The 55228-nt window shown below is 64.0% G+C and carries 55 protein-coding genes and 1 pseudogene (2 of these 56 cut by a window edge); 27 read left to right on the top strand and 29 right to left on the bottom strand.

Going from position 1 to position 55228, the window contains the following annotated elements:
* Positions 1–740, top strand: the final stretch of a protein-coding gene (locus ACFQL3_RS13375; protein ID WP_377055097.1) for an MATE family efflux transporter. It extends 754 nt beyond the left edge of the window; the window shows 740 of its 1494 coding nt (coding positions 755–1494); its start codon lies off the left edge, out of view; the stop codon is at positions 738–740.
* A gap of 238 nt (positions 741–978) precedes the next feature.
* Here ACFQL3_RS13375 and ACFQL3_RS13370 read toward each other — a convergent pair whose 3' ends face one another.
* Positions 979–1407: a dCTP deaminase gene (locus ACFQL3_RS13370; RefSeq protein WP_377055095.1), complete on the bottom strand. Its 429-nt coding sequence runs from the start codon at positions 1405–1407 to the stop codon at positions 979–981.
* 93 nt (positions 1408–1500) lie between these two features.
* Here ACFQL3_RS13370 and ACFQL3_RS13365 point away from each other — a divergent pair, with 93 nt between their 5' ends.
* Positions 1501–2538, top strand: a complete 1038-nt coding sequence (locus tag ACFQL3_RS13365; RefSeq protein ID WP_377055093.1) for an AI-2E family transporter — start codon at positions 1501–1503, stop codon at positions 2536–2538.
* 4 nt (positions 2539–2542) lie between these two features.
* Here the strand turns inward: ACFQL3_RS13365 and ACFQL3_RS13360 are convergent, their stop codons facing one another.
* From ACFQL3_RS13360 to ACFQL3_RS13350, 3 genes are all read right to left on the bottom strand, one after another.
* Positions 2543–3343 carry an alpha/beta fold hydrolase gene (locus ACFQL3_RS13360; RefSeq protein ID WP_377055091.1) on the bottom strand — a complete coding sequence of 267 codons (801 nt, stop codon included), beginning with the start codon at positions 3341–3343 and terminating at the stop codon, positions 2543–2545.
* A 246-nt stretch (positions 3344–3589) separates the two neighbouring features.
* Positions 3590–4933: an initiation factor 2B gene (locus ACFQL3_RS13355; RefSeq protein ID WP_377055089.1), complete on the bottom strand. Its 1344-nt coding sequence runs from the start codon at positions 4931–4933 to the stop codon at positions 3590–3592.
* A gap of 55 nt (positions 4934–4988) precedes the next feature.
* Complete coding sequence (locus ACFQL3_RS13350) at positions 4989–5435, bottom strand: DUF2391 domain-containing protein (RefSeq protein WP_377055087.1); 447 nt, start codon at positions 5433–5435, stop codon at positions 4989–4991.
* A gap of 152 nt (positions 5436–5587) precedes the next feature.
* Between ACFQL3_RS13350 and ACFQL3_RS13345 the strand changes: the two genes are divergently transcribed.
* Together ACFQL3_RS13345 and ACFQL3_RS13340 are read left to right on the top strand one after the other, a co-directional pair.
* Entirely contained in the window at positions 5588–6346 is a 759-nt protein-coding gene (locus ACFQL3_RS13345) for a coenzyme F420-0:L-glutamate ligase (protein ID WP_377055085.1), read from the top strand.
* Between the two features lie 19 nt (positions 6347–6365).
* Positions 6366–7349, top strand: coding sequence for a 5,10-methylenetetrahydromethanopterin reductase (locus ACFQL3_RS13340; protein ID WP_377055083.1), 984 nt, complete (start codon positions 6366–6368; stop codon positions 7347–7349).
* On the opposite strand, the gene ACFQL3_RS13335 is transcribed toward ACFQL3_RS13340, so the two are convergent.
* Complete coding sequence (locus ACFQL3_RS13335; protein ID WP_377055081.1) at positions 7306–7539, bottom strand: hypothetical protein; 234 nt, start codon at positions 7537–7539, stop codon at positions 7306–7308. The two genes, ACFQL3_RS13340 and ACFQL3_RS13335, sit on opposite strands and share 44 nt — an antisense overlap.
* Before the next feature lie 150 nt (positions 7540–7689).
* Here ACFQL3_RS13335 and infB point away from each other — a divergent pair, with 150 nt between their 5' ends.
* Complete coding sequence (gene infB, locus ACFQL3_RS13330; protein WP_377055079.1) at positions 7690–9489, top strand: translation initiation factor IF-2; 1800 nt, start codon at positions 7690–7692, stop codon at positions 9487–9489.
* A 381-nt stretch (positions 9490–9870) separates the two neighbouring features.
* On the opposite strand, the gene ACFQL3_RS13325 is transcribed toward infB, so the two are convergent.
* Both ACFQL3_RS13325 and ACFQL3_RS13320 read right to left on the bottom strand, forming a co-directional pair.
* A complete protein-coding gene (locus ACFQL3_RS13325) occupies positions 9871–10071 on the bottom strand; it encodes a hypothetical protein (RefSeq protein WP_377055077.1) in 201 nt (66 codons plus the stop codon).
* Between the two features lie 44 nt (positions 10072–10115).
* Positions 10116–10511, bottom strand: a complete 396-nt coding sequence (locus ACFQL3_RS13320; RefSeq protein WP_377055075.1) for a DUF5811 family protein — start codon at positions 10509–10511, stop codon at positions 10116–10118.
* 233 nt (positions 10512–10744) lie between these two features.
* Between ACFQL3_RS13320 and ACFQL3_RS13315 the strand changes: the two genes are divergently transcribed.
* The gene (locus ACFQL3_RS13315) at positions 10745–12967 is read left to right on the top strand and encodes a CDC48 family AAA ATPase (protein ID WP_377055073.1); all 2223 of its coding nucleotides are present in this window, start codon (positions 10745–10747) and stop codon (positions 12965–12967) included.
* A gap of 21 nt (positions 12968–12988) precedes the next feature.
* Here ACFQL3_RS13315 and ACFQL3_RS13310 read toward each other — a convergent pair whose 3' ends face one another.
* A complete protein-coding gene (locus ACFQL3_RS13310; RefSeq protein ID WP_377055071.1) occupies positions 12989–13645 on the bottom strand; it encodes an HAD family hydrolase in 657 nt (218 codons plus the stop codon).
* A gap of 32 nt (positions 13646–13677) precedes the next feature.
* Complete coding sequence (locus ACFQL3_RS13305; protein ID WP_377055069.1) at positions 13678–14547, bottom strand: COX15/CtaA family protein; 870 nt, start codon at positions 14545–14547, stop codon at positions 13678–13680.
* A gap of 102 nt (positions 14548–14649) precedes the next feature.
* Here ACFQL3_RS13305 and ACFQL3_RS13300 point away from each other — a divergent pair.
* Together ACFQL3_RS13300 and ACFQL3_RS13295 are read left to right on the top strand one after the other, a co-directional pair.
* A pseudogene (locus ACFQL3_RS13300) lies at positions 14650–15737 on the top strand (M24 family metallopeptidase).
* A 106-nt stretch (positions 15738–15843) separates the two neighbouring features.
* Positions 15844–18099 (top strand): NADP-dependent malic enzyme, encoded by a 2256-nt coding sequence (locus tag ACFQL3_RS13295; RefSeq protein WP_377055067.1) that lies wholly within the window; start codon positions 15844–15846, stop codon positions 18097–18099.
* Positions 18100–18226: 127 nt separating this feature from the next.
* On the opposite strand, the gene ACFQL3_RS13290 is transcribed toward ACFQL3_RS13295, so the two are convergent.
* The 3 genes from ACFQL3_RS13290 to ACFQL3_RS13280 all read right to left on the bottom strand — a co-directional run bounded on the left by ACFQL3_RS13290 (position 18227) and on the right by ACFQL3_RS13280 (position 21017).
* Positions 18227–18850 (bottom strand): ribonuclease H, encoded by a 624-nt coding sequence (locus tag ACFQL3_RS13290; protein ID WP_377055065.1) that lies wholly within the window; start codon positions 18848–18850, stop codon positions 18227–18229.
* A 94-nt stretch (positions 18851–18944) separates the two neighbouring features.
* A complete protein-coding gene (locus tag ACFQL3_RS13285) occupies positions 18945–19202 on the bottom strand; it encodes a hypothetical protein (RefSeq protein ID WP_377055063.1) in 258 nt (85 codons plus the stop codon).
* Positions 19203–19433: 231 nt separating this feature from the next.
* A complete protein-coding gene (locus ACFQL3_RS13280) occupies positions 19434–21017 on the bottom strand; it encodes a hypothetical protein (protein WP_377055061.1) in 1584 nt (527 codons plus the stop codon).
* A gap of 321 nt (positions 21018–21338) precedes the next feature.
* Here ACFQL3_RS13280 and bioB point away from each other — a divergent pair, with 321 nt between their 5' ends.
* Together bioB and ACFQL3_RS13270 are read left to right on the top strand one after the other, a co-directional pair.
* Positions 21339–22442, top strand: coding sequence for a biotin synthase BioB (gene bioB, locus ACFQL3_RS13275; protein ID WP_377055059.1), 1104 nt, complete (start codon positions 21339–21341; stop codon positions 22440–22442).
* A 253-nt stretch (positions 22443–22695) separates the two neighbouring features.
* A complete protein-coding gene (locus tag ACFQL3_RS13270) occupies positions 22696–23955 on the top strand; it encodes an aminotransferase class I/II-fold pyridoxal phosphate-dependent enzyme (RefSeq protein WP_377055057.1) in 1260 nt (419 codons plus the stop codon).
* A gap of 29 nt (positions 23956–23984) precedes the next feature.
* On the opposite strand, the gene ACFQL3_RS13265 is transcribed toward ACFQL3_RS13270, so the two are convergent.
* The 4 genes from ACFQL3_RS13265 to ACFQL3_RS13250 all read right to left on the bottom strand — a co-directional run bounded on the left by ACFQL3_RS13265 (position 23985) and on the right by ACFQL3_RS13250 (position 27359).
* Positions 23985–25424, bottom strand: a complete 1440-nt coding sequence (locus ACFQL3_RS13265) for a replication factor C large subunit (protein WP_377055055.1) — start codon at positions 25422–25424, stop codon at positions 23985–23987.
* 42 nt (positions 25425–25466) lie between these two features.
* Positions 25467–25907 (bottom strand): universal stress protein, encoded by a 441-nt coding sequence (locus tag ACFQL3_RS13260; protein WP_377055053.1) that lies wholly within the window; start codon positions 25905–25907, stop codon positions 25467–25469.
* Positions 25908–25952: 45 nt separating this feature from the next.
* Entirely contained in the window at positions 25953–27131 is a 1179-nt protein-coding gene (locus tag ACFQL3_RS13255) for a metal-dependent hydrolase family protein (RefSeq protein ID WP_377055051.1), read from the bottom strand.
* A 102-nt stretch (positions 27132–27233) separates the two neighbouring features.
* Positions 27234–27359 carry a phosphohydrolase gene (locus ACFQL3_RS13250; RefSeq protein ID WP_377055049.1) on the bottom strand — a complete coding sequence of 42 codons (126 nt, stop codon included), beginning with the start codon at positions 27357–27359 and terminating at the stop codon, positions 27234–27236.
* A gap of 114 nt (positions 27360–27473) precedes the next feature.
* Between ACFQL3_RS13250 and ACFQL3_RS13245 the strand changes: the two genes are divergently transcribed.
* The gene (locus ACFQL3_RS13245) at positions 27474–27635 is read left to right on the top strand and encodes a hypothetical protein (RefSeq protein ID WP_377055047.1); all 162 of its coding nucleotides are present in this window, start codon (positions 27474–27476) and stop codon (positions 27633–27635) included.
* 3 nt (positions 27636–27638) lie between these two features.
* Here the strand turns inward: ACFQL3_RS13245 and ACFQL3_RS13240 are convergent, their stop codons facing one another.
* A complete protein-coding gene (locus ACFQL3_RS13240; protein ID WP_377055045.1) occupies positions 27639–28514 on the bottom strand; it encodes a hypothetical protein in 876 nt (291 codons plus the stop codon).
* 113 nt (positions 28515–28627) lie between these two features.
* On the bottom strand, positions 28628–28861 hold the full coding sequence (locus ACFQL3_RS13235) for a hypothetical protein (protein ID WP_377055043.1): 234 nt from the start codon (positions 28859–28861) through the stop codon (positions 28628–28630).
* A 299-nt stretch (positions 28862–29160) separates the two neighbouring features.
* Between ACFQL3_RS13235 and ACFQL3_RS13230 the strand changes: the two genes are divergently transcribed.
* From ACFQL3_RS13230 to ACFQL3_RS13205, 6 genes are all read left to right on the top strand, one after another.
* Positions 29161–30354, top strand: coding sequence for a redox-regulated ATPase YchF (locus tag ACFQL3_RS13230; RefSeq protein WP_377055041.1), 1194 nt, complete (start codon positions 29161–29163; stop codon positions 30352–30354).
* 88 nt (positions 30355–30442) lie between these two features.
* A complete protein-coding gene (locus ACFQL3_RS13225; RefSeq protein ID WP_377055040.1) occupies positions 30443–30913 on the top strand; it encodes an NUDIX domain-containing protein in 471 nt (156 codons plus the stop codon).
* Positions 30914–30956: 43 nt separating this feature from the next.
* Positions 30957–31442 carry a DUF2062 domain-containing protein gene (locus ACFQL3_RS13220; protein WP_377055038.1) on the top strand — a complete coding sequence of 162 codons (486 nt, stop codon included), beginning with the start codon at positions 30957–30959 and terminating at the stop codon, positions 31440–31442.
* Between the two features lie 41 nt (positions 31443–31483).
* Positions 31484–32206: a hypothetical protein gene (locus ACFQL3_RS13215; RefSeq protein WP_377055036.1), complete on the top strand. Its 723-nt coding sequence runs from the start codon at positions 31484–31486 to the stop codon at positions 32204–32206.
* A gap of 71 nt (positions 32207–32277) precedes the next feature.
* Complete coding sequence (locus ACFQL3_RS13210) at positions 32278–32589, top strand: ASCH domain-containing protein (protein ID WP_377055034.1); 312 nt, start codon at positions 32278–32280, stop codon at positions 32587–32589.
* 76 nt (positions 32590–32665) lie between these two features.
* Complete coding sequence (locus tag ACFQL3_RS13205) at positions 32666–33097, top strand: universal stress protein (RefSeq protein WP_377055032.1); 432 nt, start codon at positions 32666–32668, stop codon at positions 33095–33097.
* Between the two features lie 31 nt (positions 33098–33128).
* On the opposite strand, the gene hpt is transcribed toward ACFQL3_RS13205, so the two are convergent.
* Positions 33129–33674: a hypoxanthine/guanine phosphoribosyltransferase gene (hpt, locus tag ACFQL3_RS13200; RefSeq protein ID WP_377055030.1), complete on the bottom strand. Its 546-nt coding sequence runs from the start codon at positions 33672–33674 to the stop codon at positions 33129–33131.
* Positions 33675–33743: 69 nt separating this feature from the next.
* Positions 33744–34727 (bottom strand): DMT family transporter, encoded by a 984-nt coding sequence (locus ACFQL3_RS13195; protein ID WP_377055028.1) that lies wholly within the window; start codon positions 34725–34727, stop codon positions 33744–33746.
* A gap of 210 nt (positions 34728–34937) precedes the next feature.
* On the opposite strand from ACFQL3_RS13195, the gene ACFQL3_RS13190 reads away from it, so the two are divergent.
* On the top strand, positions 34938–35732 hold the full coding sequence (locus ACFQL3_RS13190) for a helix-turn-helix transcriptional regulator (RefSeq protein ID WP_377055026.1): 795 nt from the start codon (positions 34938–34940) through the stop codon (positions 35730–35732).
* Positions 35733–35789: 57 nt separating this feature from the next.
* Here ACFQL3_RS13190 and ACFQL3_RS13185 read toward each other — a convergent pair whose 3' ends face one another.
* Positions 35790–37679 carry a class I SAM-dependent DNA methyltransferase gene (locus tag ACFQL3_RS13185; protein ID WP_377055024.1) on the bottom strand — a complete coding sequence of 630 codons (1890 nt, stop codon included), beginning with the start codon at positions 37677–37679 and terminating at the stop codon, positions 35790–35792.
* 109 nt (positions 37680–37788) lie between these two features.
* On the opposite strand from ACFQL3_RS13185, the gene ACFQL3_RS13180 reads away from it, so the two are divergent.
* Positions 37789–38487 carry a DUF429 domain-containing protein gene (locus ACFQL3_RS13180; RefSeq protein WP_377055022.1) on the top strand — a complete coding sequence of 233 codons (699 nt, stop codon included), beginning with the start codon at positions 37789–37791 and terminating at the stop codon, positions 38485–38487.
* An 11-nt stretch (positions 38488–38498) separates the two neighbouring features.
* On the opposite strand, the gene ACFQL3_RS13175 is transcribed toward ACFQL3_RS13180, so the two are convergent.
* Positions 38499–40319, bottom strand: coding sequence for an L-aspartate oxidase (locus tag ACFQL3_RS13175; protein ID WP_377055020.1), 1821 nt, complete (start codon positions 40317–40319; stop codon positions 38499–38501).
* Positions 40320–40426: 107 nt separating this feature from the next.
* Between ACFQL3_RS13175 and ACFQL3_RS13170 the strand changes: the two genes are divergently transcribed.
* Positions 40427–40657: a hypothetical protein gene (locus ACFQL3_RS13170; RefSeq protein ID WP_377055018.1), complete on the top strand. Its 231-nt coding sequence runs from the start codon at positions 40427–40429 to the stop codon at positions 40655–40657.
* A 64-nt stretch (positions 40658–40721) separates the two neighbouring features.
* A complete protein-coding gene (locus ACFQL3_RS13165) occupies positions 40722–41186 on the top strand; it encodes a hypothetical protein (RefSeq protein WP_377055017.1) in 465 nt (154 codons plus the stop codon).
* Positions 41187–41246: 60 nt separating this feature from the next.
* Here the strand turns inward: ACFQL3_RS13165 and ACFQL3_RS13160 are convergent, their stop codons facing one another.
* Entirely contained in the window at positions 41247–42674 is a 1428-nt protein-coding gene (locus ACFQL3_RS13160) for an FAD-dependent oxidoreductase (protein WP_377055015.1), read from the bottom strand.
* 129 nt (positions 42675–42803) lie between these two features.
* On the bottom strand, positions 42804–43904 hold the full coding sequence (locus tag ACFQL3_RS13155; RefSeq protein WP_377055013.1) for a CapA family protein: 1101 nt from the start codon (positions 43902–43904) through the stop codon (positions 42804–42806).
* A gap of 112 nt (positions 43905–44016) precedes the next feature.
* Here ACFQL3_RS13155 and ACFQL3_RS13150 point away from each other — a divergent pair, with 112 nt between their 5' ends.
* On the top strand, positions 44017–44676 hold the full coding sequence (locus ACFQL3_RS13150; protein ID WP_377055011.1) for an HVO_2922 family protein: 660 nt from the start codon (positions 44017–44019) through the stop codon (positions 44674–44676).
* Positions 44677–44868: 192 nt separating this feature from the next.
* A complete protein-coding gene (locus ACFQL3_RS13145; RefSeq protein ID WP_377055009.1) occupies positions 44869–47424 on the top strand; it encodes a PAS domain-containing protein in 2556 nt (851 codons plus the stop codon).
* Between the two features lie 75 nt (positions 47425–47499).
* On the opposite strand, the gene ACFQL3_RS13140 is transcribed toward ACFQL3_RS13145, so the two are convergent.
* From ACFQL3_RS13140 to ACFQL3_RS13125, 4 genes are all read right to left on the bottom strand, one after another.
* Positions 47500–47850, bottom strand: coding sequence for a VOC family protein (locus tag ACFQL3_RS13140; RefSeq protein WP_377055007.1), 351 nt, complete (start codon positions 47848–47850; stop codon positions 47500–47502).
* Between the two features lie 74 nt (positions 47851–47924).
* Positions 47925–48359, bottom strand: coding sequence for an NINE protein (locus tag ACFQL3_RS13135; RefSeq protein WP_377055005.1), 435 nt, complete (start codon positions 48357–48359; stop codon positions 47925–47927).
* Between the two features lie 38 nt (positions 48360–48397).
* Positions 48398–48847, bottom strand: a complete 450-nt coding sequence (locus ACFQL3_RS13130) for a DUF2085 domain-containing protein (protein WP_377055003.1) — start codon at positions 48845–48847, stop codon at positions 48398–48400.
* Between the two features lie 284 nt (positions 48848–49131).
* Entirely contained in the window at positions 49132–50793 is a 1662-nt protein-coding gene (locus ACFQL3_RS13125; protein ID WP_377057104.1) for a PAS domain S-box protein, read from the bottom strand.
* A 70-nt stretch (positions 50794–50863) separates the two neighbouring features.
* Here ACFQL3_RS13125 and ACFQL3_RS13120 point away from each other — a divergent pair, with 70 nt between their 5' ends.
* The 4 genes from ACFQL3_RS13120 to ACFQL3_RS13105 are packed head-to-tail and all read left to right on the top strand — an operon-like array spanning position 50864 to position 54894.
* Positions 50864–51592, top strand: coding sequence for a hypothetical protein (locus ACFQL3_RS13120; RefSeq protein WP_377055001.1), 729 nt, complete (start codon positions 50864–50866; stop codon positions 51590–51592).
* Between the two features lie 55 nt (positions 51593–51647).
* Positions 51648–52742 carry a GNAT family N-acetyltransferase gene (locus ACFQL3_RS13115; RefSeq protein ID WP_377054999.1) on the top strand — a complete coding sequence of 365 codons (1095 nt, stop codon included), beginning with the start codon at positions 51648–51650 and terminating at the stop codon, positions 52740–52742.
* Positions 52743–52795: 53 nt separating this feature from the next.
* Positions 52796–54172, top strand: coding sequence for an APC family permease (locus tag ACFQL3_RS13110; RefSeq protein ID WP_377054997.1), 1377 nt, complete (start codon positions 52796–52798; stop codon positions 54170–54172).
* Entirely contained in the window at positions 54169–54894 is a 726-nt protein-coding gene (locus ACFQL3_RS13105) for a universal stress protein (protein ID WP_377054995.1), read from the top strand. Before ACFQL3_RS13110 ends, ACFQL3_RS13105 begins: the two co-directional genes overlap by 4 nt.
* Before the next feature lie 126 nt (positions 54895–55020).
* Here ACFQL3_RS13105 and ACFQL3_RS13100 read toward each other — a convergent pair whose 3' ends face one another.
* Positions 55021–55228: the final stretch of a formate--tetrahydrofolate ligase gene (locus ACFQL3_RS13100; RefSeq protein WP_377054993.1), read on the bottom strand. The gene runs 1529 nt beyond the window's last position; the window shows 208 of its 1737 coding nt (coding positions 1530–1737); the start codon falls outside the window, past its right edge; the stop codon is at positions 55021–55023.

The raw sequence follows: 55228 nt of genomic DNA, 5'->3' as shown, positions 1-55228 counted from the left end.
GTGGCCGTACCGGCCTCAAACCGTCGCTGTCTGACCTCCGCCCGAAGCGGACAACCGTCCGCAAGATCGTCGATCTCGGCCTGCCGACTGCGGGCGAGCAGGGCTTTCGCTCCTTCGGGATCACGGCGCTGACGGCGATTGTCGCCATCGCTGGCACCGACGCCGTCGCCGCGTACGGTATCGTCCAGCGACTCGCTTCGCTCGTTTTCCTTCCCGCGATGGGCCTGGCACGAGGAACGGAGACGGCGGTCGGACAGAACCTCGGGGCCAACCAGATCAAGCGGGCAAAACAGGCGGTCGGCATGAGCAGTGCAATTATCGTCGGCGTGTTCTCCCTCGTCGGCGTCGTGGCGTACACCTACGCCGAACCGATTACCGGCGTGTTCATTACAGGTGAGGGTGCCGCGGGCGTGATCGAGGTCAGTTCGGCGTATCTCGTCATCGCCGCACCGACCTTCGCCTTTCTCGGCATCTTCCAGGTCGTCCTCGGGGCGTTCCGTGGGAGCGGGTCGACGCGAACGGCCATGTTTCTGTCAATCCAGGAGCTCTGGATCTACCGGATTCCTGTCGCGTACTTCCTGGTGGTCTACACGGATCTCGGCGTAATCGGTGTCTGGTACGCCATGGCGTTCTCCTACGTCGCCAGCGCTGTCACGACTGGCCTCTGGTTCCTCAGGGGGACCTGGACGGACAACGAAGTGGATGTGGACGAACCGACTGCCACACCGGGCAGTGACTGAGCGAACGAACGTGCGAGGCGGGGGAGCGGCCATCGGAGGCCAGTCGGAGCTGTCGGAAGCCAGCCGTCCCCCCGCTGTCGCCCGGTGAAGTGGAACACCGGAAGACGAATGTGCGTGCCATCCAGCACGCACGCGGAAGTAGACCACAGGGGCAGAAAACAGCTTCCCCTATATTGAATATATGTCTTGTTTTGCCATTAAATATTGGACAGATGTACTTCCTATCTCCGGATCGACCTCATCCGTCTGCCAGCAATGTTGACACTCTCGCGTTCTCTTTCAGTCGGAGACCGCCCCCGCCGACCGATAACGGAACCAGTGAGAGTTCGTCGACGTGCAGGGTCGGGTGCGCGGCCCCGCGAGCACGGAGTTCATCGCGCACCTGTAGAACTACGCGTTCGTCCACCGACAGTCGCTCGTTGTACTCGATCAGGTACTGCCCGGCGTCGAGATGCCACCACTGGTACTCGTCGTCCCCCTGTCGCCACGTCCGGTCGTGCGGAGCGAGTTCGGCCTCGGCAAGTTCGCCGCCCCCGAAGTCGACTCGACCAGGGGTATCGACCTCGTACACCTCGGCGACGGTGAGATCGATCCCGTGGTCGCGTCGCTGGGTCTCCTCGTAGACGATTCCGTCGAGCGCATCGGTGAGTTCGGCGAGCGAGGGCATCGACTGTGATGTCCACGCGCCGGCGCAAAAAGTCTCGGCTACAGCACCTACCAATATCTCAACGTTTACATAGCTCTGTTATGAGTTCGGAATATGGACGTTCGAACCGCGTTCTTTGCCCTCCTGGTCGCCGTGCTCGGGGTGATCGGCTTCCTGCTCGTGGATCCGTTCCTCCAGTACGTACTCGCCGCCGGACTGATCGCATTCGTGCTCTTTCCCCTCCACGAGCGGCTAGCCGACCGGATCGGTCAGCGACTGTCCGCCGGCTTCCTCACTGCTGTCACGTTCGTGGTGGCAATCGTGCCCCTTCTGATACTGTCACTGATCATCATCGATACGACAATCTCGTTTCTCACCGAACTACAGGGGAGCCAACTGTCCGCGTTCATTGATTCGATCAGGCGCTTCCTCCTCGAGGATCTGGGTGCCCAACCCGAACAGGTCGCAGAGTTCGAGTCGGCGGTCCTGGCGGAGTTCGAGGGCCTGCTCGACGCGTCGACGGATATTCTCCTCACGCAGACGCTCGGACTGCTCGATACGACGGTCGAAGTCGGGACCGGCGTGTTGATACTCGCCTTCCTGCTGTACTACTTTCTGGTCGACGGCACCGAACTACTCGACTGGACCCGTCAGGTAACCCCCCTTTCCGGGGACGTTCAGGACGAACTGTACGAGGAGATGTCGCGCGTAATCTGGGCCGTCGTCGGGAGCCATCTGCTGGTCGCAATCGCGGAGGGGATCCTCGGCGGGCTTGGCCTGTGGGTGCTCGGCATCTCCAACGCCGCGTTCTGGGCAGTGGTTATGGTGATCCTCTCGGTTTTGCCGTTGATCGGTATCTGGCTCGTCTGGGGGCCGATGGTCGGCTACCTCATCGTCGTCGGGGATCCGGTCGGAGCGGTGATCCTGCTGGTCTACGGGCTGTCGGTCCTCGCGGTCGTCGACGAGTATCTCCGGGCGATCCTCGTCGATGTGGGGTCGGGGATCCACCCGGCAATCGTGCTGATCGGCGTCCTGGGCGGTATCTACCTGCTAGGGGTCATGGGGCTGTTCCTCGGCCCGGTCCTGCTCGCCCTGTTCAAGGCGGCTGTGACCGTGTTCGACCGCACGCACGGGATACCGAGCGCGGGGTAAGGACCTACCCGTCGAGGCCGTGCTCGTGGAGGAACGTGCGAGTGCGCTCGTACACGCGGTCGTAGGTCGCCCCGTGGAACGGCAGACCGTGATCGGTCGGCAGTTCGTCGAACTCGACATCGGTTACGGGCGCGAGTGCGTCGGCGAACTGTTCGGACTGCGCCGCCGGTAGTACGTCGTCGTCGGCCCCGTGGAGCAACAGCGTCGGCGGCGTCGAGTCGTCGATCCGCGCGGCGGGCGAGGCGCGCTCGTACGTCTCCGGGACCTCTTTGATGGTTCCGCCGAGATACTGCGCGTGGATGTCGGGTTCGTCGGGGTCGAACTCGGCGGTGTCGAACGCCCGGAAGTCGTAGATACCCGAATAGCCGACGACTGCGGCGAGTGGCGACGCGTCCGCCTCTTCAGCGCCGTTGGCGGTTGCCGCCGCGAGCGCGACCAGATTCGCCCCCGCGGAGTGGCCGACCCCGGCGAGACGGTCCGGATCGGCGTCGTACTGCTTCCCCTCGTCCCGGACCCACTCGACCGCTGCCCGAACGTCGGAGAGAGCCGCCGGAAACGGCCACTCCGGGGCGAGTCGGTACTGTGGCTCGATTGCGAGGAAGCCATCGCTCGCAAAGTCGATGGCGTGTCGGGCGAACTCGCCCTTGTCGCCGATGACGAACCCGCCCCCACGGACGAGGACGGCCACGGGGAGGGGGCCCTTGCGGTCGGTTGGCTCGTAGATGTCGAGCCTTAGCGTCTCGCCAGCCACCTCCCGGTACGGGACATCCCTGTGAACTGTGACCGTCGACTCGGCTGTTGGCATGAGGTTACAGTCGTGTCACGGCGCGAATAAGCCTACCGGAGAGCATCGCCACTCACGAGATGTAAGAAGGCGGCTCGGTGTAAGGTGTCGTCACAAGGGGCTCGGTGGGGGTAACCTTCGTCACTGCCGCCCCTCGACGGTAGACCGTGGCGGCGTTTTACTGTTGCGTCTTCAGGTTCGGCCTTCCGGTTCGTGGTCCCGTCCAGTCTTCCCCCTCGCCGTTCGCAGTCCCGCCACCCGCCGTTTTCAGTGGTCCTCCCATTCGGCTTCAGCAGGCTCCCGTGTTCCGTCTTCGGGCGGGTTCTGCCACTCCGCGGCGGCGGCGTGCTCTTCGGCAACTGCGGCGACGTCCTCTTCATCGAGTCGTCCGCGTTCGGTGACGACGCCCGTCACCAACTCGCCCGGCGTGACGTCGAACGTCGGATTCCGAACGTCGAGGTTAGCGTCACCGTCGTACACCGCGGTGGCGATCCCGGTTTCGAGGTTGACCGAGTCCTCGTGGCTGATCTTGTCGCTCGCCGCGACGGTGTAGACAGGAACCCCCTCGCGGGCGGCCGCCAGCGCGGCAACGCGGGTGCCGGTCTTGTTGACGACGCGCCCGTCCGGCAGGACGGTGTCCGCGCCGACCAGCACGGCGTCGATATCTTCGGTCGCCAGCACGTGCCCGACGGCGGCGTCCGTATGAACCGTGACGGGAACCCCGACGGACTCTACGAGCGTCTCGGCGACGTCGACGCCCTCCCGTGCTGGCCGGGACTCCGCGACGAAGACGGCTCCCGGATCGGCACGCCGGAGCGTCGCGAGCACCGTGCCCGAGCGCGAGAGCGTGAGCACGCTGTCGCCGCCGAGCAGGTCGGCCGCTTCCCGCGCCGCGTCGGCATCCGCCGCGAGTGCCCGTTCGATGCCCTCCGTCGCGGCGTGCTCGACGCGCGTGGCTGGCGTCGTCGCTTCGGCCTCGCTGACGGTGCCAGACTCCTGTTCGCCGTCTCCTTCGGTCGCCTCGTTCAGTGCCCGGTTCACCCGGTTCCGAAGCACTGCCATGCTCGGGCGGGCGCGGAGCAAGCGCCTCCCGAGGTCGAGGAGTTCGTCCGCGTCAGCGTCACCTTCAGCAGCCAGCAGGGCGGCCCGGTCCCGGAGGATTTCGAGTGCGCGAACGGAGAGATACGCCGCACCGTGGTCGTCGTCCGCAGTGACCGATCGGACCGTCGGGGCGACGCGTTCGTAGGCCTCCCAGCACCCCGGGGCGGCGTCCTCGTGGAGCAAGACTGTCGGCGAGATCCACTGGCGGCGTTCGTTCGACTCGACGACTGAACCGGCGGCCGTCGCCTCGTCCAGATCGAACAGTACCGGACTGCGCGTGCCCTCCTCGGTCTCGACGGGCGACCCGGTCCGGACGAGTTCGACCCCGTCGGCGATACCGATGTCCTCGCGCAGTATCTGCCGTGCCGATGCGATCGGTTCGTCCGCCGCGCTGTCGTCGCACTGACCGGAGAGGAGACCCCATCGTGACGCCTCCCCACCGTCCTCGGGACGACGTTCGGCGAGCACTTGCCCACCATGACGGAGGAAGACACAGACGCGTGTGGTCATGGTCGGAGGAAGGCCTGCCGCTCTGGTACCGTTTTCGATGCACTGCGAAGAGTCTCTATCGGGAGAAGACGCTGTCGGCCGTCGCCGCGCCGACGACGCTGAAGACCGATCCCACGCTGATCGCCGTGATCGTGACCTGAACCAGTTCAGCGGTCGACGCGGCCTCGTCCACGAACGTATCTGGCGCGTCGAACAGCAGCGCCAGGATCGTCACCGATCCGAACGAGACCAGCATCAGCGACAGGAATCGGATCGGAATGCCGGCGACCTGTTGCTCGGCGTCGGCATCACGGTTCGTATCCGCTTTGTACAGCGTCGCATAGCCGATCGCGAACACGATTCCCATCGTCAGGATCGCTTGCAGAATGCTCATGTTCGACGCCAGCACCCAGACCTCCTCGGTCACGACGAACGGCCCGGCGAGCAGAAATCCGCCGACGATCTGCTGGGCGGAGTCGGCGATACGGAATCCCCGTGGCCGGCGCGGTCGTTGCAAATTCATACCGCTACGTACCGACCCGCCGGTGAAATACCACCCGGTAGCCGACTGGATCGGTTCAGTCTGCATCGGGGACGCCGCCGATCCGGCCTTCGACAGCGGACGTGCTTTCCACCATCCGCGCGCTTTTACCTCCACGCTGCCGAGAAGCGGGTATGCAGGCGCTCCCGGTGCCGGACCTCCCGGAAATACGGGAGGGAGACGATCTGGCGGCGATGATCGACGAGCGGATAGACCTGCGTCCGGACGACGTGGTCGTGGTCGCGAGTACGGTCGTCTCGAAGGCGCGAGGGCGGACGGCCGACCTGGGCGACTTCCCGGCCGGTGAGCGGGCGACCGATATTGCGGATCGGCTGGCGGCGATCACCGGCGACGAGAAGGACCCGCGCTTCGCCCAGGCAGTCCTGGAGGAGAGCCGAGAGCTACTGATGGAGGCCCCCTTCCTGTTGACCGAGACCCACTTCGGCCATATCAGCGTGAACGCGGGGATCGACCGCTCGAACGTCCCCGGCCACGACATTCTGCTCCTTCCCGAACAGCCCTCCGAGCGCGCCGCGGAGATTCGCGAGGGGCTTTCGACCGACGTGCCGGTAATCGTCTCGGACACCTGCGGGCGGCCGTTCCGTCACGGCCAGCGCGGCGTCACCCTCGGCTGGGACGGTATGCCCGCGAGTCGTGACTGGCGCGGCGAGCAGGACCGAGACGGCCACGAACTCGAAGTGACGGTCCAGTCGGTCGTCGACGAGTTGGCGGCGACGGCGAACCTCGTCGCCGGGGAAGGCGCGGGCGGAACCCCCGTCGTCGTGATCCGCGACTGGGTCTTCGGCGACCACGGCGGGAGCGACGAACTGTTCCGCGACGTGGATGGCGACTTCGTTCAGCAAGCGCTGCGGCAGTGGAGCTACGACGAGTAACAGGCAGACCAGAGAACGTATGAAAGGCATCGAACTCACCCCCGATCATCCGGTAGTAGAGATCGTCGACCGCGCGCAGGCGGCCGAACGAAACGGCTTCGACACGCTGTTTGCGGCGTGTCACTACTTCAATCGCGATCCGTTCGTGACGCTCGACCGGATCGCTGCGGCGACCGAGGAGATCCGCGTCGGCCCGGCGGCGGCCAACCCCTACGTCGTTCATCCGGTCCAGTTGGCCTCGCAGGTGGCGAGTCTGCACGAAGTCAGCGACGACCGCGCGGTCTTTGGCATCGGCCCCGGCGACAAGTCCACGCTCTCCGGGCTCGGGGTCGAGCGCGACAAGCCGCTCCGGCGCGTGCTGGAGTCGTTCAAAGTCGCCCAGGACCTCTGGGCTGGCGAGCGCGTCCAGCACGACGGCACGTTCACCGCGAAAGACGCCGGACTGGAGTACGACGTCGACGGTGAGATTCCGGTCTACGTCGGCGGGCAGGGCCCACACATGCTCCGCATGAGCGCGAAACACGCCGACGGCCTGCTGTACAACGCCTCCCACCCCGACGACTTCGCGTGGGCGGCCGAGCAGGTCGAAAAAGGGCTGGCCGACCGGCCCGACGAGCGCGGTGAGTTCGAGTTCGCCGCATACGCGAGCGTCAGCGTCGACGAGGACGCCGACGTGGCCCGCGAACTCGCGCGCCAGCCAGTCGCCTTCATCACCTCGGGTGCGGCACCGCCGGTACTGGACCGACACGGTATCGACGAGGAGCGCGCGGCGGCCATCGGCGAAGCTATCGAGCGGGGCGACTTCGAGGAAGCGTTCGGGACGGTCACGCCCGGGATGATCGACGCCTTTTCGGTCGCAGGAACGCCCGAGGACGTCGAAGAGCGGATCGACGCCATCATGGAGTACGCCGATGGCTTCGTGGCCGGGACGCCGCTAGGGCCGGATCAGGACGCCGCGATCACTCATCTTGGGGCGGTGCTCGACCGATCGATTCCGGAATAACCAGGTCGAGTGCCGCGCGGAGCGTGAGGTAGCCGAACACGAGAATCGAGACGGCAATGAGTAGCTGACCCACGACCACAAGGATTGCCGACAGCGGATCGACCGTCACGGCAGTCTCGAAGTACCCGGCCGCCGAGCTGAGGTCGTCGACAAACGTCGTCACCGCGAGCAGTCCGAGCAATGCGTGCATACCCGACCCTTTGAGTGTCTGGTACTTGTTTGCTTCCGTCTTCTTCGAGTCGTGAGCGACGTGGCCGACGGCGGTCGCTCACGGTCGGAAAAGATAGGCATAAATGCTGCGCGCCGTAGCTTCGAACAAGAACCTTCTCTGGTGGTCACTATGTCGGACTCTACAACATCAACGGACGCCGCCCTTCGAACGCCTATCGTCGCCGTCCTCGGACACGTCGATCACGGCAAGACGAGCGTACTCGACAAGGTCCGCGGCTCGGCGGTGATCGAGGGCGAAGCGGGTGCGATTACCCAGCACATCGGCGCGACAGCAGTGCCGCTCGACGTCATCTCGGAGATCGCCGGCGATCTGGTCGACCCGACGGACTTCGACCTGCCCGGCCTGCTGTTCATCGACACGCCGGGACACCACTCCTTCGCAACGCTGCGCTCCCGTGGCGGCGCACTGGCGGATATCGCGATCCTCGTCGTCGACGTCAACGACGGCTTCCAGCCCCAGACTGTGGAGGCGATCGAGATCCTCAAACGCTCGGAGACGCCCTTCATCGTCGCGGCGAACAAGATCGATACCGTTCCCGGCTGGAACCCGAACGAGGACGCCCCGGTACAGGAAACGTACGAGAAACAGAGCGACCGCGTGCGCTCGGCACTCGACGAGAAACTCTACGAGATCATCGGCCAACTGAGCGACAAGGGCTTTTCGGCCGATCTGTACTGGCGGGTCCAGAACTTCCAGAACAACGTCGGCGTCGTCCCCGTCTCCGCCATGACCGGCGAGGGGATTCCCGACCTGCTGACGGTGATGATGGGCCTGTCCCAGCGCTACATGAAAGAGGCCATGGAGATCGACGTCTCCGGCCCCGGCGTTGGCACCGTGCTCGAAGTCAAAGAGGAGAAAGGCTTCGGGACGACGCTCGACGTCGTGCTCTACGACGGCACAGTCAAGGAGGACGATACGGTAGTCGTCGGCGCGGCCGACGGCACCATCGTCACGGACGTCCGCGCGCTGTTGAAACCGCGGCCGCTCTCGGAGATCCGGACCGAAAGCCGATTCGAGAACGTCGAGGAACTGAAGGCCGCGGCGGGGATCAAGATCGCTGCGCCCGACCTTGACGACGCGATGTCCGGCGCGCCGGTCCGAGTTGTCCGCGACCGCGAAATCGACGAGGTGATCGAGGAGGTGCAGGCCGAACTCGCCGACATCGCCGTCGACACCGAGGAGCAGGGACTCGTCGTCAAAGCCGACACGCTCGGCAGTCTGGAAGCCATGTCGAACGCGCTCAACGAGGCCGAGGTGCCAATCGTCCGCGCGGAGGTCGGCGACGTCGCACCGCGTGATATCTCCGTCGCCAGCACCGCCGAGGATCCGTTACACGAAGCGATCCTCGCGTTCAATGTCGACGTGCTCGCCGACGCCCACACCGCAGCAGAGGAAGAGGACGTTCGGATCTTCCAGAGCGACGTCATCTACCGGCTGATCGAGGAGTACGAGGAGTTCGTCGAGGAGCGCGAGCAGGCACAGCAGGAGACCATCCTCGACAAGATCACCCGCCCCGCTCGCTTCCAGATCCTGCCCGATCACACGTTCCGGCAGAACGACCCCGCCGTGGTCGGCGTCGAAATCCTCTCGGGAACGCTCCAGAACAACAAGGCTGTCGCCCGGTTCGAGGCTAAAGAACCCGAGCGCGTCGGGCAACTCAAAGGGATCCAGGACGGCGGCGAGGACGTCGACGAGGCCCGCAAGGGCGACCGTGTGAGCATCGCTATCGATGGCCCGACCGTCGGCCGACAGATCGAGGAGGGCGACGAACTCTGGACGGAACTCCCCGAGAAACACGCGAAGATCCTGGAACAGGAACTGCTAGAGGACATCCCGCCGGACGAACGGGACGCCCTGCAGATGTATCTCGACAAGCATCGGCGTCGGGATCCGTTCTGGGGCAAATAACGACTGGACGGTCCGGCGGCTATCGGCACTCGTCCGCGGCGCTACCGCTATCACATCATTTACGATGAAAAACTACGACCGCTGTGGCCGCCTCCAGACCCCAGTAGCGTCCCTGAAAAGGTAGCACGGGCACCGCACCCGCGCTATCTCAGTCGGCGCTGTGCAGCGGGACGGTCCCGCAGTCCGGACAGCCGTTGTGTTTCGTGGTCTGGTAATGCAGCTTCCGGCCACATCCCGAACATTCGTAGTGAGCGTCAGTCATCAAACTGCCATAGACATCTGGGGCGTATGAGCCTTGCGCTAGCGTCCTTCGGGGGGGAGCACAAACCCCATCATACTGCGGGTTAGATAGCCTTCGAGAGCGAACAGCACTGTCAGGAGTCAGTCCCAGTGGTCGGGGGCATAGCCCAACCGCTCGACGGTCGGGCGATAAAACAGGCCGACGAGCATCGCCACTATGAGCCCCGCCCAGAACGACAACCCGCCCGGAATCGCTATCTGGGCGAGTTGGACACTGCCAAAGACGAGCAGGACGATGACGAGGAGATGCGGCAGTTCGGCACGCCAGTACTCTGTGTTCATACGAGTGCTAAATCGGCCGCGACTAAAAGACTGCTCAGGGCTGGCTATCGCGCTGTCGGCGTCACGTCGTCCTGCACGGCCTGTTTGACCTGTAGCGCCGCGCTAGCGGCGAGTCCACGCGCCACCTCGAACTCGTCGTCGTCGGTGATCAGCGGTTCGTCGTCGAAGTCGTCGCCCTCCGGGGTGAAACCAGCACTGACCGGATGCCCGACCGGCGGTTGTACGGCGACGGTTGCTCTCGCACCGCCAGCGGCTTGCGAGACGTCGGCGTCGACGACGTACTCGTCAGGAAGGAACGAGCGCGTCCGGGCGGCAATCTGGGTTACGTTCTCCCGGAGTACGCGCCGCTGGGCCGCCGTCAGGTCGGACAGATCGGCGGTCGCGCGCTTCCCGGCCTGCGTGGTGCCCGGAGTTCCGGCGTACGGAGTGTTACCGTTCATGAAAAGTCCTTGCTACTGATAGGGAATCCGCTTATAAAAGGGTTCGGGCCAGTGGACGTTTTGCCGCTGTTTTTCTTCTGCCGACGCCGTTACGCATTTGTAGCCGGGCGACCCAGACAAGAATGTTAACATACGGCACGGTAGAACTGTCGTCCACGGCGTGCGGTTCGAGCCAACAAAAGACATATCGGACCCCGTCACGGAGAATCAACACGACCCCGTACACTGGAAATATGAACGAAGTTCAACTGGAAGTCGCGAAAGCCTACCCCAACGACTCGGGGCGTGGCATCGCTCGTCTCGATCCGGATACGCTATTGCACCTCAAGCTTAGCCCTGGCGATATTATCGAAATAGAGGGTGCAGATACCACCGCGGCCAAAGTCTGGCGCGCGGACCGGCAGGACTGGAACACTGACACCGTCCGGATCGACGGGTTCACCCGGCAAAACGCCGACGTCGGCATCGGCGAGCGCGTCACGATCCAGAAAGCCGAGGCCCAGAAGGCTGACTCGCTCGTGCTCGCACCGCCGGAGGAGGCGAGCGTGCAGTTCGGCTCCGACGCCGCCGGAATGGTCAAACGTCAGATCCTCAAGCGGCCGGTTGTCGGGCGTGATATCGTGCCGGTCATGTCCAGCACGAACCATCCGTTCATGCGATCACCGGGCCAGGCAATCCCGCTAATCGCCGTCGAGACCGAACCGGAAGGCGTCGTACTCGTCACCGAAGACACCGACGTCGAACTCCGTGAGGAGCCGATCAGCGGCTTCGAGAAGACCGGTGGCGGCATCACCTACGAGGATATCGGGGGCCTGCAAAGCGAGATCCAGCGGGTCCGGGAGATGGTCGAACTCCCGATGAAACACCCGCAGATCTTCAAAAAGCTCGGCATCGAACCGCCACAAGGCGTGCTGCTCCACGGGCCGCCGGGCACCGGGAAGACGTTACTCGCGAAAGCCGTCGCCAACGAGACCTCCGCCAGTTTCTTCTCTATCGCCGGACCCGAGATCATCTCGAAGTACTACGGGGAATCCGAACAGCAGTTACGAGAGATATTCGAGGATGCCACCGAGGAGTCGCCCTCGATCATCTTCATCGACGAACTGGACTCGATCGCACCCAAGCGCGAGGACGTTACCGGTGAGGTCGAGCGTCGGGTCGTCGCCCAGTTGCTGACGATGATGGACGGCCTCGAATCGCGGGGCCAGGTCATCGTCATCGCGGCGACGAACCGCGTCGACTCGGTCGATCCCGCGCTCCGGCGTCCGGGCCGGTTCGACCGCGAAATCGAGATCGGCGTCCCCGACGAGGTGGGCCGAGAGGAGATCCTCCAGATCCACACCCGCGGGATGCCGCTCAGCGACGACGTGAACCTCGGGCACCTCGCCGACGAGACCCACGGCTTCGTGGGCGCGGATATCGAGAGCCTGACCAAGGAGGCGGCGATGAAGGCGCTCCGGCGCTACCTGCCGGAGATCGATCTCGACGAGGAGGACATCCCGCCGAGCCTGATCGACCGGATGATCGTCAAGCGGAAGGACTTCCGCGGCGCGCTGAACGAAGTCGAACCGTCTGCGATGCGGGAGGTGCTCGTCGAACTCCCGAAGATCAGTTGGGACGACGTCGGTGGACTCGAAGAGGCCCAACAGCAGGTCCAGGAGAGCGTCGAGTGGCCCATGTCTAGCCCGGAGAAGTTCACCCGGATGGGCGTCGAGCCACCCAAAGGCGTCCTGCTCTACGGGCCCCCAGGTACCGGGAAGACGCTGATGGCGAAGGCGGTGGCAAACGAGACCAACGCCAACTTCATCAGCGTGCGTGGTCCGCAACTCCTGTCGAAGTGGGTCGGCGAGTCCGAGAAAGCGATCCGCCAGACGTTCCGCAAAGCGCGGCAGGTCGCACCGACGATCATCTTCTTCGACGAACTCGACAGCCTCGCGCCTGCCCGAAGCCAGGAGATGGGCTCGAACGTCTCCGAGCGGGTGGTCAACCAGCTACTGACCGAACTCGACGGCCTCGAAGAGATGGGTGAGGTGATGGTGATCGGCGCGACCAACCGACCGGACATGATCGACCCGGCGCTGATCCGCTCGGGCCGGTTCGACCGACTCGTGATGATCGGTCAACCGGACGTGGAAGGCCGAGAGCAGATCCTCAACATCCACACCGATGACACGCCGCTCGCGGCCGATGTCAGCCTCCGGGAGATCGCGGAGATCACCGACGGCTACGTCGGTAGCGACATCGAATCCATCGCGCGAGAGGCGGCCATCGAGGCCCTCCGCGAGGACGACGACGCCGACTCGGTGGAGATGCGGCACTTCCGACTGGCGCTGGAAGACGTCCGGCCGACGATCACCGATGACATCCTCGACTACTACGAGCAGATGAAAGAGGAGTTCAAAGGCGGCGGCAGCGACCCACGTGGCCCACAGGGCGGCCGCATCGGCTTCCAGTAGCCGATATCGTTCTTTTTGCGATCAGTCTGTGGAGTCGACGATATCTCGCACGCCGTAGAGGTCCTCGACTTCGTACGTCGGCTGTTCCGGTAGCTCTAGGTCCTGTCGGTGTGAGCGTCGGACGAACGCCGAATCGACTCCTGCCTGTCGGGCCGCAACGACGTCCGAACCACTGTCCCCGACGTAGAGGGCGTCCTCAGTGCCGATGGCGGAAAGAGCCTGCTGGAGATAGTACGGGTCCGGTTTCTTCCGACGGATGCCGTCGAGCGTCGGCTGACGCCCGTAACAGATGTCACTGCCCGGAAGGTCGTAGTAGTCGACGATGTAGGAGACGGTGTCGGCCTGATTGTTGCTGACGATGCCGAGTTCCTGATCGAGTTCGTCGAGGATCTCGACGTCGTCGTACAGCGGCTTGCGCCCGGCCCGGATTTCGGCGTGCTGGGCGAGGGCAGCGTTTCGGTCCCGCCGCCGCCAGAACGGTGCGGGGTCGACCCCATAGCGCTCGCAGATCCGCTGGAGTTCGTCCGGAGTGATGCCGTACAGCGCTTCGACGTGCTGGGGGTCGGGGTCGGTGACGCCGAACTCCGCAAACGTCGTCTCGATAGCGCGCGAAAAGACGTCGAGAGAGGTCAGCCACGTCAATACACCGTCGTTGTCGAAGAGCACCGCGTCGTACATGCGAAGCAGTCCGGGATAACGGCGGGCCGTACTTAGCTTCGTCCCAACAGGTCGGATCGGCCGGTCGGACCGGCATCTCCGTCCTGGAGGGCCCACCACGCGGCCAGCACGGAGAGGGCGGCGACGAGAGCCGCACTCCCGGAGATCTGTGGTAGATCGGCGGGACTCACCGGTAATCGCAACTGCAGCATCGTCAGGCCGAGCGCCGCCGCGGCCCCCCACGCCGCAAAGGAGATCCGGCGCGTGTCGGCCCCGAAGCCGGTCCGCTCGGACACCCAGATCCCGAGCGCGATCAGCGTGCCGTACGCGAGCAGTCCGATTCCGTAGTAGAGCATATGCAGTCGTAACGAACCGAGACTGATCACGAACGGCGTCGCGACGGCGAACAGTGGGGCGAGACCGGCGATAGAGAACGCCGCCGCTCTGTGTGGCCGATCGAACCGGTCTTCGAGCACCCACGCCGTCGCCGCGACGACGAGCGTGAAGATGAGCATCGCGGTGGCAAAGTGTGCGGTGAGGATCACGACCTCGTACTGGGTAACGGTGAGTCCGCCGAGGATGATCTGGGTGGGAAGGATTGCCAGCGCGGCGGTCATCGCGTACCGAACCCGGCGTGGCTGGTCACCGCGCCAGGCGGCGACGGTCAGACCGAGTAGCATGAAGCCGGTCGGCATCGCGATCAGCCGGTGGAACCACTCGATAAAACTCGGCCAGTTCGCGGGGAACAGGCCAAGCCAGCCGTCACAGAGCGGCCAGCGCCCCTGGCAGGTCAGACCGGCACCCGATACCGCCGTGTAGATGCCGATCAGGATGAGCGAGAATGTTAGCCCTGTCGCCACTGCCATCAGGCGTGGGAAGGAAAACCATCCACCGTCGTCGGGGTCGGATCTACCCGGTGCCATCGTTGCCTGAACTCAGGCTTTCGCCTACTTAGACCTGACCAAAGCGGGGCGGCAGCGACTCGCTTCGACGTTTCTAATACCCTTCCTGCAGACGTGTGCCATATGCGCCAGCAACGTCTCGATGCGTATCTCGAAGCGAACGACCTGCACTCCGTCTGGTTCGCCCGGCCGAACTCTTTTGCGTGGCTCACGGGCGGGAACAACGTCGTCGACAGGGAGGGTGATATCGGCGTCGCCGCGGCTGGATACGATGGCGATGGGGTCGTCGTCGTCACGAACGACATCGAAGCGGGACGGCTCCGCGACGAGGAAGTGGGCGAGGACGTCGATGTCGTCGAGTTCGAGTGGCACGCCGAGTCGCTGGCCGAGGCCGTCGAGGCGGAAGCCGAGGGGGCCCGCGGCGGCCGACTTCGAGGTGCCGGGCTTTGCTTCGGTCGACGCCGGAGCGCTCCGCCAACCGCTGAGCGAGAGCGATATCGACGCCTACCGGTCGCTCGGCCGGCAGACGGCCGAGGCGGTGGAAGCAGTGGCCCGGGAACTCGAAGCGGGCGACACGGAACAGGAAGCCGCCGCGGCGCTCCGTGTCGCGCTCTCGGCCCGAGGGATCGAAGCACCGGTCGTGCTGGTGGGCGGAAGCGAGCGGGCACAGGAGTACCGCCACTACACCCCCCCAGCCCGTGGAACTGGGCGAGTACGCGCTGGTGTCGGTCACTGCCGAGATGGCCGGCCTGCATGCTTCGTGTACCCGGACGGTCGCGTTCGATGCGCCCGAATGGCTCGAAGAGCGCCACGACGCCGCGATGACGGTCGAGGCGAGCGCGCTCGCGGCGACGCAGGGAGCCGCCGATTCGGCGGCCAGCGCAGGTGACGTGTTCGCCGAGATCCAGGACGCCTACGCCGCGCTTGGCCACGAGGGCGAGTGGCGAGAGCATCATCAGGGCGGTGCGGCCGGTTTCGCGGGGCGAGAATGGATCGCGACGCCTGGTCACGACGCGCCAGTCCACACGCCGACGGCGTACGCCTGGAACCCGACCGTCCAGGGTGCAAAGAGCGAGGACACCGTCCTCGTCACCGAAGACGACTTCGAGGTGCTGACGACGACGGGTCGCTGGCCGACAACTGACGTGGAGGCTCGCGGCCACGATGTCTCGATCGAACGCCACGAGATATTGTTCACAGACGAAGAATAATTACGTCATATTCGACGCAGACGCCGCGACTTACTGCGTTTTTCGACAGTTGTCGATCCGTAGCTTCGATCAACTTTTTACCGTCGGTGATATGTGTATCTATAACATGGGAATGGACGAGGATTCGTTAGAGTATCACGAAGAGGAACCGCCCGGGAAAATCGAGATTTCGACGACGAAGCCGACGAACACGCAACGGGATCTGAGCCTCGCCTACTCGCCCGGTGTGGCCGCTCCATGTCGGAAGATCCGGGACGACGTCGAAGACGCCTACAAGTACACCGCGAAAGGGAATCTGGTCGGCGTCGTCTCGAACGGATCGGCCGTGCTGGGGTTGGGCGATATCGGCTCTGCAGCCTCGAAACCCGTGATGGAAGGGAAAGGCGTGCTGTTCAAACGCTTCGCCGATATCGACGTGTTCGACATCGAACTCGATCACTCGGAGCCAGAGCAGGTCGTCGAGTCGGTCGCCGCGATGGAACCGACGTTCGGGGGGATCAACCTCGAAGATATCGCGGCACCGGACTGCTTCGAGATCGAGCGACAGTTGAGCGAGCGGATGGACGTTCCCGTCTTCCACGACGATCAGCACGGGACGGCGATCATCAGCGGAGCGGCACTGCTGAACGCCTGCCGCGTCGCGAACAAGGATCCCGAGGAACTGAAGATCGTCTTCTCCGGTGCGGGTGCAAGCGCGATTTCGACTGCCCGGTTCTACGTCTCGCTCGGCGTCGATCGCGAGAACATTCTGATGTGTGACTCCAGCGGTATCATCACCGAAACCCGCGTCGAAGCCGGCGATGTCAACGAGTACAAAGCCGAGTTCGCGCGGGACGTACCGGAAGGCAGTCTCGCCGACGCGATAGCGGGAGCCGACGTGTTCGTCGGGCTATCTGTCGGTGGGATCGTCAGCCAGGAGATGGTCCGCTCGATGGCGTCCGACCCGATCATCTTCGCGATGGCCAACCCCGATCCGGAGATCACCTACGAGGACGCCAAAGCCGCTCGCGACGACTCGGTCATCATGGCGACGGGTCGCTCTGACTATCCCAATCAGGTCAACAACGTGCTCGGCTTCCCGTTCCTGTTCCGCGGCGCGCTCGACGTCCGCGCGAGCGAGATCAACGAGGAAATGAAGGTCGCGGCCTCGGAAGCGCTCGCCGACCTGGCGCGTCAGGACGTCCCCGACGCGGTCGTCAAGGCCTACGGCGACGAACCGATCCAGTTCGGCCCGGACTACATCATCCCGAAACCACTCGATCCCCGCGTGCTGTTCGAGGTCGCGCCGGCGGTCGCGCAGGCGGCGATGGACAGCGGTGCGGCGCGCACCGAAATCGGCGTCTCCGAGTACGTCGAACAACTGGAAGCGCGACTCGGCAAGTCCCGCGAGATGATGCGGGTGGTACTCAACAAGGCGAAGAGCGATCCGAAACGCGTCGCCCTCGCGGAGGGCGGCGACGAGAAGATCATCCGCGCGGCCTATCAGTTGCAGGAACAGGAGATAGCGGAGCCAGTGCTGATCGGCAATCGCGACTCCATCGAGCAGACGGCAAGCGAACTGGGGCTGAGTTTCGATCCCGAAATCGTCGACCCCGAAAGCGACGATTACGAGAAGTACGTCGACCGCCTCTACGAACTCCGACAGCGCAAAGGTATCACCAGGAGCGAAGCCGAGGAAATGATCCGGGACAGCAACTACTTCGCCTCGGTGATGGTCGAGATGGACGACGCCGACGCGATGCTCTCGGGGCTGACCCATCACTACCCCTCCGCGCTCCGTCCACCCCTGCAGATCGTCGGCACTGCCGATGACGCGGAGTATGCCGCTGGCGTCTACATGCTGACGTTCAAGAACCGCGTCGTGTTTATCGCCGACGCGACAGTGAACCAGAACCCCGACGAAGACGTGCTAGCCGAAGTGACCGAGCACACCGCGGAGCTAGCCCGGAGCTTCAACATCGAACCTCGCGCCGCCCTGCTGTCGTACTCGAACTTCGGGAGCGTCGACAACGAGGGGACCAGAAAGCCGCGGGAGGCCGCACAACGGCTCCGTGAAGACCCCGCAATCGACTTCCCAGTCGATGGCGAGATGCAGGCCGACACGGCCGTCGTCGAGGACATGCTCCACGGCACCTACGAGTTCTCGGCGCTGGAGGAACCGGCGAATATACTCGTCTTCCCGAACCTCGAAGCGGGCAACATCAGCTACAAACTGCTTCAACGCCTCGGCGGCGCGGAAGCCATCGGCCCGATGCTCGTCGGGATGGACAAGCCGGTCCACGTCCTCCAGCGGGACGACGAGGTGAAAGACATCGTGAACCTGGCCGGCGTGGCAGTCGTGGATGCACAAGAGGAAGAGTAGCGCGAGTCGGGTGGGGTGGTAGAACCACCCAGACGCCGAGCGTTGCGAGGGGATTCACTGCCGGAGCGGGCATCACCCAGTGAGGCGGCTTTTTGCCCGGGAGTTTTGACCCGAGGGGAGAGCCTCGCTAGTCGCTCGCGTGCCGGTCGGCCCGCGACGGCGGGGGGAACTCGCTCGTGGTCGATTCGGTGCTGCCGGGGATCACGCAGCGGTCCGGCTCCCGATTAACGTGTGCATACTGGTGTGGCGCGTTTGCGAGCGGATGCGCCGGGTTGTCTTCGCTGCGGATGCGTGCGGCACGCACCTCTTCGAAGCCGGACAGGCGGGCACGGATACCGCGCCAGTGGTTCGACGTGTTCGACGGTGGTGAGAGTGGATGCGGAGGTTCACCGTCGGGGTGCTGTCCGGCGAGAATCGCGTTGTTGACGTTGCCGGCCAGTTCGTTGTGATCGACGAGGACGCCGATGCGGGCGTTCGGGGGTGAGCGAGCGGCCAGTACGTCCAGCCCCAGATGTAACGCCCGATACTCCGCGACGTTGTTGTCCGGGACGGTATGGGGCAACGAGAGTCTCGCTACCCGGGTCCCCTCCCGTGTCTCGATCACTGCACCGAGGCCGCCGCTCTCCTCCCTGTAGGAGCCGTCCGTTGCCACGTAGAAATCTCGGTGGTGGGTTCGAGGCGGATGAGCAATATGCGGAGTCGGTGACTCGTCGAACAAATCTCGCAGTGCCGGCCGGCCATGCGCGGCCATATTTAGCGTCAGGGCACAGGCTAACTTAAGTCCACGGGCGGATAGCGATTTCTGCGGGAAAAAAGCGGGGGGAAGGACAGCAACTGAGGGAGGGCTACTGCTTGTGTGGATAGCCGACCAGCAACGCGACGGCGTTCAGCGCCAGCAGTGCGAGGAACGTGTACACTTCGCCGGTGGTCTCGAGTCCCGTCGCCAGCATCGGGACGTGAAGGAATGGGAGCACAACGGCGCTCCAGAAGCCAGCGGCGTAGATCTGATTGACGACCCGGTCCGCGAACCACTTGCGGAGACTTCCGTCGGTAGACTCACCAGCGATCGATCCAGTTTCGTTGTGAATGGAGGGACTTGACATGAGTTTTCCAGCCGTATCTAAGCCATCAGGCTACCATCTCTTATAGGCCGCTGAGCGTTTCTTTGTTTTCGATCCGTTTCAACGCATCAAACACTTCGTATTATGTTTTATAACGATACTAGAGATCGTTAAACATTTTAAAAACAGATTTTAGCCAGTAATTTGGGATTATAGCCGTTTAGGTTATATATCACGAAACGACAGCTGAATGGGGTGAACGAGACCGATCGCTCATTCTCGATCGCTCGCGTCCTCGATGGCGATTATCGTGGTTTCGGTGTCGTCACGCGTCGAGACGGCGTGTTCGTACTCGCCCGGTTCGACGGCAGTCGGAACCGAGAGTGAGAGCGTCTCCTGGCCGCCCGGATCGAGCGCGACAGCGCGGGTAGCCTGCTCGTCGCCGTCGAACTCGTAGACCAGTTCGGCCGTTCCGGGATCCGCACCCGTATTGCGGACGGTGAACTCCGCCGTCACGTTGTCAGCGCGGTCGACCGTCTCGGGTGCCTCGAACCCGAGAATCTCGTACTCGGTGTCCAGCACGGTGACTGTCCGCTCGTCGGACGGGAAGGTGTGTGTCGTCGTGTTGGCGCGCGTGACGGTCACTGGTACCGTCCCGGCCTCGTCGAACCGCACTGACCCAGTGCCCTGCCAGTCGAGCCACTCGGTGCGATTGCCCGCAGTGAGCGTTGCTGGTACCGGTTCGTCGGTATCCGTCCGCCGTGCTGTGAACTCCACCGTCTCGCCACGCTCGACGGTTGTCACATCCGCATCGAGCGCCAGCGGTGCCTCGTATCGCTCGAATCGGATCGTAGTCGTCACCGTCTCAAACGTCTCGCTGTCGGTATCTGGGGCCGCGACCGATAGCTCCAGCCGTGTCGCGCGGTCGGCGCTGACGGTGAACTTCCCGTCGCTTGCCAGTCGTTGCTCACCATCGGTCTCGACGGTCGCGTTGATCGGTTCCTGGGTGTCGCCACGACGCACCGTGAGGCTCACCGATTCGCCGGGCTTCGGGGCCGCGTTGTCCCGGGAGAGCGAGAGCGCGACCGATCGCCGCTCGACCGTGACGGCCGTCGTCGCCTCGGCGAAGGCTTCGGTATCGGTCGACGACTTCGACGCGGTCGCCTCGAACGTTCCGGCGCGCTCGAACGGCACGGTGACACTGCCGACTTCGTTCGTCTCGTAGGTCTCGCCGTCGACGCTGAGACTGCCTGCGACGGCCTCCCCGGCGTCTGCACGGCGTAACCTGAACGTCACATCCTCGCCGGCGGTACTCCGCTCGGCGTCGGCCTCGACTGCCAGCGGGACGTCGAATCGAGTGACGGAGACGATGGTTCCGTCGGCCACGTATCTGGTTAGTTCCGTGTTCTCCTTGTCGGCCCGGACGGTGAACTCGCCGCCACGCTCGAAGGTGATGGCGGCGCGGCCGTTCTCGTCTAACCGATAGTTCTCACCGTCCGCTCTCAGCCGTGCATCCGTTACTGCCGTCCCGTTCTCGTAGCTGACGGCAACCTCGACGGTTTCGCCCGGTTTCAGTTCGGTACGGTTCGGTTGGACGTCGAGTCGAACTTCCTCGGGTCCGTCCTCGCCCCAGTCCTGAAACGGGAACAGCGTTCCGTCGCCGTCGTCGTCGTCGAGTACCGGGGTCGCGCCGAACCCGAGCACGCCCACTGCGAGCGTCCCGAATACGAGCACGGCGATGGCAATGAGGGTGACATCTCGACGAGGGTCGTACCCGCCGGAGCCACTGCTGGCCACGCTGAGTGGCTCCGGCCCGCGTCGTCGGTCAGTCGCGACGTCAGTCTCTGGCGCATTCACGGGCGTCACTTGCTGCACCGGCGTACGTAAGCACAGCGTATAGTCGTTCGGACCGTGGGCCGAGTAGCCGCTCGCGTGGCAGTCGCGTCTCGCAGGACAGTCGTCACGCAGTCTTCCGGGTAGAGAGCCGATGGTGGGTCAGTGACCCATTGTAAGAATACCTTACTACGATAAAACGTAGGCTAGTGGGTAGTATACTGCTACAGGGCTATGTCCGGTGAGACGCTCTGTACACGTAATATCGAACCCCCAAGGCGCTCACTGATCGGGGTTTCATCGGCCATCGAACAGTTTAACATCCTGTAAACTTGTCTATTTAGTATGGTTTACGAGACGGGAAACCGGACAGTCGACGACGCGGTTCGGCGCGTACTCGACGGTGAGCGGCTTGATCGGACTGACGGCCTGGCACTGATCGCCCAGCCTGTCGACGACCTCGCACCGGGCGCGGACTACGTCCGTTCCCAGCTGGGCGACGACACTGTGGACGCGTGTAGCATCGTCAACGCGAAGGCGGGCGACTGTGCGGAGGACTGTGGCTTCTGTGCGCAGTCCGTTCACTTCGATACCGGTATCGACACCTACGGCTTCCTCGGGCCCGAGAAGATACTGGAGGCCGCGAAGCGGGCCGAGCGTGACGGCGCACAGCGGTTCGGCATCGTCGTCGCCGAGAAGGGGGTCAGCAAGGAACACCGGCCCGACGAGTGGGCAGAGGTGCTCGAAGCGATCAGGCTCGTCCGCGACGAGACGAGCGTCGAGGTGGACGCGAGCCTCGGCATTCTCACCGACGAGGAAGCGGAGATACTGGCCGAGGAAGGGCTCAACCACTACAACCACAATATCGAGACCTCGCCGAACTACTTCCCGGAGGTCGTCGATAGCCACACTTTCGAGGACCGAGTCGAGACGCTCGAAGTCGCCAAGGAGGCAGGGATGGATCTCTGCGCTGGCGTCATCCTGGGAATGGGCGAGTCGCCGGCGGATCGGGTTGACGCGGCCATCGCGCTCCAGGAGGTCGGCATCTCCTCGCTCCCGGTGAACGTTCTGAATCCCGTCGCCGGGACGCCGATGGCCGAGCGCCTCGGCGGCACCGCCGACATCACGACCGCCGAAATCGTCAAAACTGTCGCGGTCTACCGACTTCTCCATCCCGAGGCGCGAGTCCGACTCACCGGCGGTCGGGAGGTCAACCTTGCGCCCGACGAGCAGCATCTTCCCTTCGAGGCTGGCGCGGACGGTATCCTCACCGGCGACTACCTCACCACGAGCGGGCAGTCGCCGGGCGATGATATCGAGGCGATGGAGCGTGCCGGGCTACGGCCGAATATGGACGCGAACGAGTTCGACCCGGACGAGGTGAAACGGCGCTCGAACGCCGGCCCGGACGCTGGGAGGGAGACCGCGGAAGGGGCGACCGACGACTGAGAGGATTCAGGTATCCGCGGATTCCGTCGGAGTGACTCTTTGCGAGTCGCGCAGATTCGAGAGCCATCGCCATCTCGTCACCGACGAGAACGCTCTCTCTCGCCGTTCGAAGTGAGAAAAGCTATACTCCTCCGGTCGCAGTTCCAAGTCAGTTGCAGAGCGCCGACTGAGTAGATGGGGAGTTAGAAGCGATGAGAACTGTGAAAGTAGACGACTCCGCCGCACAACGGCGGCGACGGGACTGTGTCGAACCATGAGTGAAGACGCCGATTCGGGAGACGACGGTGCGCGTCCGCGCCGAGTCGACGGGACGCTCGACAGCCACGGGTTCGATCCCGCCTCGACACTGAACGACGGTGATGGTCGGTCACACCGCCGACTGTCGCCCGCAAACCGAATCGCGAAACGCGCCCAGTTCGCACCGCCGTCAGGCGGCGCGCTCCCCGTAGTCGACAGCGACGAGCGACTGGTGTTCGCCTCGGACAACTACCTCGGCCTCACGCAGGACAGCGAGATACAGGACGCCGCGGTTGCCGCCGCTGAGGTGGTTGGAACGGGTTCGGGTGCCAGTCGGACGGCGACCGGCGACACGCTTGTCCACCGTGACCTCGAGCATCGACTGGCGGAAACGACGGGGACCGACCGCGCGCTGGTGTTCCCATCCGGCTACGCCGCTGTCGTCGGCACGATTACGGCGCTCGAACCGGACGTCGTCTTTTCCGATGCGGAGAACCACACGGCCGTCACCGACGCCTGTTGCCTGGCCGACGCCGAGACCGTCCACTACGACCACCTAGACGTCGCCGACCTGGCCGACCGGTTGGCATCGCGGGCCGATGGGGACGCCGACGAGTCGTGGCTGCTCGTTACCGAATCGGTGTTCGGGACGGACGGCACGGTTGCACCGCTCGCCGAACTGTGCGAACTAGCCGAACGCTACGGCGCGTGGCTACTGGTCGACGAGACACACGCGGTCGGTCTCTACGAGGACGGCGGCGGAATCGTCCAGCGCGACGGGCTTACCGAGCGCGTCAACGTCCAGACTGGTAGCCTCTCGACGGCGCTAGCCAGCCAGGGCGGGTACGTCGCCGGGGACGACGTCCTGATCGAGTTGCTGATCGACCGGAGGGAGGCGTGCACGTTTTCGGCCGGGCTAGCACCGCCGTCGGCCGCGGCGGCGGTCGAAGCGCTCCACGTTGCGCGAACCGAGGACCGTCAGGAGCGACTCTGGCGCAACGCCGAGTATCTCCGTGACCAGTTAGCAGCGATGGAGTACGAGGTAGATGGGTCGACACAGATCCTCGCGATACCGTTCGACGACCCGGCGGACGCAGTTGGCCTGTGTGAGTTGCTGTACGACCGCGGGGTCGTCGCTCGGGCCGTCGCTCCGTCGGGCCGGTCGGACGCATCGAGTCGGCTCCTGGTGACGCCGATGGCCACTCACTCCGCATCGGATCTGGCCGCTTGCCTCGACGCCTTCCGCGATGCTGGTCGGGAGATCGGTCTGCTGTGAGTCACGGCTGGCCTGCGTCCTGACGGCGGTTACATGAAGTCAGTCAATCCCGCCTGTCCGTCGTCTGAGGCCGACTCCTTCTCGTCCGCGGCGGTGTCATCATCCTCGGTCGAGTCCTGCTCGCTATCCGCGTCCGTTTCGTCGGCCTGATCCCGCGTCGCACCCTCGAACGCGCCGCCGGAGTGCTCGACTGCTTCTTGCCCGCGAAGCTCTTCGGCGTCCTCGACGATCGATTGCACTTTGTTGGTCGTCTTCCCGCTTCCGGTGACAAAGGAGACCTGCTTCTCGTCGAGATCATACACTGCGGCCATCCGAACGGTGAGTTCGCGGTTCTTGCAGTGGTGCGTGATCTCCGCGAGGAACGGGAGGATCTGTCGACGCGCCGTACCGATGCTGGTGCCGCTCTCCTCGGCGATCTGGAGTGCAATGGCGTCCCGGGTTTCCCGGGAGCCACGCGACCGGCCGAGTTTTGACCAGTAGCTTGGCGGGCCGTAGCGCGTCCAGCCGCCTTTCTTTTCCTGGCGGGCCGCCGCGACGCCTGCAGTCATGTTGTCGCCCGCGTAGCGCCAGTAGGAGTAGTCCTGCGTCGCGCGCACCCGGCCGAGCCAGCGGTCGGCGTTGGCGAGGTAGCCGTATGCGTCCGCGAGTTCCCGGCCCGCGTAGTCTTTGGGCATGTTGTCCTCGATCCAGTTGATCATGTCGTCGGGCGTCTCGTCGACGTCGTAGGACGCCTCTAGTGCGGCCTGCGGATCGAGCTTTTTGATCACCTCGTCGAGGAAGTCGAAGATGTCCTCGGTCGTGTCTCGCTGGCCCGTCACCACGTCGTCGAGAGTCAGCCGTTCGGCCCGCTCCGCGACGGCCTGGAGGTCGTTGATCGCAGAGCGCAGGTCGCCGCTGGTCTGCGTTGCGATCTGTTCGAGCGCTTCGTCCTCGTACTCGACGCCCTCCTGGCGGCAGATATCCCGCAGGACGGGCACGATAGAGCGCTTCGAGACGTCCCGGAACTCGATCTCCTGACAGGCGTTTCGTAGCCCCTGGGACATGTCGTAGAACTCGTTTGCGATCAGGATCATCGGCTGGTCGGCCTTCTTGACGACGCCGGTGACCGCCGCGGAGCCACCGTAGTCGGCGTTGCCGTGGAAGTTGTCGGCCTCGTCCATGATGATCAGTCGCCGACCGGAACTACCCTGCATGAGCGTTCCTGACTGGGCGGCCTCGCCCGCGACTTTGTCGATCACGTCGGCCTGTCGCTGGTCGCTGGCGTTCAACTCGATCACCGGCCAGTCTTTGTCGTTCGCCAGCGCGTGGGCGGCCGAGGTCTTCCCGATCCCCGGACTGCCGTAGACGATGACCGCCTTGCGGTGCTCGGCCCACGTGTCGGCCCACTCTTTTAGCGCGTCGCGGGCCGTGTCGTTCCCCCGGACCTCCGCCAGCGTCGACGGGCGGTATTTTTCGGTCCAATCGCTCATTACCGGAGTGTGGGGCGAACGGCGTTTAGTGGTTGCGGAGTCTCAGTCCTCGCCCGACTCCTCGTCGACTACCAGCACCGGCGCGACTCGCGACCGGACGACAGCGTCGGTCGTACTACCCAGCAGCGCGCGTCTGAACGCCGACCGGCCCTGCGTGCCGAGCAGGATCAGGTCGACATCGTGCTCGGCCGCGTAGTTCTCGATAGCCTCGTGTGGGACACCTTCGAGGATCACTGTCGTCGTCTCGACGCCCGCAGAGTCAGCGCGCTCTGCGATCCGGTCGAGCGTTTCCCGACCTTCTTTCCGGAGGTTGCCCGCGACGGTTTCGGGATCGACGATGGCGTTGTCGTAGGCCGTTCGCGTCTCGATGACGTAGACCAGATGCAGGGTGGCGTCGTAGCGCTCGGCGTGGTCGATGGCGTGGTCGGCCGCCGCGTCGGCGTCGTCGCTACCGTCGGTTGCCAGGAGGATATCGTCGTACATAGTCGAGACTACGGGAGCCAGCATAACAGAACTACCGGCGAGACGTTAGAGGCGGCCCAGCGGCGTCCCCGTCACGACCTCGCCGCCCTTGATGACCGTCTCGATATCGTCGAGCGCGGCGACGTCCGCGGTCGGGTCGCCGTCGATCACGAGCAGGTCGGCGTGATAGCCGGGCGCGATCCGCCCGGCGTCGTCGAGACCGACTGTTTCGGCGGCAGTGCCGGTCATCGCCGTAATCGCCTCGACCGGTGTCATGCCGTGGCGAGCCATGAACTGGATCTCGACCAGGTTCGTTCCGTGGTGGTTGAACGGGGTGCCCGCGTCGGTGCCGCCGGCGACTCTCACGCCGGCCTCGACGGCGCGGCGGAACGACTCGCGATGCGTCTCGTACACCTCGTTCGACTGGGCGTGCGTCTCGGCGGTCGCGCGGTCGCCGTTGTGGAGGATGCGGTGGGGTGCGGTGAGGGTCGGAACGAGTGTGACGTCGTTGTCGAGCATGGCCTGGATCGACTCGTCGTCGAGGAAGGTACCGTGTTCGACGGTGTCGACGCCCGCTTCCGCGGCGGCCTGAATGCCCTCCGCGCCGTGGGCGTGGGTGGCGACGTGGACGTCACGGCGGTGGGCCTCGTTGATCAGGGCGTGGATCTCCTCGCGGGTGAACGCCAGCGATCTGGGATCCGTGCCGGGCGTGGTGACGCCGCCGGTCGCCATGAACTTGATAAACTCCGCGCCCTGCTTGCGCTGTTCGCGGACGGCGCGGCGACACGCCTCGGGGCCGTCGACCTCCATACCGAGATGGTGGCCGTGGCCGCCGGTGATCGTGATCGATCCGCAGTTGGCGACCGTGCGCGGGCCGACGACGTCGCCGCGCTCGATGGCCCGGGCGAGTTCGACGTCGAGGCCGCGCGCGCCCATCGCACGCACGCCGGTGACGCCGCTTTCGAGCGTTCGGCGCGCGTTGGCGATTTCGGTGAACAGCAACTCGGAATCGCTCTTCGTGACGACGTCTTCGACGCTCGCCTCGCCGGACAGCGAGAAGTGGACGTGCGCGTCGACGATACCGGGCAGCAGCGTGTAGCCGCCGAGGTCGACCGTCTGCTCGTCCGCCTTTGCCTTCGATACCTCGGCGACGGCGGTGGTACGTCCGCTCTCTCTATCGAACTGGATCGGCCCGTCGAAGACGTCACCCCCGCCGTCGACGACGCGAGCACCCCGGAGAATCATGCTCGTACGGTGGACGGCGATGCCTAATGAATCTGCCCGTTGCCGGTCGCATGGCTCGGGGCAAACGGCCGGGAAAGAATCAGAGGTACTCGAGTCAGCCTATCACGTCGGGTCGTTGCCACGCTGAAGGAGGTACACCATCTCCCACATGGTATCCTCTAGTTCGTTGCTGTCGGACACTTCCTCGATTTTGCTGTAAAGCGAGTCGGACACTTCGATTTCGGGCATCATGTGTACGTATATCAGTATCGTTTATGAATGTACTGGATTTCAAAATCGAGTTAACACTTTTCTCACCTCCCACCCTCCGGAGTTAAGACCGAGTCTCTCGAAATGTTCCATATGGCCCAGAACTCGGAGCCAGCGGCGATATCACACTGCTGGAACTGTGGGTTCGAGGCACCGGCGGGGAGCGACGAGTGGGAGCGACTCGATGCGGTCTCGATCGGGACGCTAACACGCTGTCCGGAGTGCGGGAGCACGGACGTCTCTTCCGGCCGCTGACGCTCACGAGAACCGACCGGTCACGCCGTCCAGACACCTTTTCCAGAGACATTTCCGCAGGGCGATGTCGTAGCCGCTCGTATCCCGTACATCGTCGAGATGAGCTTTGATTTTCGCCCACTCCTCGTCGGTCAGTGCGATCTCATCGTTCGTCCCCATCACGCCGGTATTGGTCGGATCGTCGTCGTGACACAGGGCGAGGTGAGCGATCTCGTGAAAGACGAGGCGTTCCTGTTCCCAACGATCATCGCGCTCCCCGACGATCGCCCGGTTGCCGACGCTGAAGCCGTTGACGTGGCCATCGACGCCGCTCCCGAGTAGCTTCGCCCAGGGGCTGTACACTAGCCCGGCGTACTCCTCGCCGTCGTGGCCCGGGACGACGACGAGTTGGATCGCCACGTCCCGAACGAACGGTTCGACTTCCTCGTGATAGAAGCCGTCACGCTCCCACAGGACGGATTTGACGTTCCAGCCGTAGCGCTCCTCGAAGCGCTCACTGTCGTACTCTCGGGGGTAATCAAGCCACTGGGCGTGGATCCCCCGCTCGCGAAAACGCGTCTCGATGCTCTGTTTCGTCCGCCAGTCGATCGATGTTCCCTCGACGTACCGGACGTCGAGCAAGAGATCCGGGCGGGCCGGGTCGACTCTCTCGAACTGATCCGCTCCGAACAACGCTTCGAGTCGGTCGTTGAACGCCTCCGACCTCTCTTTGTCGTCTGGGATCCCGTCACTGTCCTCGTCAGTGAACCGCCGATCGGCGGCGTAGGCGCTGGCTCCGGTCCCCAGCGGTAGGCCGACGGCCCCGCCCAGCGCGCCGAGCAGGGCCCGACGGCTCGTACCCCTGCCCTCGTCCGTTTGGCGGTCCGTCGATTGGGCCATTCGCTATGGCAAGGATTGGTATACCCTTACATGAATATACTGGCCGTTTGTTGACAGGGTTGCCTCTGCTGAGGAAGTGTACGCTGACACGCGAACTGCAACCGGCGCGGGGCCTACTCCGTCTCGGGTGCGACGAGCGCGTTGTGCTCGTCGAGGAGGTTCGGCAGAACGCCTTCGGACGCCCCGAACATCGCTGGCGCGTCCTCGCTGGCGGCGGTCCGGCCTGCTCGTTGCTTATCGTCCGGGCGGACGCTCTTCGCTGTCGGTTCGGTGTGCGGGTCGTGGGCGGTGCTTGTCGGTGCGGTACCTGTGGCCGCTCGTCGGGTAGTCTGGCTATTTGCTGACATTGGGTCGGGCGCGGCGGATCGGTCGGTTACTGGACGTCGATCAGAAAGAGTGCTCGCGTACTGCTACGTGCGTAACCATCCTACTCATCACTGTGGGCCAATCCTTAATAATTGTTTATGTTACAACCGCCCGGGGATGCGTGTTATCGTATACCGAACTGATATCGATCCAGTGGCCGTGTGCCGTATTCAGCGAACCACCAGATCCGTCGAATCGGCCGCTCTTCACGCCACGTGAGCCCGTACCACTGGACGAGGAGAGGGAAACGCGTTTCACCGGCGCGCGCGGATTCGTGGTAATGAGTTACCGGATCGGACTCGTCGGCAAGCCCTCGGTAGGCAAGTCGACGTTTTTCAACGCGGCGACGATGAACGACGTTCCTGAGGGGGCCTACCCCTTCACGACGATCGACCCGAGTGTCGGCGAAGCCTACGTGCGCGTCCAGTGTGCGGCCCCCGAGTTCGACGAGACCTGTACGCCGTCGGTCGGCTACTGCGACGACGGGACGCGGTTCGTCCCGACGAAACTGGTCGACGTCGCGGGGCTCATCCCCGGCGCACACGAGGGCGCGGGCCTCGGCAACCAGTTCCTCAGCGACCTGAACGAGACCGACGTGCTCGTCCACGTGGTCGATTTCTCCGGCGAGACGGATATCGAGGGCGAACCGACCGAGGGTCACGACCCGCGCGACGACATCGACTTCCTCGAAACCGAACTCGATCAGTGGTATCTGAGCGTCCTCAGAAAGGGGATCGACCGCTACGAGTCCGGCTACACGACCGAAGACGACGATATCGAGGAGGAACTCGCCGAACAGATGAGCGCGTTCCGGACGAGCGAGGACGAGATCAAGCGGCTGATCCGGCGCGTCGGTATCGGCTTCGACCCCGCAGAGTGGGACGACGAGGACGAACTCACACTCGCCCGCGAGATCCGACGCGACACCAAGCCGATGGTCGTCGCGGCCAACAAGATGGATACGCCCGAGGCCCAGGAGAACTACGCCGAAATCACCTCGGATCCGAAGTACGAACACCTGACCATCGTCCCCGCGAGCGCCCACGCCGAGAAGGCACTCAAGTCCGCGGACGAGGGTGGCGTCATCGAGTACACGCCGGGCAACGACGACTTCGAAATCGTCGGTGACGTCTCCGGGAGTCAGGAGGCCGGCCTCGAACAGATCCGCGAGTTCGTGACCGAGTACGGCGCGACCGGCGTACAGGACGCGCTCGAAGCGGCGCTGTTCGATGTGCTCGGCGTCATCCCCGTCTTCCCCGGCGGCGCGAACGGGCTGGGCAACGAGCACGGCGAGGTCCTGCCCGACTGCTATCTCCTCCCGCCGAACTCGACGGCCGAGGACTTCGCGTACAGCCTCCACTCCGATATCGGCGAGGGCTTCCTCCACGCCATCGACTGCCGGTCGAACCGCCAGCGCGGCGCGAGCTCAGACCTCGACGAGCGGGACGTGCTCGAAGTGATCACGACGAACTGAGGATCCGGGAACTCTTTGGAGACGAACAAGGAATTTAAGGTATACGAGTGAAGGGTTTTTGTCCTACCTGGTAGTCATATATCATATAATGCCGCCCAGAACAGTGACATACGTAGAAAAGGCCTGCGCGTACATCACCCGAGAGGATGGGGAATTACTCGTGTTCGATGGGCCCGAGTACGAGGGGAAGCAGGTTCCGAAAGGAACACTGGAAGACGAGGAGACGCCACGAGAGGCACTGTTCCGGGAAGTCCACGAGGAGACCGGGCTCTCGTCGCTCGAATCGGTCGACCACCTGACGACGGACGTCTGGCAGCGCCGTGCATCGCCGCCGCGCTGGTACGTCCGGCACTTCTTCCACGCTACCGTCGACGAACCGCGCGACGACTGGGTCCACACAGTGACGGGCGAGGGCGAGGAGGTGGGTGACGAGTACGACTGTACGTGGGTCGAGACGCCCGAGAAGGCGCGGTTCGCCCTCGACCTCGACGATTACGTCCACCTGCTTGCCAGAGATCAGTTGTCGCCCGTCCCGACCCCACAGCACGGCCGATCCTAAGAGCCGAAGCGTTGATGAGTGGGTACGACGTGAGTCCGGTAGGATGGTCCGCGAGAGGTTCTCGGCGCTCGCTGGACGGCTTCGTAACGAGCTAGATCGGGCGCTACTCGAAGACAACACGCCCGGAGAGATCGCCGGAAGCTTTTCGGTCGGCGTCTTCATTACGGCGATGCCGACGCTTGGGGCGGGACTCCTGATCTTCGTTCTGCTCACGTATCTGTTCGACAGCATCAGCAAGATCGCCCTGTTTGCCTCTGTGCTCGTGCTCAACCCGGTCGTGAAGTGGGGCGTCTACGCCGCGAGCTTCTGGGTCGGCATTCGACTTCTGGGCGCACCGCCGGGTGGTGTCCCCTCCACGGTATCGTTCTCGGCCGGTTCGGATATCGTCGTCCGCCTGCTCGTCGGGAACGTCGTCCTCGCGGTCGTGTTCATGGCTCTCGCGTACCCCCTCTCGCTCCGGGTGGTCAACGAGTGTCACCGCCGGAACATCGAGCCGACCGAACTGCCGCGAGAGATCCTCTCGGACTGAGTAGCCGAACCTGTTTTGACGGTCGGGCCCCACCACTGTCCATGATCGATCCAGCCGCGCTCGACGTGGCCGACCCCGAAGAGGCCACACGACAGCGCGACGAACTCGTCGAGCAGGTCCGCGATCACACGGGCAAGATCGCCTATCAGTTGGCGAAGTTCCAGGGCGGCGACTACGGCCAGCAGGAGTTCGAGACCGAGCGCGGGACGTGGACGGTGAAGTACGAGGCCGGTGACCTCCAGTATCTCCGCTTCGAGGGCGGTCGCGGGTTCGAGGTCTACGTCGTCTCGACCAAACAACACCCCGAACCGGAGGCGCTGGCAAAAGCGCTGGAGGACTACGAAGCGTTCGTGGAGTCCTACAACGAGTACGTCCGTTCGCTCGACGGCCTGCTCGACGACGTCGACCCCGAGTACCCACCCGTCGAGACGACCGAGGGCGTCGTCGCGGAGCGGGATCAGCTTCTGAACCGGATCGAGGAGGCGTGTAACCTGATCGCGGGCGAGTTACACCGGTACGAGGGCGGCGACTACGGCACGTTCACGACGCGGGTCGACGGGACGCGCTGGGAACTGAAGTGGGATACGGACGGCGTCTCCTACCTGCGCGCCGGCGGTTCCGGCGGCGTCTACCTCCTCTCGCAGTACGAACCCCCCTCTGCCGCGGACGTCCGGAAGTACGCCCCGATGGTGGGCGGCGTCATCGACGCCTACAACGAGCACGTCGCCGACCTCGAATCGGATCTGGCGACCGTCTCGCTGTGAACGGTGACCCGGTTAGCGACGAGTAGCCCCGGCGACCAAACCCCTTTGTCTCACCAGACCAAGCCACGCCTATGTCACAGATCGATGCCGGAACGATCCTTCCGAGCGAGCGGATGCGCCAGCAAGCGCTGGATGGCGAGGTCACACAGATCCACCGCGGACAGGCGTATGCCGAGGCGGGCGACACTTTCACCGTCGACGGCGAGACGTTCGAGATCACCGCGGTCGAGGAGCGAACGCTTGGGGATATGACCGACGCGGACGCTCGGGCGGAGGGAGCGGCCGACCTCGACGGCTACAAGGAGATGCTGCGCCAGGCACACGACCACTTCGAGTGGGACGACGACTCCGATATCGTCCGCCACGCCTTCGAGAAGCAGTAGCGCGCGGCCCGAACCGGGTTCGACACCGTCCGGAAACCGTAAACGGTGTGTATCGACCGCCGAAAGATCCCATACGATGTACAGCGACATTCTGCTCCCGACCGACGGCGGCGCGTCGGTCGAGACGGTGCTCGAACACACGATCGACATCGCCGACGCCGAATCGACGACCGCTCACGTCCTCTACGTCATCGACGACGGGGCGTTCCTGACGCTGAAAGACGAGATGAAAGCGGACGTCCTCGAAGACCTGCGGGCAGAGGGCGAACTCGCCGTCTCCGAAGTCGCCGACTCCCTCGAAGACGCCGGTATCGACGTGTCGACGACGATCCGACGCGGATCGCCCGCCGAAACTATCGTCTCCTACGTCGAAGACGCGGACATCGACCTCGTTACGATGGGGACCCAGGCCGACCGGTACACCGAGAACATGCTCGGGAGCACGTCTCAAAAGGTCGTAACGAAGTCGCCAGCCCCGGTGCTCACTGTCAACGTCGCCGAGGAGTAGCTGTCCGTCGCCGTTTTCTCGTAGTTTCCAGTTAGTGGAGAGTTACTTCGCCGTCGTCGATGGTGATGTCGACGAGGCTCGTCACGTCGAACTCGGTATCGTCGAGGCCCGGTTGATCGACTTTCCGGATGACGACACCGACGTCTGCGACCTCCGCACCGATCCCTTCGAGCGCCTCACAGATCGCGCCGAGGGTGCCGCCGGTCGCCAGCAGGTCGTCGATCACGAGCACGCGGTCGCCCGGTTCGACGTCGTTGATGAACATCTCGGACTCGTCGTAGCCAGTCGTCGCGTCGAGGGAGACCTCGCCGTCGAGGCCGTACTCGCGCTTGCGGATGACGACCAGCGGGATGTCGGTCTGCAGGGAGAGCGCGGTCGCGACGTGAATGCCGGTCGCCTCCGGCGCGACGATCTTGTCGACGTCGAGATCGGTCTCGCGCATCAGGCCGATGACGGCCTCGCGCAGCAGCGACGGATCGAGCAACGGGATGCCGTTGCTGATCGGGTGGACCAGATACTCGTAGCCATCCTGGTCGATGATCGGCGCTTCGTGTAGCGACGCTTCGAGTTTCTCCATAGTCACTATTGGAGCAACCGGGCGAAAAGCGATTCGTTGTTGGCCGAGTGAAGCAGTCGTCTGTCCAGATCAGTCGCCGCTCCCGCCACGCGCCTCGTCGAGGGTGACGAACTGATCGATTGGCGGGCCGTGACGGTTCCGCGCGGCCGGATAGATCCGGTGCAGGTCGATCGACTCGCTTCCCAGCACGGCGAAGCCAGCGAAGATGGTCAGGAAACCGACAATCGCCAGCGTCGAGATGGTCTCGCCCAGCAGCGCCCACCCGCCGATAGTCGAGACGACCGGGACGACGTAGAAGACCAGGTTCGCGTGGATCGCGCCCGCCGAGTCGATGAGACCGAAGTACGCGACGTACGCGAGCACACCGGCAAAGAGCGCGACATAGCCAAGCGCCAGGACCGCTTCGGGCGTCCAGACGATGGCGGACAGCGACTCGCCGCTCGCCGTGCTCAGCGAGTGCGTGAGCAGGGCGGCAAAGGGCAGGCCCCATGCGGTTCGGACCGTACTAGAGATCGAACTGTTAGCCCGGCGGATCGAGACCGCGCCGAGCGCACCACTGACCGCGGCGGCGAGGAGGATCGCCTTTCCGAACGCATCGCCGCCGAGCAGCAGCGCCGGGGACGGGCCGACGACGAGGATGACGCCACCCAGACCCAGCAACATACCGACCACGCCGCGTGCCGACAGCCGCTCGTCGGAGAGGAGTACGGCGGCGAAGACGGGCGTCAGGATCGGGTTGAGACTGAACACGATTGCGGCAACAGCGCTGGTCGCGTACTGCTGGCCCACGAACAGCAGGGCGTTCGTCAGTCCGATGGCGAGCACGCCGGTCGCGAGGATCCCGGCGACGTCGCCGCGCGTTCTCGGCACCAACTCCCCGCGAGACCGCGTCACGGCCACGTAGCCAAGTAGTACAACCGCCGCGATGTCGAACCGGAGCGCCACGAACGCCAGCGGCGGGAAGTACTCCAGTCCTGCCTTTGCCGCGACGAACGTCCCGCCGAAGAGGAGACTCGACGCCGCAAAAAAGAGGAGTGCGCGTCGGTCCATCACGGCGACGGACTCACCCGGCCTGCGAGACGGTCGAATCGTACTGCAAGGAGTACAGAAAACATCTTGTACTGCCGTAGGGGCTGGAGCCTTATAGTGTAATTTAGAAAATGTTTCGGGGGAAGAAAGCCAGCCCTGCCGCGAGAACGCTCCGGGGACTGCAAGCGTTTCACGGTGCGAAAACGGTTTAGCTGACGCTGCTCGAATGCGGGTATGGAATCGGCGCTCGAAGAGATCGAGTTCCTCGCACTCTCGGAGAACCGCGTGCAGGTGCTCCAGCGGCTTGCCGACGGGCGGCGGACCCGCTCCGTGCTCGCCGAGGAGACCGGCGCATCGCAGGCGACGCTTAGCCGCGTACTCGGCGATTTCGAGGCTCGCTCGTGGATCGTCCAGGACGGCGACGAGTACGTCGCCACCGCGACCGGACGGCTCGTCGCCACCGGCTTTACCGACCTCCTGAAGATCATGGAGACGGAGGGCGAACTCCGCGGCATCGTCGAGTATCTCCCCACGCACGCGATGGATTTCGACCTCCAGCGACTCGCCGACGCACAGATCACCCAGCCGACGCAGACCCGGCCCAACGCGCCGCTCAAGCGGTTACTCGACCTGCTCCGCGAGAGCGAGTCGGTCCGGGCGTTCTCGCATGCGTTCAACGAGGGGAGCCTCACCGTCGTCGAAGAGCGGGTCACGGCGGGCGAGCAATCGTTCCAGGCGGTTCTCTCCAGGAGCGCAATCGAGGCGGTCGCCGACGATTCGGAGCTACGATCACAACTGGAGCGACTCCTGCGGACCGAGGACGCATCGATCCGACTCCGCGAAGAGGGGATCCCGCTGGCCGTAACTATCATCGACGATACGGTTCACCTCCTGCTCCGCGACGAAAGCGGCGTGTTGCGCGCCTCGCTGGACACCGACGATCCGGCGGTCCGGTCGTGGGCGAACGACACTTACGACCACTACTGGCGGACCTCGCGGCCGCTCGACCCCGACGAACTGGCCGACTGACGGGTCAGGTCGATTCCGGACGAACGCCGCCACTCCGGCGACGCCGAACCGAGGGTATCACGGGAGTTCGATATCGAGGCCGTACTTCTCGGCGAGAAACGCGTCGACGCGTTTGTCGCAGCCACTGCGGAGGTGCTCGCGTTCCTCGGGCGTGAACGTCGGCACCGAGAACCGGCGGAGGAAGTTCTTCTGATAGCACTGGTAGTCGCCCCGAATGTCCTTGCTCGTCTTCCGCATGTAGTAGTCCATAACCCCGGAGTTGAGCACGGCGTCGAGCACTGCGCCGTTCTCCTCTCGCGGAAAGACCGCGTAGCCGTTGGCGAACAGGGCGGCCTCGCTATCGTGATAGACGAACTGTGGGCCGTCGCTAAACGTCGGCGTGTACAGTCGTTCGCCGACGAATCCGATCCCCTGCTTCCGACCGTACTTGTACCAGGGTTCGTACTCGGCACCGACCCCGTTCTCTCTCGTCGCGAGCACGTCCCGGACGGCCTCGAGATACTCGTGAGCGCGGGGATACGTCGCGGCGAGGTCATCGGGTGGGATCACCTCGTGCTCGACGCGGCGTGTCTTCGCCTCGCCGGGATCCTCCCAGTTCGTGGTCCGGTAGGGACAGATGATGCGCCGGCGATTGTCGACGAGCGCCGACGGGTCGCTAACCGCCGGAATCTTGACCAGTTCGCGACAGAGGTCGCGTTCGACGCGGTACTCCTCGCCGTCGAAAGGAATCGTGTAGTACTCGCCGGTGTGCTCCCCGGCGACCAGCGTGTAGACCTCGTCTTTGAGCGTCGCGACCCCGGTGTGGATGTCGGCGATCCGGTCGAGCGGGCGGTACGACTCGATAGTGTTGATCGCTTCGTAGGCCGGATCGTCGAGCAGTCGCCACTTCTCGGGGTCGAGCGACGAGTAGTTGATCGTGATCGGCTCTAGATCGGCCAGCGCGTCGACGGCGCTCTCGTCGGGCACGCTCACGTACTGGAACTGCCCCTTGCGATGCTGATCGAGAAACGTGATCGCCGTGTAGGTGTTGGCGTCCTCGAACAGCAGTAGCTCACCGAAGTCGACGATCTTCCGGACGTAGGCGTTCTCCTGCAGGAACGCCCGGAGATCACGGGCCGTCAGCGTCGTGAAGTAGTTCAGTGGCGTGATGTAGCCGACAGTTCCGTCCGTCGACACCAACTGAATCGCTAGCTCGACGAAGGGAATGTACGTGTTGAAGTTCCCGGACTCCACCGTCTCGTAGGTGTCGAGCAGATACTCCTTCGTTGGCGCGGACTGGTGCTGGATCCGGACGTAGGGGGGATTGCCGACGACGGCGTCGAAGCCGCCGGATGCGACGGTCGGGAACGTCTCGGCCCAGTCCAGCCGGAGGGAGTCGGCCTCGACGAGATTGAACTCGACGTGTTCGGGGTCTTCGCCCCGCGAGAGCGCGTACAGCAGGAGCAGGATCTTCGACTGTCTGACGTTGTTCGCGAACAGGTCCGCGCCGTAGACGTGCGCTTCGAGGAGGTCGACGACCGGGCGATCAGTCCTCCGGTAGAGCCGGTCGGTCGCCTCCAGCAAGAACGCGCCGCCGCCACAGGCCGGATCGCAGACGCGGTCGCCCTGCCCGACCGTTTCTGCGACAATGTACTCGACGATGGACCCCGGCGTGTAGTAGACCCCGTTTAGCTCCCGATCAGCCTCGGGAACCGATAGCTCGAACACGCGGAGAATATCGACCAGCGATGGGCTCTCCCGGTCGAGGAGTTCGCGCGCGATCAGTCGGGCGTCCGCCGCAGCGACCGAGTCTACCAGATCGGCGAGGAAGCGGTTGGCCGGGACGCCGACGCCGAGGTCGTCGAGATACGCCCGTGCCAGTCCGGCCTCGATCCGGTCGAGGCCGAACTCCGCAAGCGCGTCGAGCACGCGCGCCCTGGACTGCTCGCTACCGTGCGAGAGGGCCATCTGTACATAGTATGTGGACGCGTCGAAAGGAGAGTGTACCGGAGCGCGAGGGGTCTCCGAGTTCACCGTTCAGCGGCACGCTAAACTGTCCGGCGTCGAACGGCTACGTGTGAAGTATCTCGGCGTCGACGCGTGTTCGAGCGGGTGGGTCGCAGGCATCCTCGACGACGGTGCGCTCGGCGTAGCGCGCTACGACGACATTGAAACGCTCTGGGCAGCGCACAGCGATGCCGAACGGCTGCTGATCGACATCCCCATCGGACTGCCGGAGACTGGCCGACGGGCTTGCGACAAGGCCGCAAAGGAGTTGCTCGGCGACCGACGCTCCTGCGTGTTTTACACGCCTGCGGGGGCGGTTCTGGACGCCGAGGACTACGCCGACGCGAACGAGCGCAATCGGGAGCAGACCGGCCATGGCCTCTCGAAACAGACCTACAACATCCTGCCAGCAATCGCGGCGGTCCGGGACTTCCTCGCTTCTCACGAGACGGCCCACCGACGCGTCGTCGAGTGTCACCCCGAACTCTGCTTCGCGGCGTTTGCGGGTGGGACGCCGGTCCCCGACTCCAAACACACCGATGCAGGGCTGGCGACCCGCCGCGAACTACTCAGAAACGAACTCGACGACGCCGATGCGGCCTACGAGGCCGCGCTCGACGAGTACTACCGCAAGGATGTGGGTCGTGACGACGTGCTCGACGCGCTGGCGTTGACCGCGGCGGCCCGTGAGGACGCGCTGCTGTCGGTACCCGAAGGGCGTGACCACCGCACCCAGTGGGAAACGATCGCGTATCCGGAATCGCGCTAGTTCGGGGGGCGCTACTCCAGATGGTGGTAGTCGAGTTCGTAGCCTTCCTCGACAGCCTCCTGTACTGGCTCGCTCGGGTCGGGGACACCACGCGTTCGCAGTGTAAGACCCGTATCGCCCGCGTCGACGAGGATGTTACGCCGCCAGTCCGGATCGACGTCCGGGTAGTCGGTCCGGTAGTGTGCTCCCCGGGACTCCTCGCGTTTCAGCGCGCTCCGGAGCAGCGCCTCCGCGAGCGTAAGGCTGAACGAGAGATCGATGGCGAACTCGAAGTCACGGCCGGTCCGGTCCCCCTCGATTCGGAGGTCAGTGGTCCGTTCACGGAGCGCTTCGAGTTCGCGCAGGCCCGTACGGAGCGACGACTCGTCGCGCAAGATGCCGGCCTGCTCCCAGAGCACGTCGCCAAGGTCGTCCAGTAACTCTTGGGGGCGTTCCGTGCCGCCGGCCCCGCCGAGTCGTTCCAGCGAGCGGAACTCGCGCTCGGCGAGTGCCCGCGCGGTGGCCGGCAGTTCGCCGTCCGCATCGACCTGCTCGGCGACGTGCTCGCCGACGAGTTTCCCGATAGCGACCGTCTCGGCCAGCGAGTTGCCGCCGAGGCGGTTCGCGCCGTGGACGCCGGCGACCGTCTCGCCGACCGCGTAGAGTCCTTCGATGCCGGTCTCGCCCGTCTCGAAGTCGATGTCGACGCCGCCCATCGAGTAGTGGGCGGTTGGGGCGACCTCCATCGCCTCCTCGGTGATGTCCACGCCCAGATCCGCGAACCGCTCGTACATCTTCGGTAGCCGATCCTTGACGTACTGGTCGTCCCGGTGCGAGATATCGAGATAGACGCCGCCGTTCTCGGTGCCGCGCCCCTCGCGGATCTCGCGGGCGATGGCGCGAGCCACCACGTCGCGGGCGTCGAGTTCCATCTGGTCCGGCGAGTACCGTTCCATGAACCGCTCGCCACTCGCGTTGTACAGCCGACCCCCCTCGCCGCGGACGGCCTCTGTGACGAGGCGGCCCGCCCACTCCTCGCCGTAGCGCGCCTCGACCATCCCGGTCGGGTGGAACTGCACGAACTCGGTGTCCATCAGCGACGCGCCCGCTTCGAGCGCCAGCACGGAGCCATCGCCGTTGTTCTCGTCGTCGCGCGAGGAGTGGCGGTTGTACAGCGCGGAGTAGCCGCCAGCCGCGAGGACGACGTGGTCGGCCTCGAACAGGACGAACTCGCCGCTCTCCATCTCGTAGCCGACCGCGCCGTGGACCGCCGCGCCGTCCGAGAGCAGCCGCGTGATCATCACGTTCTCGCGATAGGGGATCGATAGCCCCTGGGCTTTCGAGACGAGCGCCTCCAGCATCGCTTCGCCGGTCCGGTCGCCGACGAAGCAGGTCCGGCGGAACGACTGTGCGCCGAAGTATCGCTGATTGACCTTGCCGTCCTCGGTCCGGTCGAGGCCCATCCCCCACTCGTCGAGTTCCCGGATCCGGTCGGGCATCTCCTGGGTCGTTAACTCGACCGCGGTGGGGTCGTTGATAAAGTGGCCCTCGTCGAGCGTGTCGGCGGCATGAATCGTCCAGTCGTCTTCGGGATCGAGCGATCCCAGCGCGGCGTTGATGCCGCCCGCCGCCCACGTGGTGTGGGCGTCGCCGTGATCGCGTTTCCCGATCACCAGCGGCTCGTGGCCCGCTTCTGCCAGCGAGATAGCCGTGCGGGCACCGGCCGCGCCCGCGCCGACGACGAGTACCGGCGTCTGCACCGTCTCGTACTCCACCGGACGGTCGTCGTCCTCCGGATACGGTCCGGTCGTCGCTCCGTCCTCGTCCCGCGGGGGCAGTTGGCTGTCTGTCATCGCTAGCGTTCAGGGCCGAGCACGGATAAGCCCCTCGCGCATGTGCGCGTGCGCGCACGCTGGCGCCGACACAACGCACATATCTCCGGCGTCCGGAGACACGCTCGATGGCCCGACTTCAGACGATACTGCGAGCCGCCACCGCCGGAAGCCTGCTCGCTGGACTCGTCCACCTGCTCGTCCCCGACCGATTACTGGCGATAGCGGCGTGGGGGTACGACCGGGTGCTCGCCGTCGAGTTCGAGCCGCGAACGAATGCAACGACGCGTGTCAGACTCGTGGGCGTCCTGTTTCTCGTCGGTGCGACAGTACTCGCCCGTCTCGCGCGCGCCAGGTGAGCGTCGCGCCGGGACCGACCCCTCGAACCACCAGAAAAAAGACGGATGACACCTACCGATGGGTATGGATTCGTCTCTCACATCCCTGACAGTGTCGTTGCAGTTCGTCGTCGGCGTTATCGGCGGGGTCATCGCCACGCTGGCGATGGACCGCATCATGGCCGTGCTCCCGGAGGGCGAAACGTCGCCGTTCGTGGCCGCCGGTGTGTTGACCAAAACGACGCCGCGGGCCGCACCGGAACGGCTTGCCACGGTCGTCCACTATCTCGCTGGCGTTCTGACTGGCCCGCTGTTCGTCTGGCTACTCTTCACGACGGAGGGACTGCTCGGCAGCAGTCTCGTCACGACGCTACTCGCCGCATTCGTCCTCTACGTCCTGATGGTCGGCTTCTTCGCCGTCGTCGTGTTGCCACAGGTCGACGTCCATCCGGACCGTACCCGGACGATCCGCCGGGACTGGGCAATTTCGGCCGCGCTCTACGTCGTCGTACTGGTACCGCTCCTCTCGGTCGTGTTCTCGCTGGTATAAGTACGACCGCGTCACGTCCGGGCATGAGGTACAACGTCGCTAACTGGCCGGCCTTGCCGATCAGTCGTCGCCCGTAGCGGCATCGCCCGCCGTCGCGGTGACGTCGCTCGCACTCGGCGACTCGACCGCTTCGGTCGCTTCTGCCTCTGCTTCAGCGCGCGGGAAGTTCTCGATGGTGTCCGCGCGGAACGCGTCCTCGTCGAACTCGTACTCGTTATCGAAGAACTCGAGCAGGGTGTGGGTATCCCGCATGGCGTTTTTCAGGCAGGTCGACGCGCCGGGCGAGGGCGTGATGTTGAAGATCACGTCGTCGCCGATGATCTTCGCCTCGCCCATGTCCAGGGACTTCTCGCTGGTGTCGACTATCTGCGGTCGAACGCCGCCGTAGCCCTTGGCGCGCTCGATATCGTCCAGTTCGACGCTCGGGACGACTTTCTGGACGTTCGGCAGGAACTGCCGGGTGCCGACCTCGGGGAGGTCGTACAGCAGGTTCTTCAGGACGTACGGCAGGAGGGTGCGATCCGCGAGGATGTTGGCGTAACTGAGGAACGAGGCGACGTTTAGCCCGAACACGTCCAGGAAGTCGGGGACGGTCGAGATACGCCCGCGTTCGAGGGCCGGAACGAGTTTTGCCGTCGGACCGAAGCGCGTGACGCCCGGGTCGTGGACGTCCGCGTCGCCGTGGACCGCCGCGAACGGGAGCTTTTTCATCTGAAGGGTGTACACCTTCCCGTTCAGCAGGTCGTCGGCGAGGAAGAAACTCCCCGCGACGGGGAGCAACGCTTTGTCCTCGCCGTAGCCGAGTTCTTTGGCCATCTGGAGGCTATGCGAACCGGCGGCGACGACGGTCGCGTCACAGTCGAACCGGCCCGCATCGGTCGCAATCGTGTAGCCGTCCAGCGTGGGCGTGATATCCGAGACCTCCGTCCCGGTGTAGACGTCGACGTTCGCCTCCTTCTGGGCCTGCTCGACGAAGGACTTGGTCGTCTCGCCGTAGTCGACGACGTAGCCGTCCGGCGTCTGGAGCGCTATCATCTCCTCGTCGGGGTCCCGTTCTTCGACGACTTTCGGCTCTATCTCGCCGATCTCTTCGCGTTCAATCGGGCGCAGTTTCGGGAAGAGGTCGCCGAAGCCCTCCTCGTCGTAACGTTGTTCGAGTTCGTCGACTTCGTCCTCGCCGACGCCCAGCACCATCTTGCTGCGCTTTGCGTGCATCTCGCGGTCGTCATCGTACTGTTCGAGATAGCCTGCGAGTAGCTCTGCGCCCTCCTTTACTTCTTCGGCCTTTTCGAGCGTGTAGTTGGTCTCGATGTCGCCGAAGTGAAGCGTCTGAGAGTTGTTCGTGTGATGAGAGTTGATCGCCGCAATCTCGGATTCCTTCTCGATCAGTGCGATCGATTCGATATCGGTGAACTTCGCTGTCGTATACAGAAGTGACGCACCACTGATTCCGCCGCCGACGATGACAAGGTCGTATTTACCGGTCATATAGAGGTCGTTGTCTTCAGGAGAGGACTCGCCACATATAACTGATGTTCTTTCCGACGAGATGTCGTCGATCGTCGAAGTGGCTATCGACGGCGTTGTTGGCGAGTTTACACGCCGGTTTCGGCCGTCTTACCCTCCGTTGCTCCCTAACGGTATGGTGACGCTCCGCCCGTCTTCGTCGACTGTCGTTCCGTACGGTGCGGAGCGCGTTCGGATCGTCTCCCGGAACCACGCGGCGATCTCCTCGTCGGCCACTGTCGCCTGATAGTCGGCGATTTCTGTCGGAACGAGCCGGAGCGAGTCGGGTTCCCCGTCGACCAGTCCCAGTTCGAAAAGGGCACTGCGTTTGTTGTACACCTCCTCCCTGTGGACGTAGTCGTCGACGAAGTCGCCGGCGTCGTAGATGATCGGCGATCCGCGATACACTTCGACGCCCTGCAGGACGTGTGCGCTGTGGCCGTGGACCACGTCGACGCCCTCGTCGATCAGCCACCGGGCGAACGCCTCGTGCTGGCTCTCCGGCGTTGTGGTCCAGTTCGGTCCCCAGTGCAGGGATGCGACGAGGAGGTCCGGATCGTGCGCCGCTGCACGCTTCAGTGCTGTCCTGACCAGCGCACGGGTCGCAGGAACCGATGGATCGAGTTGCATGTACGCCGATCCTGCGCTCTCTGCCCCGGCACCGAACTCCCCCCAGCGATCGGTGAGCGAGAGCATCGCCACCGTCAGGCCGTCGACCGTAGTGACGGCTGGCTCCAGGGCGGCGTCGAGATCGGGTCCTGCTCCGGTGTGTGCGATGTCTGCCCGGTCGAGGTGGGCAGTCGTTTCGAGGAGACCGGTCTCCCCGAAGTCGAGGACGTGGTTGTTCGCGAGTGCCGCTATAGAGGCGTCCGCGGCCGCCAGTGCCGGTCGAGCGAACTCCGGGTCCGACCGGAAGTAGTAGGTCTTGTCCGGCCAGCGCTCGCCGTTCTCGGTGATCGTACACTCAAGATTCACCACCAGGCCGTCGAGCGTGTCCAGTCGATCGAGGGTCGATCCCCAGACGCCGGATGGCTCCGCCCCCTGCCAGTGCTCCGTGACGCCCCGCCCGAGCATCACGTCGCCGACGAAGCCGACGCGGACGTCCGCAGTGCCCTCGCTCGTCGATAGCTCAGCCGTCCGCTTCGGCCCGCTAACGCATCCGGCGATACCGCCAAGCCCGAGGGCCAGCGCCCCGCGACGAGTCGTTCGCATCATCGGTCTATCGGCCGGTATGGGCTTGAAACCCGGTGTTGTTCCGACTGGGTCGTCGCGAAGCCAGCCGACAGGAACAGTATTATGCAGGGTGTCCACAAACACCATAGCTATGTCAGATCCTACTGAAGAAGTCCTGTACGAACGGACAGAGACCCGAAGCCGCAATGGACTCGCCGCCTTCTTTCACCGACTGTCCCGACGCCTCGGGCGGGGCGAACCCGTCCCCGTCGACGAAGGGCAGACCATAACGGTGTCACCGCCCGAGGAGTCCGAACTGGAGGTCGAAATCGAACGCGAGGGCGATCAGTTGAGCCTCGCAATCGAACTGGAGTGGGATGAGGGTGAGAACGACGTCGAAACGGCGGTAGTGGCGAGCAAGGCGACGTTCGAGGTATACGAAGACAATGCGGGCCAGTGGCGCTGGCGACTCGTCCACAGGAACGGCAACATCATCGCCGATGGGAGCGAGGGTTATGCCTCGAAACAGAAGGTCAAACAGGGCCTCGGGAGCGTCAAGAAGAACGTCGCGGGCGCGAACGTGGTCGACCAGTCCAAAGACGAACCTGTCGAGACCGATGCGGCGGGAAGCGACGCCACGGCGGAGCTATTCGCCGACAATCAGGGCAAGTGGCGCTGGCGACTCGTCCACGACAACGGCAACATCATCGCGGACAGCGGACAGGGCTACGCCTCCAAACAGAAAGCCAAACAGGGGTTACAGAGCGTGAAGACGAACGCACCGGGCGCGCCCGTCGAGGAGCAGGATTGAGGCAGTCGTTCCGGCCGTGCTGTGCCGTCGTACCAAACCGAGCCACTCCCCGTAGCTGATCGTACCGAACGCTGAATACGCTGGACTCTCTCTGAAACGTATGCACCGGACGTTGACTAACTGGCAATCAAACGATTATCTCTCGAATACTGTTGGAAAGTATTATGAAAGTCTCACTGGCCAGGCGTACCGATGAGACGCGACTCGAACGACGAAGTCCGATCGGACCCGTCGGCCGAGAGCGTGCTCTCGCGAATCGACGATCCGATCCTCGCGTACGACGAGCGACTCGCCGAGACGTTTCGCAACGCACCGGCCGACGAACTGCTGTCACAGGCCTCTGTCACTGGCGAGGGCGGGGCGTTCGACTCGCTGGTAGCGCTACTCGACGACGATGTCAGGGGTCAGTGTCGGCGGTCGTTGGAAAGGAAGGAGTCGGTACGCTTCGAGGCGTACGCCGACGAGGTCGATTCCTGGTTTCAGGTCCGGATCCATCCCTCCGCGGATGGCGTGACACTCTGTCTCCGCGAGAGCGGCAAGAATCGACCGGCCCAGACTTCGGATTCGTGTCTCTCCGGCGCGATGGAGGCCTCGATAGACGGGATGGCGATTCTCGACGAGAACCGCGAGTTCGTCTACCTCAACCGGGCGCACGCGACGATTTACGGCTACGAGGACCCCGAAGAGCTGGTCGGGCGATCCTGGACCGGCCTCTACAACGAGGGCGAGAGAGAGCGTTTCCAGTCCGAGATCTTTCCGACGGTCGACGCGAGCGGAAACTGGCGCGGCGAGGCGACGGGCGTCCGTGCGGACGGAACGACGTTTCCCCAGGAAGTGTCACTGACTGGACGGCCGGATGGAAGTCTCGTCTGTGCCGTTCGGGACATTAGCGAGCGAAAGCGCCAAGAACGTGATAGAACGCGATTGTTGGCGGATTACGAGTCGATCATGGAGAACGCGGACGATGCGATCTTCCTGTTCGACGTCGATGGCGACGAGTCGGATCCGACGTTCCGCTACCGGCAACTGAGCGCTTCCCACGAGGCAAAGAGCGGTCTCGAAACGGAGTCGATCAGAGGAAAAACGCCGCGAGACGTTCTGGACGATGAGGTCGCCGCGGAGGTCGAAGCGAACTACAGACGCTGTGTGACCGCTCGCGAGCGGATCTCCTACGAGGAGACCCTTTCGCTTCCCGCAGGTACCCGAACCTGGCAGACGACGCTCGTCCCGGTCGTGGTCGACGACGAGGTCGTCCGAGTCGTCGGTAGTGCCCGTGACGTGACAGAACACGTCGAACAGGAACAGGAGCTACGCGAACTGAAAGAACGGCTCGATCTGGCGATCCGAGGAGCGGAACTCGGCGTCTGGGACTGGAACGTCGAGACCGACGCAGTGGAGTTCAACGAGCAGTGGGCTTCGATGCTCGGGTTCTCACCCGCGGAACTCGACTCGCATCTCGATACGTGGGAAGAACGTGTGCATCCGGCGGATATGGAACGGGTCGAGGAGCAACTGAGCGCTCATCTCACCGGCGAAACGGAACTGTACGACTGCGAGCATCGGATGCAGACGAAAGCCGGCGACTGGAAGTGGATCAGAGACGTCGGCAAGGTCGTCGAGCGCGACGACGACGGGGAGCCAAAGCGTGCGGTCGGCATCCATCTCGATATCACCGAGCACAAGAAGTACGAAGAGACTATCGAGCGGACGCGCGAACAGCTCCGCCAGATCGTCGATCTGGTGCCCGACCTGCTGTTCGCCAAAAACAGGGACGGCGAGTATATTCTCGCCAACGAAGCGACTGCGGCGTCGTACGGACTGACACCCGACGAGGTCGAGGGGAAAACCGACTCGGAGATCCTGCCTGACGCCGACCAGTCCGAGAACTTCCAGGCGGACGACCTGCGAGTGATCGAGTCCGGCGAAGCGCTGGAGATTCCCGAAGAAGAGTTGACCACCGCCGACGGCGAGACGCGGGTTCTCCGCACGACCAAGCTCCCCTATACGGTCGCCGGAACCGACCAAGACGCGGTGCTCGGCTACGCTCGTGATATTACCGATCTCAAAACCTACGAGTCACGGATCGAGACCCAACGGGACAATCTGGAGATCCTTAACCGGATCGTCCATCACGATATCCGGAACAAGCTTCAGTTGGTCTCCGCGTACGCCCAGGCGCTTGAAGACGACCTCGACGGCAAGCAGGCGGAGTATCTCGAACAGATCCTGCGCGCTGGCGACGAAGCCATCGATATCACGACGTCGGCCAAGGAGATGACCGACATCCTGCTCCAGAGCGAGTCGGAACTGGTGTCGAAACGGTTATCGACGGCGCTTCACGAGCAGATCGAGGACACCCGATCCGACTTCCGGGCGGCAGTGGTTCGGCTCGACGGCTCACTTTCGGATGTCGTCGTCACCGCCGACGACATGCTCGACTCCGTCTTTCGGAACCTGCTACAGAACGCCGTCCTCCACAACGACTCCGACGTTCCCGAGATCGAGGTTTCGACGACCGAATTCGAGGACCGGGTCCGGATCTCGATTGCGGACAACGGCCCCGGCGTGCCGGACGACCTCAAGGACGAGATATTCGACGAGGGCGAACAGGGTCTGGATAGCGAGGGGTCCGGGCTTGGACTGTATCTCGTCCGGACGCTCGTCGACCGATACGGCGGCGATATCCGGGTCGAGGACAACGATTCCGGCGGTGCGACGTTCGTTGTAGAGCTTGCACGCGCCGAGTAGCCACTCCGAGACTGTGACTCCGGCGGGCCGAGTCCGATCCGGATCCAGCCGGGAGATGGCTCCCTATCGCTCGGCTCAGACGGGGTCGGTCTCGTGCAAGAACGTCTGGACCTCGACGGTCCGTCCCTCGGGGTCCTCGGCGAAGCACTGGTAGATGCGGTAGCGCTCGTTCTCGGCGGGAGGCTCCTCCGAGACGTGGCCGAGACGCTCGTACAGTTCGTCGACTGCCCGCTTCGAGTCGACGACGAACGTGATCGTTCCATCGGTTTCGGCCGTCTCGCGCTCGCAGAAGCCAAAGAGCATGTTGTCGTACTGCAGGATCGTACAGTCCGGCTGGTCGAGCCAGCGCTCCGCATCGAGCGTCTCGACGTAGAACTCGACGACTTCAGTGAGCGATTCGGTCCCAAAGAAGACGATTCCGGCCATACCCCCACCGTCGGGTGCTCCCGATTAATGTGTTCGGGTCGCGGTGATCGCTATCTTCCTCGGTGTCCCGTGATTCAGAACTGGCCCAGAATGCTCCCGTCGGCGTACGTCTGCTCGTACTCGGCGTCGTCCGCCAGCAGGATCAGGATACCCTCGATAAGGCCGATGACGGCGGGAATACCGGTCCAGAAGAAACACAGGTAGAGCACGCCGTACTTGATGTTCCCCTGGTAGAACTTGTGGACGCCGATGCCTCCGAGCAGCAGGGCGAAGATGCCGGACACGACCTTGTCACTGCTCGGGTCGGCCATACCGGGCTGTCGCACCCCGCACTCCGGGCAGATCTCTGCCCGCCTGTTGATCAGTTCGCCGCACTCCGTGCAGTACTTCTGGTTCTCGTCTCGGGTCATGTGCTCGCCTTCGGGCGTCGCCGGCTGGTCGACACCACACTCAGGACAGAGATCTGCGTCCTCGGCTATCTGCTCACCGCAGTTGGTGCAGTAGTTCACGATGGATGGCATTTGTCGAAGCAGTTACAAAGTAGTACTCATCGGGCCTCAGTTCCGGTCAGCGACAGCGAGAGCAGTGCGCCAGCGACCATCGCATAGCTGATGCCGACCGCAACTATGCGGAAATCCCCCGCCAGAACCACTCGATAGAGGCCGACTCCGTAGCCGTAGCCGAGCAGCAATCCCGTCGCCGTCCGGACGGCGTTGTAACCGCGCCGACCGGTAAACGTCGTCACCGTCCAGTCGACGAGCGCCGGCAGTGGGAAGGCGATCACGATGGCCAGCGCGAGCGTCGGCGACCCGCCGACTCCGGACAGCGCGGCGAGGATGCCGGGATAGATCCCGGTACACCGCGCACAGAGCCTGATCCGTCGACCGCGGAGCCTGGGCGAGTAACACCGACATCGCTCGGACGGTTCGTGGTGAGAGAGGAGATACGGCCACGTCCGTGCCAGCCCCTTTCGTAGCTCTTCACGGTCGAGCGTCACATCCCGGCGTTCGAGGACGACGGAGAAAAGTCGTCCGCAATCGCTGGCGCGGTCGCCGCCGACGCTCTGGTGGGTGAGCCTCGCCGACCGGTCTTGGCTCGTGCGGACTCTTCGCCGTTCAGGCGTCGTTCGAGAACGAGGTCACCACCGCAGTCGGCGACATACTCGTCGAGTTCGTCGATAGCCAGTCGGAGGCGAGCACAGTGGAGGCTTCTGACGATGCCGCAGTTAAACGTCCAATCGAACCCTGAATCCGTCCCGTCGAAACCCGTGGTATCGACCTGCTACGGCTCTTTCGTGGGTATGCGGAGCGTGACGCTCGTTCCGTCCGGTGTGGCGCCGACGGAGATGTCGCCGCCCGCCTGTTTGACGAGCGTTCGGACCATCCATAGTCCGAGACTTCCGCCGTGGTTCAACGAGGTCTCCTCACCGGTTTCGAGCACTTCGGCTTCCATCTCCGGGAGGCCGGGGCCGTCGTCGACAACGTCGATACTGACCCAGTTTTCCTCCGGGCGGGATAGGTATACCTCGACCCGGCCATCCGGCCGCGCCACGGCTTCGCTGGCGTTTTCGATCAGTTCCCGGAGGGCTTCTGCGATGTCTGCCGGGATATCTACTGCCTCGACAGCGGTGTCGCTCTCGACTGTCACGTCCAGGAGGGCGTCGCTGGCCGCCGCGACAGCGTCGTCGACGAGCGTCGCGGCGTCTTCCCGCGACCGCTCCCCCTCCTGGTTCCGAAACACCCGTCGGATCTTGGTCATACTGGCGCTCATCTGCTTCCAGCGGTCGAGCACGGATTCGAGGATTTCGAGATACTCCGCCTTCGTATCCGGATCCGTCTCCTCGGCGAGCAGTTGCGTGTAGCCCTCGACCTTCGTCAGGTCGTTGCGCATATTGTGACGCATCACTCGTTGCATCACCTCTAGATGCTGGCGCTGTTGGCGTTGTTGCGTAATGTCGCGCCCCTCGACGATGACGAGTGAGACCTCGCCGTCCTCGTCAGTTATCGGCTTCGCCGAGAAGTCGAGTGTTGCAAGACCGTCGACACCCTTGGCGCCGGTCTCGTAGCGCACGAACTCCCCGTCAGCAGCGCGTTCTACTGCGTCCCGGATGTCGTCGCTCGTCTCCTCGGAGTGCGTCCACCATGGGGCTTCGTAAAACCGCTCACCGACGACTGCCTCGCGGTCGAACCCGCCGAACTCGAGTGCGGACTCGTTGGCCTCGATAACCGTCCCGTCGGGGTCGAGCAGGCCGGTGAACTGGAACGTCTGATTGAATATCCCCTCGAACTGTCGGGCCTGTTCCTTGCTGTCGGTCACGTCACGGAGATACAGCAATACGCCGTCGATAGCGTCGTCGTCCGTCATGTCTCGACACTGGCCTTCGACGTTCAGCCAGTCCCCATCGCCCGAGCGGAACCGACACTCTGCCTCCGCGCTGTCCACCTCGCCCTCGAGGGCGCTGAAGAAGTGTTCCATGGCCTCTTCGCGCCCACTGGGGTGCAGGTAGTCGAAGAGGTTCTCGCCGACGAGGTCGTCCGGGTCGTGGCCGAGCACGCGGTCAGCGGAACCGCTGACGTACGTCAGATCCCCGTCCGGGCCGAGAATCGACACCACGTCGTCGGACTCCTCGACGAACTGTTCTGTCCGACGGCGCTGTCGGCGGCGGTCCGTCATGTCTCGAACGATCATCGCATAGCCCCGGGACGCCCCAGCCTCGGTCTCCAGTAACGCATAGCGGATGTCGGCGTAGAACTCCGAGCCATCGGCGCGAACGCGCCAGCCCTCGTGGGCGCTCTCGCCGGCGATGCGGGCCTGCTGGAGTAACCGATCCGAAAGTCCAGACGCACGGTCGGACTCCGGATGGAATCGTGCCATCGACATCCCGACAGCGGTCTCGGCATCGTAGCCGAAGAGGGTCTTCGCGCCCTCGTTCCAGGTCTCGATGTCGTTCTACACGACCCCTCGCAGTGAGTGATGAAGCTCTTTGTGTGTCACCGAGAAGAGAGGTGTAGGAATGACTCGCCAGGACGACCGCGACCGCTTCTATACGTTACTCGGCGACCTCGAGCACGGAGTCGGTGGCCCACAAAAGCTCAAACACTGCACCGGCTACATGAACTGGCCCGACCGCGGTGTCTACTTCTTCCTCGAACCGGGCGAGACCTACGAATCGACCGATCAGTTCCGAGTCGCCCGTATCGGCACACATGCGGTGTCCGAAGGGAGCAGTACGACGCTCTGGGACAGGCTCAAACAGCACTACGGAACGGGAAGCGGGAGTTCCGAGCACCCACACGGGGGGAACCATCGCGGCTCTGTCTATCGAAAACGTGTCGGCGAAGCGATCATCGAGAAACACGACCTCCACGCCGACTACCCCGACTGGGACGAACGCTGGTCGAGCATCGAGCGTGATCGGTCGGCGGTCCGGGACGCGGAGTACATCCTCGAACGGCGCGTCAGTGCGTACATCCGAGACCAGCCGTTTCTCTGGGTTGCTCTCGACGACGAACCGAGTGCCGATAGTGACCGGGCATACCTCGAACGGAACGCCATCGCCCTCCTCAGCGACTTCGAGGAGCGCTCGACCGACCCGCGAGCGGATTGCTGGCTCGGTCGATACAGCACCAGTCCGGAGATCCGAGCATCGGGGCTCTGGAACGTGCAACACGTCGACGAGCAGTACGACGAGGAGTTCCTGGACCTGTTCGAGACCGCCAGCAGCGAGACAGCCCCGCTCTAGCGGTCGATCGGCCCGTCATCCCAACGCTCTTGATCGATCGATCTGATATCCACATATGCAGATCCGCCGTGTCCCTACCGAAGAGGCAGATCTACGCCGTTTTATCGAGGAGTGCTGGTTGCCCTATCACGAGGGATTGAGCGATGCTGTCGCCGCCCACACCCTGATCGAGGACGTCGATATCGAGGCGGTAGTACAGCACCACCTCGACCTGCTCGATGCACCGTCGGATCGGCTGTGGGTCGCACTCGAGGACGGCATCGACCGACCGGCGCCACTTTCGACGGTCGATGCGACCTTTGCCGGGTTCGTGAAAACGAGTCTCGCACCGTCTCCCGACGAATTCGACTGGCCTGACAGGCTCCAGGTGGCCGACATCTGGGTTCGCGAGTCATATCGTGGATCGGGACTCGCTGACGACCTGATCGCACGTGCGATCCAGCAGGCGCGCGAAGACGGCTGTAAGGAGTTGACGCTCGATGTCGCAATCGAGAACGAGCGCGCCATCGGCTACTACGAACGTCTCGGCTTCGAGGCTCAGGGCTATCGAATGCGCGTCCCGCTGTCTGCGGTCACGCTAGAGGCCGGCGACGGTTACTCGACGACTGGCGATCATTCGTCCGTTCGTCTCCGCCGGCTTCGAGTCGAGAACGCGGCTATCCAGCGGTTCTTCGACGAGTGCTGGGTCCCGTTCTGGCAGGAGTTGGGCGCTGCCGTCGGTGAGCAACACCTCAGTTCGGATCTGGACCGGGAGGCCGTCGTCGAGGACCTGCTCGAAGAGTACGATGTCCCGGATCGGCGGGCCTGGATCGCTCTCGACGACGTGAACGATTCTACGGTCGGCCTCGACCGGATCGATGCCGTCTTTGCTGGCTGGCTGAATGCTGGACTCGAACCGACCGACGAGTTCCTCGACCCGGCGAAACGGCTGTTCATCGGAAACCTGTACGTCGGCCCCGCTTACAGGGGGTCGGGATTCGCCGACCGTCTGATAGCGCGGGCGATCCAGTACGCACGGGAGGAGGGCTGTGTCGAACTCTCGCTGGGAGTGGAAGCGGACAACGACCGAGCGATGGCATACTACGAGAAACTCGGCTTCGAACCGGACCGACAGCGGATGGCCGTTCCCATCGATGCAGTCGAGATATAACGGGTTCACACGGAGCCACGTCGAATTAAACCGACGACGATCTAGTTGCTAGTGTGAGACGTGACAGACAGTCGGCATCATCCCAGCCGGATCTCGACAGAACGGTCGGGCTGGCTGGCGCAGTGACGATCGGCGTCGGCACGATGATCGGCGCGGGAATCTTCGTCTTTCCGGGTATTGCCGCTGGGCGGGCCGGTCCCGCGGCGTCGCTCTCCTTTGCTATCGGAGCGATCATCGCGCTGCTCGTCGCGTTGCCGACTGCGGAACTGGCGACGGCGATGCCGAAATCGGGCGGTGGATACTACTTCATCTCCCGGAGTCTCGGCGCGCTTCCGGGCGCGCTTGTCGGCATTGGGGTCGGGTTCGGGCTGGTGTTCGCCTCGGCGTTTTATCTCGTCGGGTTCGGCGAGTATGCGATATCGGTACTGATGGAGGCCGGCATCGTCGAGTCGATGCCTGCGACTGTCGATTCCGGGACCGTGGCAATCCTGCTCGGCATCGCCGCCGGTGTGGGGCTTACGGTGACGAGTATTCTCGGAACCGAAAACACCGAGACGTTGCAGAACTCCATCGTCGGCGTGCTGTTGGCGATTATCGCAGTCTTCCTGTCGGTCAGTGGACTGGAACTGCTGGGGGTCTACGGTGAGACCACACGAGCGACCGGGTTCGCTCCTGAGGGCTACGCCCCCGTCCTGACGACGGCCGCGCTGGTGTTCACCTCCTATCTCGGCTTCGCTCAGATAGCGACCGTCGCCGAAGACATCGTCGAACCCCGCCGGAACCTCCCGCTGTCGATGATCGGGTCGGTGGTTCTGGTCGGTGTTCTCTACGTCATCACGCTGTTGATCGCCGGCAGTACGTTCGTGCCGGAGACCATCGGTGCGATGGGCGAGACGGCCATCGTCGAAGTCGCGCGGGTCTATCTCGGACCCATCGGTGCGGTGAGCATTCTCGTTGCCGGGTTGTTGGCGACTGTCTCGAGTGCTAACGCTTCGATACTGAGTGCGTCGCGGGCGCTCTATGCACTGAGTGCCGACGGACTCGTGCCGTCACAGGCCGCCCGGGTGAGCCGTACGTACGGGACACCACACTTCGCCCTCTCGTTCGTTGGCAGTACGACGGTACTGCTCGTCGCCTCGGGACGAACGGAAGTCCTCGCAGAGGTAGCCTCGTTCCTCCATCTCCTGCTGTACGGGCTGACCTGCGTCTCGTTGCTCAAACTCCGCCACGAGAGCCCCGACTGGTACACACCCTCGTTCAGATGCCCGGGCTATCCGTTCGTGCCGGTTCTCGGCGCGCTGGCGAGTTTCGGGCTCGTATACTATATGCAGCCCTTATCACAGCTACTCGGAACTGCAATCGGCCTCATTGCGCTCGGCTGGTACTTTTTGTACACGGACGAACTATCGCTCAAGGGGGAGGTCCAATGACTGCTCCGACACCGACAGTCGTCGTTCAAATCGCGGCCCAGGAGCGGGAGACCGTGTCAGAAACGCTCGTGGAGTTCCTCGCACCGTTACCCGTCGTGCTGGTAGGTATCGTCGAAATCCCCGACCAGACGAGTTCCGAGCAGGCGCGAGCCCAGTTCGAGGACGAGGCACGGCAGACCCTCGATACGGTCGCTGATCTGTTCGCCGACGCCGGTTCCGATGTCGAGACCCGGCTGTCGTTTACTCATAACGCCCGACGGACTATCGAGCAGGTAGCCACCGAAATCGACCGGGTCGCCGTACTGTTTCCGGCCCCAACAAAATCGATCGAGCGCGTCATCGTCGCGGTTCGCGGCGGAATCAACGTCCCGAACATCGCCGCGACAGCCGCGGCAGTACTCGAAGAAACCGACGCGACCGCGACGGTCTACCATGCCGCAAAGGAGGGGGCAGACACGGACGCCATAGAGCAAGCGTTTACAGCGATTGTCTCCGCCATGGAGGATGCAGGCATCGAAAACGGACGGGTGACGACGACTATCGAGCGAGCGGACGACGAGCTGACAGCGCTCGTCGATGCCGCCAACGAACACGACCTGCTCGTCGTCGGCGAGGACGAGCCGAAACTCACCGATCGTATCTTCGGCGATACCTCCCAACGGCTCGCCGAGCGTACTGTCGTCCCCCTTGTCGTCGTCCGCCGGCCACCGGTCGAAGAGTAACGGTGATGGAGCGGTCTCTCTCGAAAGGACCTGCGTCGATTGCTACTCTCAGGACGGTCCAAGATGAGACGCTGAACGGTGCCGAGGTGCAGGAGCGCACTCTCCTACGAGATGCTCTCGGACTGGTCAGAACAGCCCGTGAACAGAGCCGTCGTCATCGACCTCGATGTCGACCGCAGCAGGGTCGGCGGAGAGGCCGGGCATCGTGAGAACGTCACCGGTGAGTGCGACGACGAACCCTGCACCGGCCGACGGATACAGCTCCCTGACCGTCAGTTCCCAGCCGTACGGAACGCCCGCCTCGTCGGGGTCATCGGATAGTGACGCGGGGGTC

This window comes from Natronoarchaeum sp. GCM10025321, from assembly GCF_042663585.1.
GTDB lineage: Archaea > Halobacteriota > Halobacteria > Halobacteriales > Natronoarchaeaceae > Natranaeroarchaeum.
The sequence above is the reverse complement of the archived record's forward strand: the minus strand, read 5'-3'. Positions and strand labels throughout refer to the sequence as shown.

What these genes read in the sequence shown, in the direction of transcription:
- ACFQL3_RS13370 (WP_377055095.1), bottom strand. Translation starts at nt 1,407, where the DNA reads ATGCCCTCGCTCGCCGAACTCACCGATGCGCTCGACGGAATCGTCTAC.
- ACFQL3_RS13365 (WP_377055093.1), top strand. Translation starts at nt 1,501, where the DNA reads ATGGACGTTCGAACCGCGTTCTTTGCCCTCCTGGTCGCCGTGCTCGGG.
- ACFQL3_RS13360 (WP_377055091.1), bottom strand. Translation starts at nt 3,343, where the DNA reads ATGCCAACAGCCGAGTCGACGGTCACAGTTCACAGGGATGTCCCGTAC.
- ACFQL3_RS13355 (WP_377055089.1), bottom strand. Translation starts at nt 4,933, where the DNA reads ATGACCACACGCGTCTGTGTCTTCCTCCGTCATGGTGGGCAAGTGCTC.
- ACFQL3_RS13350 (WP_377055087.1), bottom strand. Translation starts at nt 5,435, where the DNA reads ATGAATTTGCAACGACCGCGCCGGCCACGGGGATTCCGTATCGCCGAC.
- ACFQL3_RS13345 (WP_377055085.1), top strand. Translation starts at nt 5,588, where the DNA reads ATGCAGGCGCTCCCGGTGCCGGACCTCCCGGAAATACGGGAGGGAGAC.
- ACFQL3_RS13340 (WP_377055083.1), top strand. Translation starts at nt 6,366, where the DNA reads ATGAAAGGCATCGAACTCACCCCCGATCATCCGGTAGTAGAGATCGTC.
- ACFQL3_RS13335 (WP_377055081.1), bottom strand. Translation starts at nt 7,539, where the DNA reads ATGCACGCATTGCTCGGACTGCTCGCGGTGACGACGTTTGTCGACGAC.
- infB (WP_377055079.1), top strand. Translation starts at nt 7,690, where the DNA reads ATGTCGGACTCTACAACATCAACGGACGCCGCCCTTCGAACGCCTATC.
- ACFQL3_RS13325 (WP_377055077.1), bottom strand. Translation starts at nt 10,071, where the DNA reads ATGAACACAGAGTACTGGCGTGCCGAACTGCCGCATCTCCTCGTCATC.
- ACFQL3_RS13320 (WP_377055075.1), bottom strand. Translation starts at nt 10,511, where the DNA reads ATGAACGGTAACACTCCGTACGCCGGAACTCCGGGCACCACGCAGGCC.
- ACFQL3_RS13315 (WP_377055073.1), top strand. Translation starts at nt 10,745, where the DNA reads ATGAACGAAGTTCAACTGGAAGTCGCGAAAGCCTACCCCAACGACTCG.
- ACFQL3_RS13310 (WP_377055071.1), bottom strand. Translation starts at nt 13,645, where the DNA reads ATGTACGACGCGGTGCTCTTCGACAACGACGGTGTATTGACGTGGCTG.
- ACFQL3_RS13305 (WP_377055069.1), bottom strand. Translation starts at nt 14,547, where the DNA reads ATGGCACCGGGTAGATCCGACCCCGACGACGGTGGATGGTTTTCCTTC.
- ACFQL3_RS13295 (WP_377055067.1), top strand. Translation starts at nt 15,844, where the DNA reads ATGGGAATGGACGAGGATTCGTTAGAGTATCACGAAGAGGAACCGCCC.
- ACFQL3_RS13290 (WP_377055065.1), bottom strand. Translation starts at nt 18,850, where the DNA reads ATGGCCGCGCATGGCCGGCCGGCACTGCGAGATTTGTTCGACGAGTCA.
- ACFQL3_RS13285 (WP_377055063.1), bottom strand. Translation starts at nt 19,202, where the DNA reads ATGTCAAGTCCCTCCATTCACAACGAAACTGGATCGATCGCTGGTGAG.
- bioB (WP_377055059.1), top strand. Translation starts at nt 21,339, where the DNA reads ATGGTTTACGAGACGGGAAACCGGACAGTCGACGACGCGGTTCGGCGC.
- ACFQL3_RS13270 (WP_377055057.1), top strand. Translation starts at nt 22,696, where the DNA reads ATGAGTGAAGACGCCGATTCGGGAGACGACGGTGCGCGTCCGCGCCGA.
- ACFQL3_RS13265 (WP_377055055.1), bottom strand. Translation starts at nt 25,424, where the DNA reads ATGAGCGATTGGACCGAAAAATACCGCCCGTCGACGCTGGCGGAGGTC.
- ACFQL3_RS13260 (WP_377055053.1), bottom strand. Translation starts at nt 25,907, where the DNA reads ATGTACGACGATATCCTCCTGGCAACCGACGGTAGCGACGACGCCGAC.
- ACFQL3_RS13255 (WP_377055051.1), bottom strand. Translation starts at nt 27,131, where the DNA reads ATGATTCTCCGGGGTGCTCGCGTCGTCGACGGCGGGGGTGACGTCTTC.
- ACFQL3_RS13250 (WP_377055049.1), bottom strand. Translation starts at nt 27,359, where the DNA reads ATGCCCGAAATCGAAGTGTCCGACTCGCTTTACAGCAAAATCGAGGAA.
- ACFQL3_RS13245 (WP_377055047.1), top strand. Translation starts at nt 27,474, where the DNA reads ATGGCCCAGAACTCGGAGCCAGCGGCGATATCACACTGCTGGAACTGT.
- ACFQL3_RS13240 (WP_377055045.1), bottom strand. Translation starts at nt 28,514, where the DNA reads ATGGCCCAATCGACGGACCGCCAAACGGACGAGGGCAGGGGTACGAGC.
- ACFQL3_RS13235 (WP_377055043.1), bottom strand. Translation starts at nt 28,861, where the DNA reads ATGTCAGCAAATAGCCAGACTACCCGACGAGCGGCCACAGGTACCGCA.
- ACFQL3_RS13230 (WP_377055041.1), top strand. Translation starts at nt 29,161, where the DNA reads ATGAGTTACCGGATCGGACTCGTCGGCAAGCCCTCGGTAGGCAAGTCG.
- ACFQL3_RS13225 (WP_377055040.1), top strand. Translation starts at nt 30,443, where the DNA reads ATGCCGCCCAGAACAGTGACATACGTAGAAAAGGCCTGCGCGTACATC.
- ACFQL3_RS13220 (WP_377055038.1), top strand. Translation starts at nt 30,957, where the DNA reads ATGGTCCGCGAGAGGTTCTCGGCGCTCGCTGGACGGCTTCGTAACGAG.
- ACFQL3_RS13215 (WP_377055036.1), top strand. Translation starts at nt 31,484, where the DNA reads ATGATCGATCCAGCCGCGCTCGACGTGGCCGACCCCGAAGAGGCCACA.
- ACFQL3_RS13210 (WP_377055034.1), top strand. Translation starts at nt 32,278, where the DNA reads ATGTCACAGATCGATGCCGGAACGATCCTTCCGAGCGAGCGGATGCGC.
- ACFQL3_RS13205 (WP_377055032.1), top strand. Translation starts at nt 32,666, where the DNA reads ATGTACAGCGACATTCTGCTCCCGACCGACGGCGGCGCGTCGGTCGAG.
- hpt (WP_377055030.1), bottom strand. Translation starts at nt 33,674, where the DNA reads ATGGAGAAACTCGAAGCGTCGCTACACGAAGCGCCGATCATCGACCAG.
- ACFQL3_RS13190 (WP_377055026.1), top strand. Translation starts at nt 34,938, where the DNA reads ATGGAATCGGCGCTCGAAGAGATCGAGTTCCTCGCACTCTCGGAGAAC.
- ACFQL3_RS13185 (WP_377055024.1), bottom strand. Translation starts at nt 37,679, where the DNA reads ATGGCCCTCTCGCACGGTAGCGAGCAGTCCAGGGCGCGCGTGCTCGAC.
- ACFQL3_RS13175 (WP_377055020.1), bottom strand. Translation starts at nt 40,319, where the DNA reads ATGACAGACAGCCAACTGCCCCCGCGGGACGAGGACGGAGCGACGACC.
- ACFQL3_RS13170 (WP_377055018.1), top strand. Translation starts at nt 40,427, where the DNA reads ATGGCCCGACTTCAGACGATACTGCGAGCCGCCACCGCCGGAAGCCTG.
- ACFQL3_RS13165 (WP_377055017.1), top strand. Translation starts at nt 40,722, where the DNA reads ATGGATTCGTCTCTCACATCCCTGACAGTGTCGTTGCAGTTCGTCGTC.
- ACFQL3_RS13160 (WP_377055015.1), bottom strand. Translation starts at nt 42,674, where the DNA reads ATGACCGGTAAATACGACCTTGTCATCGTCGGCGGCGGAATCAGTGGT.
- ACFQL3_RS13155 (WP_377055013.1), bottom strand. Translation starts at nt 43,904, where the DNA reads ATGCGAACGACTCGTCGCGGGGCGCTGGCCCTCGGGCTTGGCGGTATC.
- ACFQL3_RS13150 (WP_377055011.1), top strand. Translation starts at nt 44,017, where the DNA reads ATGTCAGATCCTACTGAAGAAGTCCTGTACGAACGGACAGAGACCCGA.
- ACFQL3_RS13145 (WP_377055009.1), top strand. Translation starts at nt 44,869, where the DNA reads ATGAGACGCGACTCGAACGACGAAGTCCGATCGGACCCGTCGGCCGAG.
- ACFQL3_RS13140 (WP_377055007.1), bottom strand. Translation starts at nt 47,850, where the DNA reads ATGGCCGGAATCGTCTTCTTTGGGACCGAATCGCTCACTGAAGTCGTC.
- ACFQL3_RS13120 (WP_377055001.1), top strand. Translation starts at nt 50,864, where the DNA reads ATGACTCGCCAGGACGACCGCGACCGCTTCTATACGTTACTCGGCGAC.
- ACFQL3_RS13115 (WP_377054999.1), top strand. Translation starts at nt 51,648, where the DNA reads ATGCAGATCCGCCGTGTCCCTACCGAAGAGGCAGATCTACGCCGTTTT.
- ACFQL3_RS13105 (WP_377054995.1), top strand. Translation starts at nt 54,169, where the DNA reads ATGACTGCTCCGACACCGACAGTCGTCGTTCAAATCGCGGCCCAGGAG.